Source organism: Arthrobacter sp. B2060 (assembly GCF_059090445.1).
Genome location: NZ_JBNHFR010000012.1, coordinates 1 through 56,448 on the forward strand (window position 1 = coordinate 1; position 56,448 = coordinate 56,448).

The 56,448-nt window shown below is 60.6% G+C and carries 56 protein-coding genes and 2 tRNA genes; 31 read left to right on the forward strand and 27 right to left on the reverse strand.

Annotated elements, in window-relative coordinates; genetic code table 11:
- Window positions 1-64: 64 nt before the first annotated feature.
- Together ilvD and AC5RUM_RS18115 are read right to left on the reverse strand one after the other, a co-directional pair.
- A complete protein-coding gene (gene ilvD / locus AC5RUM_RS18110) occupies window positions 65-1,786 on the reverse strand; it encodes a dihydroxy-acid dehydratase (protein ID WP_400581485.1) in 1,722 nt (573 codons plus the stop codon).
- 147 nt (window positions 1,787-1,933) lie between these two features.
- Window positions 1,934-2,854: a LysR family transcriptional regulator gene (locus tag AC5RUM_RS18115; RefSeq protein ID WP_494036250.1), complete on the reverse strand. Its 921-nt coding sequence runs from the start codon at window positions 2,852-2,854 to the stop codon at window positions 1,934-1,936.
- A gap of 152 nt (window positions 2,855-3,006) precedes the next feature.
- On the opposite strand from AC5RUM_RS18115, the gene AC5RUM_RS18120 reads away from it, so the two are divergent.
- The 4 genes from AC5RUM_RS18120 (at window position 3,007) to AC5RUM_RS18135 (ending at window position 7,472) form a co-directional block, all read left to right on the forward strand.
- Entirely contained in the window at window positions 3,007-4,029 is a 1,023-nt protein-coding gene (locus tag AC5RUM_RS18120) for a sunset domain-containing protein (RefSeq protein ID WP_494036251.1), read from the forward strand.
- Between the two features lie 114 nt (window positions 4,030-4,143).
- Window positions 4,144-5,385 (forward strand): PQQ-dependent sugar dehydrogenase, encoded by a 1,242-nt coding sequence (locus tag AC5RUM_RS18125; protein ID WP_494036252.1) that lies wholly within the window; start codon window positions 4,144-4,146, stop codon window positions 5,383-5,385.
- 115 nt (window positions 5,386-5,500) lie between these two features.
- Window positions 5,501-5,573 (forward strand) — tRNA-Lys (locus AC5RUM_RS18130).
- A gap of 303 nt (window positions 5,574-5,876) precedes the next feature.
- Window positions 5,877-7,472, forward strand: a complete 1,596-nt coding sequence (locus AC5RUM_RS18135; RefSeq protein WP_494036253.1) for a PKD domain-containing protein — start codon at window positions 5,877-5,879, stop codon at window positions 7,470-7,472.
- Window positions 7,473-7,596: 124 nt separating this feature from the next.
- Here the strand turns inward: AC5RUM_RS18135 and AC5RUM_RS18140 are convergent, their stop codons facing one another.
- On the reverse strand, window positions 7,597-8,238 hold the full coding sequence (locus tag AC5RUM_RS18140) for an NADPH-dependent F420 reductase (protein WP_494036254.1): 642 nt from the start codon (window positions 8,236-8,238) through the stop codon (window positions 7,597-7,599).
- Between the two features lie 80 nt (window positions 8,239-8,318).
- On the opposite strand from AC5RUM_RS18140, the gene AC5RUM_RS18145 reads away from it, so the two are divergent.
- Window positions 8,319-8,654, forward strand: coding sequence for a putative quinol monooxygenase (locus AC5RUM_RS18145; RefSeq protein WP_494036255.1), 336 nt, complete (start codon window positions 8,319-8,321; stop codon window positions 8,652-8,654).
- Between the two features lie 103 nt (window positions 8,655-8,757).
- Window positions 8,758-8,916, forward strand: coding sequence for a hypothetical protein (locus tag AC5RUM_RS18150; RefSeq protein WP_400581492.1), 159 nt, complete (start codon window positions 8,758-8,760; stop codon window positions 8,914-8,916).
- Between the two features lie 53 nt (window positions 8,917-8,969).
- On the opposite strand, the gene AC5RUM_RS18155 is transcribed toward AC5RUM_RS18150, so the two are convergent.
- The gene (locus AC5RUM_RS18155) at window positions 8,970-9,446 is read right to left on the reverse strand and encodes a MarR family winged helix-turn-helix transcriptional regulator (protein ID WP_494036374.1); all 477 of its coding nucleotides are present in this window, start codon (window positions 9,444-9,446) and stop codon (window positions 8,970-8,972) included.
- Between the two features lie 96 nt (window positions 9,447-9,542).
- Here AC5RUM_RS18155 and bcp point away from each other — a divergent pair, with 96 nt between their 5' ends.
- The 6 genes from bcp (at window position 9,543) to AC5RUM_RS18185 (ending at window position 17,922) form a co-directional block, all read left to right on the forward strand.
- Complete coding sequence (gene bcp / locus AC5RUM_RS18160; RefSeq protein WP_494036256.1) at window positions 9,543-10,025, forward strand: thioredoxin-dependent thiol peroxidase; 483 nt, start codon at window positions 9,543-9,545, stop codon at window positions 10,023-10,025.
- 150 nt (window positions 10,026-10,175) lie between these two features.
- Window positions 10,176-10,257, forward strand: a tRNA-Leu gene (locus tag AC5RUM_RS18165).
- 225 nt (window positions 10,258-10,482) lie between these two features.
- Entirely contained in the window at window positions 10,483-11,157 is a 675-nt protein-coding gene (locus AC5RUM_RS18170) for a fasciclin domain-containing protein (protein ID WP_494036257.1), read from the forward strand.
- Between the two features lie 231 nt (window positions 11,158-11,388).
- Window positions 11,389-13,050 (forward strand): ABC transporter substrate-binding protein, encoded by a 1,662-nt coding sequence (locus AC5RUM_RS18175; protein ID WP_494036258.1) that lies wholly within the window; start codon window positions 11,389-11,391, stop codon window positions 13,048-13,050.
- A 78-nt stretch (window positions 13,051-13,128) separates the two neighbouring features.
- A complete protein-coding gene (locus AC5RUM_RS18180) occupies window positions 13,129-14,634 on the forward strand; it encodes a malate:quinone oxidoreductase (protein ID WP_494036259.1) in 1,506 nt (501 codons plus the stop codon).
- Between the two features lie 69 nt (window positions 14,635-14,703).
- Entirely contained in the window at window positions 14,704-17,922 is a 3,219-nt protein-coding gene (locus AC5RUM_RS18185; protein ID WP_494036260.1) for an efflux RND transporter permease subunit, read from the forward strand.
- Window positions 17,923-17,981: 59 nt separating this feature from the next.
- Here the strand turns inward: AC5RUM_RS18185 and AC5RUM_RS18190 are convergent, their stop codons facing one another.
- From AC5RUM_RS18190 to AC5RUM_RS18200, 3 genes are all read right to left on the reverse strand, one after another.
- Window positions 17,982-18,455 carry a hypothetical protein gene (locus AC5RUM_RS18190; protein ID WP_494036261.1) on the reverse strand — a complete coding sequence of 158 codons (474 nt, stop codon included), beginning with the start codon at window positions 18,453-18,455 and terminating at the stop codon, window positions 17,982-17,984.
- A 59-nt stretch (window positions 18,456-18,514) separates the two neighbouring features.
- Window positions 18,515-19,021: a hypothetical protein gene (locus AC5RUM_RS18195; RefSeq protein ID WP_494036262.1), complete on the reverse strand. Its 507-nt coding sequence runs from the start codon at window positions 19,019-19,021 to the stop codon at window positions 18,515-18,517.
- A gap of 230 nt (window positions 19,022-19,251) precedes the next feature.
- The gene (locus AC5RUM_RS18200) at window positions 19,252-19,863 is read right to left on the reverse strand and encodes a hypothetical protein (protein WP_494036263.1); all 612 of its coding nucleotides are present in this window, start codon (window positions 19,861-19,863) and stop codon (window positions 19,252-19,254) included.
- A 730-nt stretch (window positions 19,864-20,593) separates the two neighbouring features.
- Here AC5RUM_RS18200 and AC5RUM_RS18205 point away from each other — a divergent pair.
- Complete coding sequence (locus AC5RUM_RS18205; RefSeq protein ID WP_494036264.1) at window positions 20,594-21,310, forward strand: hypothetical protein; 717 nt, start codon at window positions 20,594-20,596, stop codon at window positions 21,308-21,310.
- A gap of 231 nt (window positions 21,311-21,541) precedes the next feature.
- Complete coding sequence (locus AC5RUM_RS18210; protein ID WP_494036265.1) at window positions 21,542-22,057, forward strand: hypothetical protein; 516 nt, start codon at window positions 21,542-21,544, stop codon at window positions 22,055-22,057.
- Between the two features lie 122 nt (window positions 22,058-22,179).
- On the opposite strand, the gene AC5RUM_RS18215 is transcribed toward AC5RUM_RS18210, so the two are convergent.
- Window positions 22,180-22,371, reverse strand: a complete 192-nt coding sequence (locus AC5RUM_RS18215) for a hypothetical protein (RefSeq protein ID WP_494036266.1) — start codon at window positions 22,369-22,371, stop codon at window positions 22,180-22,182.
- 896 nt (window positions 22,372-23,267) lie between these two features.
- On the opposite strand from AC5RUM_RS18215, the gene AC5RUM_RS18220 reads away from it, so the two are divergent.
- The 4 genes from AC5RUM_RS18220 (at window position 23,268) to AC5RUM_RS18235 (ending at window position 25,712) form a co-directional block, all read left to right on the forward strand.
- Window positions 23,268-24,317, forward strand: coding sequence for a hypothetical protein (locus AC5RUM_RS18220; protein WP_494036267.1), 1,050 nt, complete (start codon window positions 23,268-23,270; stop codon window positions 24,315-24,317).
- A 224-nt stretch (window positions 24,318-24,541) separates the two neighbouring features.
- Window positions 24,542-24,730 carry a hypothetical protein gene (locus AC5RUM_RS18225; protein WP_494036268.1) on the forward strand — a complete coding sequence of 63 codons (189 nt, stop codon included), beginning with the start codon at window positions 24,542-24,544 and terminating at the stop codon, window positions 24,728-24,730.
- Window positions 24,723-25,133, forward strand: a complete 411-nt coding sequence (locus AC5RUM_RS18230) for a hypothetical protein (protein WP_494036269.1) — start codon at window positions 24,723-24,725, stop codon at window positions 25,131-25,133. The genes AC5RUM_RS18225 and AC5RUM_RS18230 overlap by 8 nt, the downstream gene beginning before the upstream one ends.
- 171 nt (window positions 25,134-25,304) lie before the next feature.
- Window positions 25,305-25,712, forward strand: coding sequence for a hypothetical protein (locus tag AC5RUM_RS18235; RefSeq protein ID WP_494036270.1), 408 nt, complete (start codon window positions 25,305-25,307; stop codon window positions 25,710-25,712).
- 269 nt (window positions 25,713-25,981) lie between these two features.
- Here AC5RUM_RS18235 and AC5RUM_RS18240 read toward each other — a convergent pair whose 3' ends face one another.
- Entirely contained in the window at window positions 25,982-26,839 is an 858-nt protein-coding gene (locus tag AC5RUM_RS18240) for an FG-GAP repeat domain-containing protein (protein WP_494036271.1), read from the reverse strand.
- Between the two features lie 645 nt (window positions 26,840-27,484).
- Between AC5RUM_RS18240 and AC5RUM_RS18245 the strand changes: the two genes are divergently transcribed.
- Window positions 27,485-28,090: a hypothetical protein gene (locus AC5RUM_RS18245; protein ID WP_494036272.1), complete on the forward strand. Its 606-nt coding sequence runs from the start codon at window positions 27,485-27,487 to the stop codon at window positions 28,088-28,090.
- Window positions 28,091-29,223: 1,133 nt separating this feature from the next.
- On the opposite strand, the gene AC5RUM_RS18250 is transcribed toward AC5RUM_RS18245, so the two are convergent.
- Together AC5RUM_RS18250 and AC5RUM_RS18255 are read right to left on the reverse strand one after the other, a co-directional pair.
- Window positions 29,224-29,628, reverse strand: coding sequence for a VOC family protein (locus AC5RUM_RS18250; RefSeq protein WP_494036273.1), 405 nt, complete (start codon window positions 29,626-29,628; stop codon window positions 29,224-29,226).
- A 97-nt stretch (window positions 29,629-29,725) separates the two neighbouring features.
- Entirely contained in the window at window positions 29,726-30,223 is a 498-nt protein-coding gene (locus tag AC5RUM_RS18255) for a barstar family protein (RefSeq protein ID WP_494036274.1), read from the reverse strand.
- Window positions 30,224-30,505: 282 nt separating this feature from the next.
- Here AC5RUM_RS18255 and AC5RUM_RS18260 point away from each other — a divergent pair, with 282 nt between their 5' ends.
- Window positions 30,506-31,405, forward strand: coding sequence for a hypothetical protein (locus tag AC5RUM_RS18260; protein WP_494036275.1), 900 nt, complete (start codon window positions 30,506-30,508; stop codon window positions 31,403-31,405).
- A gap of 495 nt (window positions 31,406-31,900) precedes the next feature.
- On the opposite strand, the gene AC5RUM_RS18265 is transcribed toward AC5RUM_RS18260, so the two are convergent.
- Together AC5RUM_RS18265 and AC5RUM_RS18270 are read right to left on the reverse strand one after the other, a co-directional pair.
- A complete protein-coding gene (locus tag AC5RUM_RS18265) occupies window positions 31,901-33,391 on the reverse strand; it encodes a peptidase M16 family protein (protein ID WP_494036276.1) in 1,491 nt (496 codons plus the stop codon).
- A gap of 222 nt (window positions 33,392-33,613) precedes the next feature.
- On the reverse strand, window positions 33,614-34,306 hold the full coding sequence (locus AC5RUM_RS18270) for a hypothetical protein (RefSeq protein ID WP_494036277.1): 693 nt from the start codon (window positions 34,304-34,306) through the stop codon (window positions 33,614-33,616).
- A gap of 993 nt (window positions 34,307-35,299) precedes the next feature.
- Between AC5RUM_RS18270 and AC5RUM_RS18275 the strand changes: the two genes are divergently transcribed.
- Both AC5RUM_RS18275 and AC5RUM_RS18280 read left to right on the forward strand, forming a co-directional pair.
- Window positions 35,300-35,521: a hypothetical protein gene (locus AC5RUM_RS18275; protein ID WP_494036278.1), complete on the forward strand. Its 222-nt coding sequence runs from the start codon at window positions 35,300-35,302 to the stop codon at window positions 35,519-35,521.
- Window positions 35,522-35,988: 467 nt separating this feature from the next.
- Window positions 35,989-36,219 (forward strand): hypothetical protein, encoded by a 231-nt coding sequence (locus AC5RUM_RS18280; protein WP_494036279.1) that lies wholly within the window; start codon window positions 35,989-35,991, stop codon window positions 36,217-36,219.
- Between the two features lie 903 nt (window positions 36,220-37,122).
- On the opposite strand, the gene AC5RUM_RS18285 is transcribed toward AC5RUM_RS18280, so the two are convergent.
- On the reverse strand, window positions 37,123-37,350 hold the full coding sequence (locus tag AC5RUM_RS18285) for a hypothetical protein (protein WP_494036280.1): 228 nt from the start codon (window positions 37,348-37,350) through the stop codon (window positions 37,123-37,125).
- Between the two features lie 298 nt (window positions 37,351-37,648).
- On the opposite strand from AC5RUM_RS18285, the gene AC5RUM_RS18290 reads away from it, so the two are divergent.
- Window positions 37,649-37,777: a hypothetical protein gene (locus AC5RUM_RS18290; protein WP_494036281.1), complete on the forward strand. Its 129-nt coding sequence runs from the start codon at window positions 37,649-37,651 to the stop codon at window positions 37,775-37,777.
- Window positions 37,778-38,648: 871 nt separating this feature from the next.
- Here the strand turns inward: AC5RUM_RS18290 and AC5RUM_RS18295 are convergent.
- The gene (locus AC5RUM_RS18295) at window positions 38,649-38,894 is read right to left on the reverse strand and encodes a hypothetical protein (RefSeq protein WP_494036282.1); all 246 of its coding nucleotides are present in this window, start codon (window positions 38,892-38,894) and stop codon (window positions 38,649-38,651) included.
- Window positions 38,895-39,075: 181 nt separating this feature from the next.
- Between AC5RUM_RS18295 and AC5RUM_RS18300 the strand changes: the two genes are divergently transcribed.
- A complete protein-coding gene (locus AC5RUM_RS18300; protein ID WP_494036283.1) occupies window positions 39,076-39,549 on the forward strand; it encodes a hypothetical protein in 474 nt (157 codons plus the stop codon).
- Between the two features lie 996 nt (window positions 39,550-40,545).
- Window positions 40,546-40,983 (forward strand): Imm8 family immunity protein, encoded by a 438-nt coding sequence (locus tag AC5RUM_RS18305; protein ID WP_494036284.1) that lies wholly within the window; start codon window positions 40,546-40,548, stop codon window positions 40,981-40,983.
- A gap of 116 nt (window positions 40,984-41,099) precedes the next feature.
- Here the strand turns inward: AC5RUM_RS18305 and AC5RUM_RS18310 are convergent, their stop codons facing one another.
- From AC5RUM_RS18310 to AC5RUM_RS18335, 6 genes are all read right to left on the reverse strand, one after another.
- Window positions 41,100-43,328, reverse strand: coding sequence for an FtsX-like permease family protein (locus AC5RUM_RS18310; protein ID WP_494036285.1), 2,229 nt, complete (start codon window positions 43,326-43,328; stop codon window positions 41,100-41,102).
- Window positions 43,325-44,038 carry an ABC transporter ATP-binding protein gene (locus AC5RUM_RS18315; RefSeq protein WP_494036286.1) on the reverse strand — a complete coding sequence of 238 codons (714 nt, stop codon included), beginning with the start codon at window positions 44,036-44,038 and terminating at the stop codon, window positions 43,325-43,327. Before AC5RUM_RS18315 ends, AC5RUM_RS18310 begins: the two co-directional genes overlap by 4 nt.
- Complete coding sequence (locus tag AC5RUM_RS18320) at window positions 44,035-44,562, reverse strand: PadR family transcriptional regulator (RefSeq protein WP_494036287.1); 528 nt, start codon at window positions 44,560-44,562, stop codon at window positions 44,035-44,037. Before AC5RUM_RS18320 ends, AC5RUM_RS18315 begins: the two co-directional genes overlap by 4 nt.
- Before the next feature lie 819 nt (window positions 44,563-45,381).
- Window positions 45,382-45,546 carry a hypothetical protein gene (locus AC5RUM_RS18325; protein WP_494036288.1) on the reverse strand — a complete coding sequence of 55 codons (165 nt, stop codon included), beginning with the start codon at window positions 45,544-45,546 and terminating at the stop codon, window positions 45,382-45,384.
- Between the two features lie 548 nt (window positions 45,547-46,094).
- Window positions 46,095-46,856 carry a hypothetical protein gene (locus tag AC5RUM_RS18330; RefSeq protein WP_494036289.1) on the reverse strand — a complete coding sequence of 254 codons (762 nt, stop codon included), beginning with the start codon at window positions 46,854-46,856 and terminating at the stop codon, window positions 46,095-46,097.
- A complete protein-coding gene (locus AC5RUM_RS18335) occupies window positions 46,853-47,368 on the reverse strand; it encodes an RNA polymerase sigma factor (protein WP_494036290.1) in 516 nt (171 codons plus the stop codon). The genes AC5RUM_RS18330 and AC5RUM_RS18335 overlap by 4 nt, the downstream gene beginning before the upstream one ends.
- A gap of 1,115 nt (window positions 47,369-48,483) precedes the next feature.
- On the opposite strand from AC5RUM_RS18335, the gene AC5RUM_RS18340 reads away from it, so the two are divergent.
- Window positions 48,484-48,675: a hypothetical protein gene (locus AC5RUM_RS18340; RefSeq protein ID WP_494036291.1), complete on the forward strand. Its 192-nt coding sequence runs from the start codon at window positions 48,484-48,486 to the stop codon at window positions 48,673-48,675.
- An 84-nt stretch (window positions 48,676-48,759) separates the two neighbouring features.
- Here AC5RUM_RS18340 and AC5RUM_RS18345 read toward each other — a convergent pair whose 3' ends face one another.
- A complete protein-coding gene (locus AC5RUM_RS18345) occupies window positions 48,760-49,059 on the reverse strand; it encodes a hypothetical protein (protein ID WP_494036292.1) in 300 nt (99 codons plus the stop codon).
- Between the two features lie 500 nt (window positions 49,060-49,559).
- Between AC5RUM_RS18345 and AC5RUM_RS18350 the strand changes: the two genes are divergently transcribed.
- Both AC5RUM_RS18350 and AC5RUM_RS18355 read left to right on the forward strand, forming a co-directional pair.
- A complete protein-coding gene (locus AC5RUM_RS18350; protein ID WP_494036293.1) occupies window positions 49,560-50,258 on the forward strand; it encodes an SMI1/KNR4 family protein in 699 nt (232 codons plus the stop codon).
- A gap of 87 nt (window positions 50,259-50,345) precedes the next feature.
- On the forward strand, window positions 50,346-50,744 hold the full coding sequence (locus AC5RUM_RS18355) for a ribonuclease E inhibitor RraB (RefSeq protein ID WP_494036294.1): 399 nt from the start codon (window positions 50,346-50,348) through the stop codon (window positions 50,742-50,744).
- 770 nt (window positions 50,745-51,514) lie between these two features.
- Here AC5RUM_RS18355 and AC5RUM_RS18360 read toward each other — a convergent pair.
- From AC5RUM_RS18360 to AC5RUM_RS18370, 3 genes are all read right to left on the reverse strand, one after another.
- Window positions 51,515-51,751 (reverse strand): hypothetical protein, encoded by a 237-nt coding sequence (locus AC5RUM_RS18360; protein ID WP_494036295.1) that lies wholly within the window; start codon window positions 51,749-51,751, stop codon window positions 51,515-51,517.
- Window positions 51,752-51,942: 191 nt separating this feature from the next.
- A complete protein-coding gene (locus AC5RUM_RS18365) occupies window positions 51,943-52,347 on the reverse strand; it encodes a hypothetical protein (RefSeq protein WP_494036296.1) in 405 nt (134 codons plus the stop codon).
- A gap of 157 nt (window positions 52,348-52,504) precedes the next feature.
- Window positions 52,505-52,741, reverse strand: coding sequence for a hypothetical protein (locus AC5RUM_RS18370; RefSeq protein ID WP_494036297.1), 237 nt, complete (start codon window positions 52,739-52,741; stop codon window positions 52,505-52,507).
- A 298-nt stretch (window positions 52,742-53,039) separates the two neighbouring features.
- Here AC5RUM_RS18370 and AC5RUM_RS18375 point away from each other — a divergent pair, with 298 nt between their 5' ends.
- Together AC5RUM_RS18375 and AC5RUM_RS18380 are read left to right on the forward strand one after the other, a co-directional pair.
- Window positions 53,040-53,474, forward strand: a complete 435-nt coding sequence (locus AC5RUM_RS18375) for a hypothetical protein (protein WP_494036298.1) — start codon at window positions 53,040-53,042, stop codon at window positions 53,472-53,474.
- A 41-nt stretch (window positions 53,475-53,515) separates the two neighbouring features.
- A complete protein-coding gene (locus AC5RUM_RS18380) occupies window positions 53,516-54,421 on the forward strand; it encodes a hypothetical protein (protein ID WP_494036299.1) in 906 nt (301 codons plus the stop codon).
- Window positions 54,422-54,558: 137 nt separating this feature from the next.
- Here AC5RUM_RS18380 and AC5RUM_RS18385 read toward each other — a convergent pair whose 3' ends face one another.
- On the reverse strand, window positions 54,559-55,116 hold the full coding sequence (locus AC5RUM_RS18385; RefSeq protein ID WP_494036300.1) for a hypothetical protein: 558 nt from the start codon (window positions 55,114-55,116) through the stop codon (window positions 54,559-54,561).
- 147 nt (window positions 55,117-55,263) lie between these two features.
- Complete coding sequence (locus AC5RUM_RS18390; protein WP_494036301.1) at window positions 55,264-55,425, reverse strand: hypothetical protein; 162 nt, start codon at window positions 55,423-55,425, stop codon at window positions 55,264-55,266.
- A 333-nt stretch (window positions 55,426-55,758) separates the two neighbouring features.
- Here AC5RUM_RS18390 and AC5RUM_RS18395 point away from each other — a divergent pair, with 333 nt between their 5' ends.
- Complete coding sequence (locus AC5RUM_RS18395; RefSeq protein ID WP_494036302.1) at window positions 55,759-56,151, forward strand: hypothetical protein; 393 nt, start codon at window positions 55,759-55,761, stop codon at window positions 56,149-56,151.
- Window positions 56,152-56,448 lie beyond the last annotated feature (297 nt).

Below are 56,448 nucleotides of genomic sequence, written 5' to 3' on the forward strand. Positions count from 1 at the left end.
CGCCGGGCGCTCGGGGCCCCTTGGAGCCTCCCTTATTAAGCTTGGTTGCCCAAGCTGAATAGCGTCACCCGCAGTAGGCGCCTGTGCTGGCGCTGTGGACCAGCTTGGCGTATTTGGCCAGGACACCCTTGGTGAACTTGGCCGGGAGCGGCTCCCAGCCTTCCTTGCGGGACTCCAACTCGGACTCGTCGACCAGCAGGTCGAACGTCCTGGCGGCGATGTCCACCCGGATCCGGTCGCCGTCCTTGACGAAGGCGATCGGGCCGCCGTCGACCGCTTCCGGCGCAACGTGGCCGATGCACAGGCCGGTGGTGCCGCCGGAGAACCGTCCATCGGTCAACAGCAGGACATCCTTGCCCAGCCCCGCGCCCTTGATGGCGCCGGTAATGGCGAGCATCTCGCGCATGCCCGGGCCACCCTTGGGTCCTTCGTAGCGGATCACGACGACGTCGCCCTTCTGGATCTGCCCGTTGTCCAGCGCGTCCAGGGCGCCCTGCTCGCGTTCGAAGACGCGGGCGGTGCCCTCGAAGACGTCGGCATCGAAGCCGGCGCTCTTGACCACGGCGCCTTCGGGGGCCAGCGAGCCGTGCAGGATGGTGATGCCGCCGGTCTTGTGGATCGGATTGTCCAGCGCCCGCAGAATCTTGCCATCAAGGTCCGGCGGGTTGATCGACGCGAGGTTTTCGGCGAGGGTCTTGCCGGTAACGGTGAGGCAGTCGCCATGAAGCAGGCCGGCGTCGAGCAGTGCCTTCATGATGACCGGCACGCCGCCGATCTTGTCGACGTCGGTCATGACGTAGCGGCCGAAGGGCTTCAGGTCGCCAAGGTGGGGGATCTTGTCGCCGATGCGGTTGAAGTCGTCGAGCGTCAGTTCGACTTCGGCTTCACGGGCGATGGCGAGCAGGTGCAGCACGGCGTTGGTGGAGCCGCCGAATGCCATGGTCACGGCGATGGCGTTCTCGAAGGCCTTCTTGGTCATGATGTCGCGGGCGGTGATACCGAGGCGCAGCAGGTTTACCACCGCTTCACCGGACTTGCGGGCGAACTCATCACGACGGCGGTCCGCCGAGGGCGGGGCGGCGGAGCCCGGCAGGGACATGCCGAGGGCCTCGCCGATGCAGGCCATGGTGTTGGCCGTGTACATGCCGCCGCAGGCACCTTCACCCGGGCAGATCGCCTTTTCGATGCGCTCCAGGTCCCCGCGGCTCATCTTGCCGGCGGCACACGCACCGACGGCCTCGAAGGCGTCGATCAGGGTGACTTCCTTTTCGGAGCCGTCCTCGAGCTTGACCCAACCCGGCATGATGGACCCGGCATACAGGAAGACGCTGGCCAGATCCAGGCGGGCCGCGGCCATCAGCATGCCGGGCAGGGACTTGTCGCAGCCGGCCAGCAGCACCGAGCCGTCAATGCGCTCGGCCTGCATCACGGTTTCCACGGAGTCGGCGATGACCTCGCGGGAAACGAGCGAGAAGTGCATGCCCTCGTGCCCCATGGAAATGCCGTCAGAGACCGAGATGGTGCCGAACTGCATCGGGAAGCCGCCGCCCGCATGAACGCCTTCCTTGGCGCCCTGCGCGAGCCGGTTCAGCGAGAGGTTGCACGGGGTGATTTCGTTCCATGAGCTCGCGACGCCGATCTGGGGCTTGGCGAAGTCGTCATCACCCATCCCCACAGCACGGAACATGCCACGCGCGGGAGCCGCGTGAATGCCGTCGGTGACCACCCGGCTCCGGGGCTTAATGTCAGGCTTGTTGTCGGTTTCGATCAGGGTGTCCTCACTCATGGGTCAAAGTCTATGACTCTGATCGTCCGCCCAACGACCCGAACCGGCGCGGCAGGCGGAATTTTCGGGAAATGTCGATCAGATCGTGGACTCTCGTCTCGAATAGTGGAACGCGCGCAGGCCGTTCTTCCGCGCTCGTGGCGCATGTCACGTCGCCGGCAGGTCATCTGCCAGCTGTTGCGCCTCCACCTTGAGCATGTCCAGGACCAGCCTGATGGTGGTCCTCGCCGCCACCTCCGGGCGGGTGAGGGCAACGATGCTGCGGCGCGCTGTGACACCGGTCAGCGGGCGGAGGACGAATCCCCTGCCCTGGTTTCCCGACGACGTGTAGCGAGGGAGCAGGGACAGTCCGTGGCCCGCGCTCACGAGGGCCTCGAGTACCCGCAGGTCGGCAAAGAGCTGGGCACGCACGGCCGTGGCACCGGCCTGCGCCTCAATCTGGCGCAGGACGGTATCAAACGGGAATCCTTCGGGGACACCCATCCACGGAAATCCCACCACGTCCTGGGCGGTCAGGGTGGCTTTCGCAGCAAGCACGTGGCGGGAAGGAATGGCCACATCCAGCGGCTCGTTCAGCAGCGGCACCACCACCAGGCCGCGCCGGGCAAACACCTCCGGCCCGTCCACACTGTGAGCCAGGACTATGTCGTAATCCGCCGCCAGTCCGGCGAACCCGGCAACGCCGGGATCCTCCAGATGGGCGTCAAGACGCAGCCCGCCAATTGCCTTCACCCGGTGCAGGAGACCCGGAAGCAGCATCTCCGCGGCACTGGGAAAGAACGCAGCCTTGACCTGCGTCTGCCAGCCCTTGCGGTACGTGTCCACCGTCGCTTCGGCCCGTGCCATGGCCACCGCCACCTCGGCAGCCGCGCCGGCCATGGCGGATCCCGCCTCGGTCAGCCGAACGCCCCTGCCGGACTTCTCGATCAGCGCCACTCCGAGTTCGTCCTGCAGCGTCTTGAGCTGCTGGGAAACGGCCGACGGCGTCACTCCAAGAGCGTCGGCCACGGCGGCCACGGACCCGCGGTCCCCCAGTTCCCGCAGTATCCGGAGCCGCTTGAAGTCCATGAAGCGAGGCTACGTCACCGCCGCTGAACGGGTGAACCCGGGTAAGTGCCCAGCCCGGACCAGAAAGGCATTGACAAACCTAGACAGCCATGTTGGCAGCGACGTACGGTCAAGCAACGGCAACCTCGTGTTATCGACAGAAGGGCTTTGCTATGGAGTGGATCATCTGGGTCATCGTCATCGTGTTGATCATTGCAATCGTTTGGTGGCTGCTGAACCGCAATTCGAGCAACGCCGCCGGAACCCGCGACGCATCCGGGACCGGCAAGGTAGCTTCCTCCCCGCTCACGGGATCGACCCCGGACGCAAGGCCCTCATCTGGCGCGACCGAATCGGGACCAACACGCCGGGACACCCCCGCCGGGAACACCACGGCCGAGGGTGCTGCGGGCCTTGTCACGGCCGGGGGCGCAGGGGGCGCAGGGATGGCCGGCGCCACACAGATGGGACAGGCACCGAATGCGTCCCCGTCACCCGAGCCGGCACCTGCCCGGCAGGAATCGCCCGGCGCAGGCCAGACGAACCCCGAGGACGTGGAACCGGACATCGAATCCTGGGACGCCGCGACCCCCCGCACGGCTGCCGGAACCCCCACTTCCTCGGCCGGCGACGTCGACGACTGGGAGGACGACGAGGACAAGGCCGAGTGGGACACCCAGTGGTCCGAAACCGGCGCCCGGCCCGAAGCAACACCGCCAACGCACCTCCCGGCCGCAGGGCCTGCAGCAGCTCCTTCCACGCCCACTCATCACCCTGAATACACCGAACCGCACGCCCCCACCCTGCCCGGAGCCGAATCGGCGGCTGCCGAGGCCTGGGATGCGGACGCTGAGACGCGGCAAAGAATTGATTCTTCAGCGGCCACTGAGGCCGGAGCCAGCCACACTGCCGAGCCTTCCGGCCACCCCGAAGCCGCGGGCATGACGACGGTTCCGGTCAGCGCGGAGCTCGCAGGGGCAGATGCTGCCGGTCAGCCCTACGGTGAAGGCTCGGCGGCCTCCGCGGCGGACGGCAGCGGTCCGGAGGGCTACACGGTGAAGGCCGATACGGCGTCGATGACCTACTACGACGAAGACAGTTCGGGTTATGACGAGGCCCACGCGGACGCGTGGTTCCTCTCCCCTGCGCACGCCGAGGCCGCAGGGTTCCGGGCTCCGCGCCGGACAAGGCGCTGACAGCATGGCTCGCGGCGGGCCGATGATCCTTAGACGCTGATACCCAGACGCTGATCCTTAGACGCTGATACTTAGACGCTGATACCCAGACCAGAGGCAACCGCGGGCAGGACGATGATGACGAACAGGGCGCGCAGCACCAAGGCGAGTGCGGCACGGGTTGGCGCAGGCAGGGGAACGGCGGCGGGAGTGGGAGCAGCTGCCGTGGCGGTGGTGCTCGCGCTTGCGGGCTGCACGGGAACCGGTGCCGGGCCTGCGGGCGGAAACGGCCCAGCGCCCACTGCGACAACAGGGGCGGGCGGCACGGTCACTCCGGCTCAGGGAACTCCCGGACCCCAGCGAGCTCCCGGGACGACGCCGGCGAGTCCCGGACCAGGCACCGTAACCACCCCCGGGACGCCCCGGGTCCGCACCACCATTGAGGGCCCGCAGGTGCCCTGGTCCACGGTCTTCCTGCCGGACGGTACGGCGGTGATATCCGAGCGTGATTCCGCACTCCTGAAGTCCGTCCGGAACGGCACGATCAGCACCATCGGCGAGGTGCCCGGCGTGGTTCCCGGCGGCGAGGGTGGACTCATGGGCCTGGCCCTGTCCCCGGGCTATGCCTCCGACAGGTTCCTCTATGTCTACTTCACGGCGGCCGAGGACAACCGGATCGCCCGGCTGCGCATCGAGGACGCCGGAACAGGTGGCGGCCTCCGGCTGGGCGACCCGCAGGTCATTTTCTCCGGCATTTCCAAAGCGTCCACCCATAACGGAGGCAGGATCCGTTTTGGCCCAGACGGCTACCTCTACGTGGGAACCGGCGATTCGCAGCGCCGCGAACAGCCGCAGGACCGGAACGCCCTGGGCGGGAAGATCCTTCGGCTGACCAGGGACGGAAAGCCGGCGCCCGGGAATCCGTTCCCGAACAACCCCGTCTACAGCCTGGGGCACCGGAATGTCCAAGGCCTCGCCTGGGACAGCGAAGGCCGGCTCTGGGCCAGCGAGTTCGGCCCGGAGGTCAACGACGAACTGAACCTTATCCAGGCAGGCGGAAACTACGGCTGGCCCGACGTTACCGGCGCGCCGGGCCGCGAGGGGTTCATCGACGCCAAAGTCGTCTGGCCCTCCACGGCCGAGTCATCCCCGAGCGGCTTGGAGATCGTAGGCAATACGGCATTCCTGGGAGCCCTCCGAGGGCAGCGCATCTGGAGCGTTGCACTCGAGGGCGAAAATGCCGGAACTCCTGTGGCCCATTTCACACGGCAATATGGCCGCATCCGGAACGTTTCGTTGGCCCCGAACGGGGAATTGTGGGCGCTGACCAACAACCAAAACCCTGATTCTGTGCTGATTTTGAGCCTGTCCGGCTAGCCGGCGGGGCGGTCCGGGACCAGATTTCACATGGGCCAAAAGTTCGTGTAGAGTTACATGTCGTTGCGGAGGTCAACAAGGGAAACAAAGCCCACGGTTGAACGAAACAGCAGCTGCACCTCTAGCTCAATTGGCAGAGCAATTGACTCTTAATCAATGGGTTCCGGGTTCAAGTCCCGGGGGGTGCACAGATGAGAAACCCCGTCTTCAAGGCCACCACCTTGAAGGCGGGGTTTCGTTTTGCCCGATTGTTCTGCTGCTGAATCCGACTCAACATTTTCTGAGGGATTTGCCCCGGGCTTCGCCCGCCCGTGCACCTGCTTTCGTGGGCCGAAAAAACAGGTACCGGCTGCACGTGATGGGAAAAAAGCAGGTACAGACTACTCGTGCGGAAGGCTGCATGCGGCGCTCTTAATAGTACGTATGCTTGCCCACCTCTACCGCGGGCCCCAGGCTCCGGTGCCTTCACTCGAGTGTCCCGGAGAACCGTGATGAAATCCAAAAGGCAGCGCTTCCTGAGTAAGATCCTGGCGTTCTCCCTGGCCATTGCCGGAACCTTGGTGGTCTCTTCGGGCCCTTCCGGGGCGGCAACCACTTATGGCTCTGCGAGCATCAGCTATTCAGGCGTGGCCAACCCGCCGACTTCGGACAAGCCACAGAGCAAGCTCTGGTGGAATGACGGCTCCTGGTGGGCGGACATGTGGAAGTCAGGCAGCGGATGGCACATTTACAGGCTGGACCGAAACTCTCGTACGTGGGTGGACACGGGAGTGCTGAACGACACTCGCAGCAACACGCTGGCCGACACGCTCTGGGATGGCTCACACCTGTACATTGCGTCCCATGTGGTGACAGTGACGGGGGACGGAACCCCGAAGCCGTCGGTTTCCGGCCAGCCGGCAAAGCTGTACCGCTACAGCTATTCGGACGGCAGGTATACCCTGAACACCGGCTTCCCGACCACAATTACCAACAACAGCAGCGAATCAATGACCATCGACAAGGATTCCACCGGGGCGATCTGGGCCACGTGGACCCAGGTGGCAGGTAATTCGACATCGGGCTACACGAGCAGCGTCTATGTCAACAAGTCGGCTCCCGGCGGGACCGGCTGGTCAACGCCGTTCGTGCTGCCTGTGTCCGACCCGCACCCGGCACCAGATGACATCTCGGCCGTCGTCGCCTTCGGGAGCAACAAGATCGGCGTCATGTGGAGTGACCACCCTGCGGGCACTGTGTACTGGGCTACGCGGACCGACGGCACATCCGCAACAGCGGCCTCATCATGGAAACTCCAGCCCGCGATCCAGGGCAAGGGGCAGGCCGATGACCATCTCAATCTCAAAGCGCTGGTGTCCGACACCTCTGGCCGGGTTTTCGCTGCGGTAAAAACCAGGTTGAATGAAACCTCCTCGGACCCCACGCTGCCGCAGCTGCTTCTGCTGGTCTTCAAACCGGGGACGGGCTCGTTCACCAAGTCGACCATTGCCACCATCGGTGACTGCGTTTCGAGGCCCCAAATCCTGTTGGACACAAGGAACAACCTCGTTCACGCATTCCACACCGCGCCCTCCGCCAGCGGCTGCGCGTTCTCAGGGGCCGCCGGCAGCATCTACCAGAAGACTGCTTCCATGGATAATCCTGTCTTCGGGTCTGGCCGAGGCACTCCTGTGATCCAAGATGCCACGTCTCCCAACATCAATGACGTCACCACCACGAAGCAGAGTGTGAACAGCACCACCGGCATCGTCGTGTTGGCCAGCGATAACGTGGCCCGGCGCTACTGGTACTCCGACAGGGGTGTGGGTACGGCTCCGGCTCCGGCCGCCCCGGTCGCCTCCTTCACGGCCTCGCCCAGGACTGGAAAGGCTCCGCTGCCGGTGAGCTTCACCGATACGTCAACCGGGAACCCAACGTCGTGGTCATGGACCTTCGGTGACGGCGGGACGTCCACATCGCAGAATCCCTCGCACACGTATTCCACGCCGGGCGTCTATACCGTGAGGTTGACTGCCAGGAACAGCACCGGCTCCTCTTCCAGCGCCACCACCATAACTGTGAAGAAGCACCCAGGGCGGGGGCGCTGACTTCCATGTCTGCTGGACCGGCGCGACGACGAACGTCCGGGCTGACGCATCACCGGAACTAAAGGGACGACGGCGGGAAACTTCCCGCCGTCGTCCCTTTCTTTCTGTTGTTGACTCGCAGCGCCTAGACGGTCCGCGTTGCCAGTGCCAGGTTCTCCTTGAGCTCGCTGGCGTTCTGGCGGATGACATACGCGGGGCGGTCGCGCTCAACACGCCAGCTCTCGGACAGCGGCCCGATGTTGACGGTGTCGAAGCCGAACTCGTCATACAGCTCGGTCACCAGGTCGCTGGCCTCAAGGTAGTCACTGGCCGTGGCGAGTGCGCGGCGGTTCTCACTGCCGGCCGGAGCGCCGTCGGTCGTGATTTCCCTGGCCATGATGTGGTTGAAGCCCTTGGCGACCTTAGAAGTGGGCAGGAGTTTCTGCAGCAGCCCCGACGTGGTTTCTTCACCGTTGTCGAGAGCCGGGAAACGGCCGTCGCGTTCCCAGTAGTAGTTGTTGGTGTCGATCACGATCTTGCCCGCCAAGGGCTCTACCGGAATGTCGCCGATGCTCTTGAGGGGAACGGTGACGACGGCGAAATCACCCGCCGCTGCCGCCTCGGACGGCGTCGCGGCCCGTGCCTGGGGTCCCAGCTCAGCAACGAGGCCTGACAGGGTTTCCGGTTCCCGTGAATTACTGATTACTACGTCATAGCCGAGCTTCACCGCCTTGCGGGCAATCTGGCTTCCGATATGTCCTGCACCGATGATTCCGATTGTTGTCATGTCCGGGCTAACCGCAATCCGGCAGGAGTTATTTCGAACATTACGCAATACTGCGCGGGGGCTGGGTTAGCGTGTGTCCCATGACCTTTGCGAATGTGGGAAGCCTCGGGACGAAACCCGGCCAGCGTGACGCCGTAGTGGCCATCTTGCTCCGGCCCATGCCTGAGCTGAGGGATGCCGGATGCCTGCTCTATGAAGTCGGGATCAACGATGACCTGCCGGACAACGTGTATGTCTGCGAGCTTTGGGAATCCCCCGAGGCTCACCAGGCCTCCCTGAAGTTGCCCGGCGTCCAGGGCGCCATCCAGGAGGCGAGACCCCTTCTGTCCGGCGAGATGGGCGGCAGCCAGTTCAGGGTTCTTGGCTCTCCGCTTGCCGGGCCTCGAGCCCGACACAGTCGCGTGGATGAGGCCTAGATACGTGGATGCAGCCTAGCAACCGGCCCCAACCGAAGCTGCCAGGCCGCCCGGAGCGTGTCCTTCCCCGCTGGCTTGGCCGGTCTCGCATATCTTCTTTGGTATGGATGAGGAGCACCCCGGGGAGTTGACCGGGCAGATATCGATCAATGAGTTGCTCATTGCCATGGGCGAAGAACCGGTGGTCAGCATGCTGGACCTGACCGTTCCGGACGACGCGTCGTCCCTGGCTGATGGTCAGCCAACCCTGCCGGGCCTCTGAGCTGCAAGCTTCGTTGCAGAAGGCGCGGGCCGTCACGAGGCGTGCCCGCTGCTTTAGCGGGGGGCCTCCACGGCGAGGCCCGAATCAACATTCGAGACAATTGCAGCGGTTTCCGGCGATGCAAAGCGTGTGGCCAGTTCCCGCACCACTGCCTTCAGCTCCTGCCGGAGGACGTCCGGATCGATGGATGCGGCGGCAAGGACAGACCGCTCCATGTCCGCCGCGGCCGTAACGGCTTCGGTCCCGCGCTCCGTGAGCGAGACGACGTGGCTGCGGCGGTCGGACGTGCTGCGTTGGCGCACAATGTGGCCGTGAGCCTCAAGCCGGCTGAGCGTCTTCCCCATGGTTTGCGCCTGGACACGGACCAGCTGCGCGAGCTGCGCCTGCGTCATGGGGCCGTTGTTGTAGAGAACTTCAATGGCAATGACCCCAGCATGGGTAAGGCCAATGGCCCCCAGCTTTTCATTCCAGGAGTGTTCAACAAGGCGTGCCGCCGTGGACAAGAGGCGCCCGGTGGGCCAGCGATCCATATCAGGCATACCAACAAGTATAGCCAAGTGTGGATTCGTCCCGGCGCAGGAGCCTTACTAAGCTGAAATGTCACGGATGAAAACAAGGAGAATATTTTGGCTGAACGACTCAATCCCGGCGACGTCGCCCCGGATTTCACACTGAAAAATTCCGAGGGAACAGACGTCAGCCTCAGCAGTTACAGGGGCCGCCACACTATCGTCTACTTCTATCCGGCTGCCGCCACGCCCGGCTGCACGAAGCAGGCGTGCGACTTCCGGGACAGCCTGGCGTCCCTGCAGTCTGCCGGCTACGAAGTCCTGGGGATCTCTCCGGATCCCGTGAGCAAGCTTGCTGCCTTCGCCGAAAAGGAAGGCCTGACCTTCCCCCTGCTGTCCGACGACAGCCACGCGGTGGCGGAGGCCTACGCAGCGTGGGGTGAAAAGAAGAACTATGGCCGGACCTACGAGGGCCTGATTCGCTCCACCGTCGTCGTGGATCCGGACGGCAAGGTGGCACTGGCGCAGTACAACGTCCGGGCCACCGGCCACGTGGCCAAGCTGCGCCGGGATCTGCAGCTGGCGGAAAGCGGCACCTGAGCCAAGCAGCCACCGACAGGACCGGCAATTCACCGCACCGCCGCGGACGGAGGCGCCGCTGACCCGGGCCCCGCCCGCTGACGGTACAATGAAGGCTGGCGATCGCCGTCGTACGTTTTCTGTGGTTCAGAAGGCCGAAGGCGGAGCCGCGCGCGAGTGGTGAAATTGGCAGACACGCAGGATTTAGGTTCCTGTGCCTTCGGGCGTGGGGGTTCAAGTCCCCCCTTGCGCACAAGAGAACAGCACGCTGAACACGGGAGGAGCCCCGGACCAACTGGTCCGGGGCTCCTCCCGTTTAAAAGTTTCTGACGGTTCACCCATCCGCCGCCTCCCATCGGACGAATACCCAGTGAGACACCAGCCAAGGGTCGGTGTCCACACAGTCGCAATAGGGCCACATGCGGGGGTCGGAATCGATTCCTGCCGGCAACGATCGGCACAACCAAGGAGAATCACAATGCAGTCCTTCAAGCGCACCACTTTCACCGTCGCAGGCGTCGCAGCTGCAGCCCTGCTGAGCCTCACCGCGTGCGGCGGTTCCGCGACGACGGCACCCAGTTCCTCGCCGGCGGCGGCCGAGCCGTCCGCTTCCAGCATGGCGCCCTCCCCGGCGGAGAGCAGCGCTGCAGCAATGGATCCGGCAGCGAACCTCGCCGGTCCCGGCTGCGCCGCGTATGCCGAGCAGGTCCCCAGCGGTGCGGGATCGGTCTCGGGCATGGCACTTGACCCGGTCGCTGTCGCCGCCTCGAACAACCCGCTCCTGAAGACCCTTACCGCCGCCGTGTCCGGCAAGCTGAACCCGAAGGTCAACCTGGTGGACACCCTGAACGGCAGCGAGTTCACGGTCTTCGCGCCCGTCGACGACGCGTTCGCGAAGATTGACGCCGCCACGATTGAGACCCTCAAGAAGGACGACGCGCTCCTGAGCAAGATTCTGACCTACCACGTTGTTCCCGGCCAGGTCACGCCGGACAAGATCGTCGGCACCCACAAGACGGTCCAGGGCGGATCCGTCAATGTGACCGGCACCAAGGACGCGCTGAAGGTCAACGGCGCCAACGTGATCTGCGGCGGAGTCCAGACCGCCAACGCCACCGTGTACCTGGTGGACTCGGTGCTGATGCCCAAGTAGCCGCCGCTGAAGCCTCTGCTGAAGCCTCTGCTGCAGCCTCCGGCGGGGATCTGGGATTCCGTCGGGGACGGGAAGCCGTGGTCCGCACCCTCGCGTGCGGGCCACGGCTTTGCCGCGCCACGGCGACCCCGTCAGTCATTTAGACTGGACACCGGGCCAGCAGACCGCAGCCGCCCATGCCGCCGCCCGGCAGTCCAGCAGCCCAGAGGTGATAATCCAGTGCCCAGCAGTATGACGCGACGCACGGCCATCAAGACCGGTGCCGTTCTCCTGGGCCTGTCACTCACGTCCTGCACGGGGGAAGCGGCCCCGCCGCCGTCGTCCGCGGCTCCAGCCGCCACGCCCACGGCCGGCAGCCCGACAGCCACCTTCAACTTCGGCACGGCCGCCCCGCCCCTGGGCCTTGACCCGGCACTCGCCAACGACATCGAATCCCAGCGCGTAACACGCCAGATCCTCGAAGGACTCGTCGGCGTCAACCAGACCACCGGGGAACCGACCCCGCTGCTCGCCACTGAATGGACAGCATCTCCGGACGGCCGCTCCTACACCTTCACCCTGCGCTCCGGCGTGAAGTTCCACGATGGCTCCCCCTTCAACGCGGCAGCCGTCTGCAGCAACTTCGAGCGCTGGTTCAACTTCCCGGCGGCGCTCCGGCAGCAGGCGCCGGGCAGCAGTTTCAAGGAAGTGTTCAAGGAACACTCGGATGAGGCGAGCCTCTCCGTTTTCAAGGCCTGCACGGCGCTGTCGTCGCTCCTGGTGAGGATTGACCTCACGGAGCGTTTCACCGGCTTCCTCCAGGCCCTGACCCTGCCGGCATTCGCTATTTCCTCCCCCAGGGCGCTCGCCGCGGGGCGGGCCGATGTGCTCAGCGAGAGGCGCGGCAGCCAGGCGCTGTCCGCCTACGCCACCCATCCGGTCGGCACCGGACCGTACCGCTTCTCGTCCTGGGACAGCACCGGCGTCACGCTGCTCAGCAACAAGGACTATTGGGGTGACCGCGGCCAGATCGGCACCATCAACTTCATCACGTACAACCATCCGCAGACCCGGCTCCAGGCCCTGATCGACGGCAAGATCGACGGCTACGATGCTGTGACGGTGGGGAACTTCGACCAGCTCGTCAAGCGCGGAAAGCAGATCATCCAGCGTGACCCGTTCTCGGTGATGTACCTGGGCATGAACCAGGCCATTCCCGTGCTGGAGGATCTCAAGGTCCGGCAGGCGGTCGAACTGGCCATCGACAAGGACACGCTGATCCGCCGGTTCTTCATCGACAACACGGCGCAGGCGTCCCAGTTCGTCCCGCCCAAGCTCAGCGGATTCAACAACAACGCCCCGGCCCTGGGGTACGACCCCACCAAGGCCGAGGAACTGCTCGCCGAGGCAGGCTACAAGGGCCAGCCGCTTAAGTTTTACTATCCAACGAACGTCACCCGGCCATACCTCCCAACTCCGGAGAAGGTCTATGCCGAGATCAGCCGGCAGCTCACAGCCGTGGGCTTCAACATCAGGCCGGTTCCCGTGGACTGGGCGGACGGCTACCTGCAGAAGGTCCAGTCCCCGGGGGACCATGCCTTCCACCTGCTCGGCTGGAACGGGTTCTACTCCGACGCGGACAACTTCCTGGGACCGCTGTTCGGCGAGAAAAACGGCGAATTCGGGTATCAGGACCCTCAGGTCTTCTCCAAGATCGACCGTGCCCGCGGCCTGCCGGACGGCAAGGAGCGGACGGAGCAGTACCAGACCATCAACGCCCAGATCGCCGAAACGGTGCCGGCGGTGCCGATCGCGTTTCCCATTTCGGCGCTGGCCCTCTCCGACCGCGTCATCAGCTACCCCGCCTCGCCGGTCTTAAATGAAGTTTTCACCAAGGTCCAACTAAAGCCTTGACGGACGGGGACAATTTCAGTTAGTAACCGGTGCGGGATATTCTGTGACAGCCAGAGCCGCTGCTATCGGAGACTGATTGTGACCTTCATTTCCAAGACCCAACATGCCGACGTCGTACTGATTGGCGGCGGCATCATGAGCGCCACCCTGGGTGCGTTCATCAAGCAGCTCGAACCCAACTGGACCATCTCCCTGTTCGAGCGCCTCGACGAAGTAGGCCTTGAGAGCTCAGGCCCCTGGAACAACGCCGGCACCGGACACGCCGCCCTGTGTGAACTCAACTATTCGCCCGCAGCCAAAGACGGCTCGGTCAACCCCGCCAAGGCACTGCACATCAACGAGCAGTTCCAGCTGTCCCGCCAGTTCTGGTCCCACCTCGTGACCAACTCCCTGATCGGATCCCCCAAGGGCTTCATCAACACCGTCCCGCACATGAGCTTCGTGATCGGCGAGGACAACTGCAGCTTCCTGAAGACCCGCTATGACGCGCTGAAGCAGCACCCGCTGTTCCGCAGCATGGAGTACTCGGAGGACTACGCCCAGATCGGCAAGTGGGCACCGCTCATCGTCAAGGGCCGCGACCGCAATGCGCGCATCGCCGCCACCCGCGCCGCCGAGGGCACCGACGTCGACTTCGGGGCACTGACCCGCGAGCTGACAACGTACCTGGGGAACAACGGCGTCGAGATCAACTACGGCCATGACGTTTCAGACATCAAAAAAGCGTCCGACGGCGGCTGGGACCTTTCGCTCAAGCACCCGGCTTCCGGGGAACGCGGCAGGATCCACGCCAAGTTCGTTTTTGTCGGCGCCGGAGGCGGCGCCCTGCACCTGCTGCAGGCGTCCGGGATCCCGGAGAGCAAGGGCTACGGCGGATTCCCCGTTTCGGGCCAGTTCTTCCGCTGCACGGACCAGTCCCTCGCCTCGCAGCACAACGCGAAGGTCTACGGCCAGGCCTCCGTCGGCGCCCCGCCCATGTCCGTTCCGCACCTGGACACCCGCTACGTGGGCGGCAAACGTTCCCTCCTGTTCGGCCCGTACGCCGGATTCTCCACGAACTTCCTGAAGAACAGCAGCTGGCTGGACCTCCCGTTGTCCATCCGTCCCGGCAACATCGTCCCGATGCTTGCCGTGGCCAAGGACAACATGGACCTGACCGCCTACCTGGTCAAGGAGGTCGCAAAGCGGCACGGAGCCAAGGTCGAGGCGCTCCGCGAGTACTACCCCGAAGCCAAGGACGGCGACTGGGAACTCATCACGGCCGGCCAGCGTGTGCAGATCATCAAGAAGGATCCCAAGAAGGGCGGCATCCTGCAGTTCGGCACCGAGGTGATTGCCGCACGGGACGGCTCCATCGGTGCCCTGCTGGGCGCGTCGCCGGGCGCCTCCACTGCCGTGCCCATCATGATCGAGCTGCTGCAGAAGTCCTTCCCGAAGAACTTCAAGGGCTGGCAGTCCAAGCTCAAGGAGATGATGCCGGGCTACGGCGTCAAGCTCAATGACAATCCGGAGCTGGCCGCGGAACTTGAAAAGTCCACGGCCAAGGCACTCCAGCTTGACGTGGCGCCTGCCGTGCAGCGCTAGGGTCCTGTCCGGGTTGCGGCAGGCTCCACCACAGGCAACAGTCCGTCAACCCTTCCAGGAGACCAAGCGATGTTCCGGCTGGCCAGTCTTTCCCTCGGCAACCGTGCGCTGATCGCGCTCATCACCGTCTTTGCCTCGGTGTTCGGCGTGATCACCATGTCCTCCCTCAAGCAGGAGCTCATTCCCTCCGTTGAGTTCCCGCGGATTACGGTGATCACGTCGATGCCGGGGGCCTCGCCGGAAGTCGTGGACAAGCAGGTCAGCCGGCCGCTGGAAACCGCTCTGAACAGCGTCGAGGGCCTCGAGTCGACCTCCTCCACGTCGCGGAACGGCACGTCGCAGATCAGCATGGTGTTCGAGTACGGCTCCGACCTTGACCGTGCGCGCAACCAGATCGACCGTGCCATTTCCAATGCCAAGCGCACGCTCCCGGAGGATGTGCAGCCGCAGGCCATTGCGGGCAGCATCAGCGACTTCCCCATCGTGTTTCTGGCCGTCTCCTCCGACAAGCCGCTCGGCGAACTGAACACCGACCTTCAGCGGCTGACGGTCCCAAAGCTTCAAAAGATCGACGGCGTCCGTGGCGCCGAGGTGACGGGCGGCGCCAGCCAGCACATCCTCGTCCTGCCGCGGCCGGCCAGCATGGCCACCAGCGGGGCGACCATCCAGTCCATCCGCAATGCGCTGACCAACAACGGCGACCTCATCCCGGCAGGAACCATTGAGGAAAAGGGCCAGAGCGTGTCCCTGCAGGTCGGGAGCCCCGTGGACTCAGTCACCGCCGTGAAGGCCCTGCCGCTCGGCGGCGTGAAGGGCGGCGCAACCATCGGTTCCGTCGCGGACGTCAGCATCAGGGACGATGCGCGGACCTCCATCACCCGGACCAACGGCAAGGAAACCCTTGCCGTCTCAGTCACCAAAAAGCCCGAGGGCGACACCGTGGCGATCTCCCACGCGGTCAAGGACTCCCTGCCGCAGCTGGAGGCGGAGCTCGGTTCCAACGCCAAATTCACGCCGGTCTTCGACCAGGCACCCTTCATCGAGAAGTCCATCAAGGACCTCACCACGGAAGGCCTGCTGGGGCTGGGCTTCGCCGTGGCCGTCATCCTCGTGTTCCTGATGTCGGTCCGTTCCACGCTGGTTACGGCCGTGTCCATTCCGTTGTCCCTGCTGATCACGTTCATCGGGCTCTCGGCCACCGGCTATTCGCTGAACATCCTCACCCTGGGTGCGCTCACCATCGCCATCGGCCGGGTGGTGGATGACTCCATCGTGGTGATCGAAAACATCAAGCGGCACCTCAGCTACGGCGAACCCAAGCTCACGGCCATTCTCACCTCCATCCGGGAAGTGGCGGGGGCGATCACCGCATCGACGCTGACCACGGTGGCAGTGTTCCTGCCCATCGCCTTCGTGGCCGGCCTTGCGGGCGAGCTGTTCCGTCCGTTCGCGCTGACCGTCACCATCGCGCTGCTGTCATCGCTGCTGGTGTCGCTGACGATCGTTCCAGTCCTGGCCTACTGGTTCCTCAAGGCCCCCGCCGAAGCACGCGGCCCGGGGACGGCCCCGCAGCCGGCCCGCGAGATAGAGGCCAAAGCCCATGAGGCGGAGCAGCGCAGCCTCCTGCAGCGCGGGTACCTGCCGGTGCTGACCAAGACCCAGAAGCACCCGGTGGTGACGCTGGTCGCGGCCGTCCTGGTGCTGGGCGGAACCGCCGCCATGACTCCCCTGCTGGCCACGGACCTCCTGGGCCGCTCCGGCGAGAACAGCATGACGGTGAAGCAGGAGCTTCCCGCCGGCACCAGCCTCGAAGACACAAGTGCGGCGGCGCAAAAACTCGAGGGCGTGCTGCTCGGCATCGACGGCATCAAGGACGTGCAGGTGACCTCCGGCAACGCACAGGCCGGCTTCACGGCGCTCACCTCCTCCGGCGCATCGAACTCCACCTTCACGGTGGTCACCGACGAGGCGGCCAAGCAGGCCGAACTGCAGGAGACCGTCCGGAGGGAGCTGGCAAAGGTCAGCGGGGCGGGCAAGGTTTCCGTGGGCGCCCAGCAGGGCGGCTTCGGCACATCATCCACCGTGGACATCACGCTGAAGGCCGCCACGTCGGCGGACCTCAGGAAAGCCAGCGACGCCATGGTCGCCGCCATGACCGGTATTGCCGGCAGCACGGACGTGACCACCAACCTGGCGGCCAGCCAGCCCGTGGTCCAGGTAAAGGTGGACCGGGCCAAGGCAGTGGCTGCGGGCCTGAATGAGGAACAGGTGGCCGGCGTTCTGGCCTCCACCATCAGCCCTGTCCCGGCGGGCACCGTGCGCATCGAAGCGGACGACTTCCCCGTCCGCATCGGCGAGGGCACCCGCTTCACGAGCATCGCGGCGGTCCGTGCCATCCCCCTTCCCGCTGCCGGCGGCCCGGTGCCGCTGGGCAGCGTCGCTGCCGTCGAGCAGCTCGACGTGCCGGTCTCCATTACCTCAAGCAACGGCCAGCGCACAGCGAAAGTCTCCGTCACGCCGTCGGGCGCCAACCTGGGTGCGATGAGCACCGAGGTCCAGAACCGGCTCAAGACCGTGGAGCTCCCGGCGGGGGTCACCGCGGAAATCGGCGGCGCCACCACCCAGCAGGCCGAGTCCTTCCGGCAGCTCGGGCTCGCCCTGCTCGCCGCCATCGCCATCGTGTATGTGATCATGGTGGCCGCGTTCAAGTCCCTCGTCCAGCCGCTGATCCTCCTGGTCTCGGTTCCGTTTGCGGGCACCGGCGCCGTTGCACTGCTCCTCGCCTCAGGGGTTCCGCTGGGACTGCCCGCGCTCATCGGCATGCTGATGCTGGTGGGCATTGTGGTGACCAACGCGATCGTGCTGATCGACCTGATCAACCAGTACCGGAAACCGCGGACGGGCAGGCCGGCCATGAACGTCGCCGATGCCATCACGCACGGTGCACGGCAGCGCCTTCGCCCGATCCTCATGACTGCCCTGGCAACCGTGTTTGCGCTGACGCCCATGGCGCTTGGATTCACGGGCGGCGGCGGGTTCATCTCGCAGCCGCTGGCCATCGTGGTCATCGGCGGCCTGGTGTCCTCCACGGCCCTGACGCTCGTGCTCGTCCCCGTGCTGTACCGGCTGGTGGAGGGGCGCCGCGAGAAGAAGACGCTGCGGCGCGAGCTGAAGGAGCGCCCGGGCTTCGCTCCTGCCGACGACGTCGATGCCGAATTCGCCGACTGGACCACGGGCATGATCCCTAGGACCAGCGGCCGCCGTGCCGCTCCCGGGGCGCCCGAGTAGGTCCATCTCCCGGCTCCCCTCAGCCTTCCCAGGACATGCTGCCTGGGGTAACCCAGACTTCAGACTGCGCGGATCGACGTGAGCTCGTAGACCAGGGCCGAGCTCATCGCCGATCCGCGGCAGGTCAACTGGCACGGCGGGGCGCGGCGGGCCTCCAGCTCAACGTCGACACGCGCCGGGTGAGGCGTCCGACCGGTAATGCGGATCCGCCAGTGGTCGCCATCGCGGAAGGTCTCCGCGACCAGATAGTCATGCCGGCCGGCCGGGCCGAAACGTCTAAGCGTGGCCGCGACAGCGGCCTGCTGCGGCGGGAAGAGATCCGTGTATCCGCGCAGATACTCCCCCTGGATGCGGCCGGCAAGATGCTCTTCGATCGTGGCGACGGACGACTCGGCATCCAGACGGCCGTAGTAGACGCCGTCGGGCGCGACAACGACGTTGCCTGCGAACCTGTCACCGCCAATATGCGTACATTCCCACACCAACTCCGGCCAGCGCTCACTCAGTGCACGTCCCACGGGCCGTCCCCACACCGCACAGCATTAGATCGCGGGCCACCTACGCTCCCGGCTGACCACCTTCAAACAAGGCATTAGCGCGGGAGCCGGCCAAGGTCGCGGACATGGAACGTCCGCGCCGGCGTCACGTACTCGGTCATGACCCCGTATTTGGTGTTCACGAACGCCGACCCGGTGAAGCGGGGGTCTTCAGTAGAAACCAGGGCAAGCCTGACTCCTTCACCTTCCACTTCAGCTCCCGCCACCCGGAAGTCGTCCGGGATTCCGCCCCAGATGCGCATGGACAACGGGAAGAACAAAGCGACTTCCGGGGGGAGGTAATCGTCCCGGTCCCGAGGCGCCTGCTCGACCTCCCCGGTGCTGTACTCGATCCTGCCGCCGCGGGCGGGGGTGAACGACCAAGTTTTGTTTTCGTCGGTAACCGTCCAGGCCCTGCCGCTGCAGCTGACCATAACCTCTGCTGACTGTCGGGCACCCCCATCGGTGTCCACCTGATCGACGCTGGCGCCCAGCCTGCGCTGCATGAGGGAGTTCCGCACGGCGGTCAGAATCGACAGCAGGGCCTCAAAGGATTCATCCACAACCGGCGTCCTATACATGGGGAACAGTGGGCAGGCTATTGGGTGCCAACCTATCCGAAAAAGGCGCCTGGCGCTGACCTTATTGCCTGAATCGCGACACTCTGCTCCCTCGCGGCTGAACCCCTGCCCTTGCAGTGGCCAGTGTCCGGCTCTCGCAGGCACCGGTCAACGAACCCTCAGCGCGACAGTAATCGTGGGCTGGACGAGCCTTCCGCGCCTGCCACTAACGATCAAAAGGATGGATCTGCTGCACCTCGCCCCGCCTGGACCTGGTCCAAAACCCTCAGCAAGCCGTCGGCGTCTGGGACGTCAAAAAAGGCGACATTCTGTCCCAGACCAAGGCTGAAGAAGTCCAACCCCGTGTTCTGATACATGCCGAACATGCCCATGGCGCCCTGATACCCGAAAGTCACACTCACGTGTCGGCCATCCTTGGACCTGTCCACCTTTGTTGGCATAGCCCTTACGGGAGTATCAGCAACTGACCTGTTCCCTGTGCAAACGATCGCCCGACTATCTGTGAGTCCGTAGGCTGTGGCGATCTTCCGCCGTTTTTTGACGATGAAACGGCCGAAAATAAAGTACAGGCCCACCAAGACGAATGGAATTCCCCAAATAACGAACAAAGGTGACTCGCTTCTGGTGATGGCCATGATTTCCCATACGACCGCAAATCCACCCCAGAGGATGCTGAAAGGCACGAGAAACGCATCAGCGCCTGTAAAGCGGACCTTGGGGTCGGGTTGACCAACCCAGAGGAGCCGTTCGCCCTGGCGAAGGAGTGGCAGAATCCGGCTTCTTGGATCGTTCATGCTGAAGTGTTGCACAGTCAGTTCCTGCATGAACAGGGCAAAGCTTGGCGAGTACGTGGCGGCGGCGCCGCAGAAAGGTGCAGCTCTTGCAGACAGGCCGACGGGCCGGACAAGCAGAGCCAGTTCGGGGCAATACCTGTGACTGTTAGTCCAGCATGGCGGTTTTTCACAGTTCAATTTGTCGGCTTCGGTCGTTGCGGAGGAGCAACCTTCAGCGGTCGCTTTCTGGGCTGGTCCCCGACTCTGCGTTGCGGATCCGCATCCCCTCGCGCCTGACAGCACGTGCCAGCGGGAGAGTAAACAGGAACAGGACAATTGATGGGATTCGATACGTTATCCGGGAGACCAACCCGTAGGACTTCTTGGCTTTTGGATGCTTCTGAGCTTCCGGCCCTCAGTGCTGATTCTCTTTGCCTTCCAGATATGGCCAAGTCATCAGGAGCGCGACTTTCAGGCCGCCAAGCAGTCCGCCTAATGCAGTGAAAGGCCCGAGTGAGAATGTGATCCGAGAGGGCACCTCTCGCCGGCTCTGGCGCTGGCGGGGCTGACGTCGTAGGCTCTGAGCAATCGCGCCAGCCAGCGGTGAAAAGAGGGATCACTACGCCAGGACACGGTCCGTGCAGGGCTGGCCCTGACCGATTCAAACATCGCCGGCGTGCGCGGTGTGCTGTTCCGCCAGCTCGCGGCACCTGACGGCGCAGTTCCGGAACGAGCCCGCGAAAACCCGCGGGCTGGCCGGCACAGTGAACGGGATCCAGTCATGAACAGAAGCAATGCTTCAGCCGCCCTCGCGATCGCAGCAGTTCTTACTCTCACAGGCTGCGGTGGCTCCGACCCGTCCGGTGCCACCGCGTCCGGGAGCCCATCCCCGGCGTCACCGGCACCGAAGTCCTATACCAATGAGGACCTCACCACCATCGTCGCCGGCCTCAAGGATGCCCAGGGACAGCCCCTGACCGTTGTCCCGGCAGCCCAGATCGACCAGGGACTGATAGCGGCCCGGGAGATGCTCAAGACCGCCGTCATCACCCCGAAAGCCTGCGGTGTGCTGGCCGACAACAACGCCCAGGTTCCAGAGGGCAGCACCTACGCGGCCGGGGCGAGCCTGGCGGCGAAGGCCAAAACGGCAACGGTCGTGACGGTGTTCGCTGTCAAAGACCCGGCGGTCATGAGTACCCAGTTCAACAAGAGTGAGACGGCGCTTGGTGACTGTTCGAAGTTCACGGTCGCGCTGAAGGGGCAGAAAATCACCAGCGAAATGAAACCCATCGAGACCGCGGTGGACGGCGACAAGTCCGTGAGCACTTTGACGATCCAAACCCTCTCGACTGGCCAGAAGCAGGCCACGGTCACGGTCAGCGCCGTCAAGGGAACACTGGCAGCCTGCGCGGCGAAAACCGGTGCCGTCGGAGCCGTGACGGCGGGCTCGGCACCTGAGCTGACCGCCCTTGTCAACGCCGCCCTCGCCGCCGGCTGACGAGCCGTCGGCGCCGTAGGCGCTGCACGCTGCCCGTCGCCGTCGAATCCCGACGGGCAGCGGCTGGACCACTATCCCTTGACTCTTCGATGTGAGACGCGGTCCGCTGGCCACGTTTGTGGCGGTCAAACCTGGGCTTCTCTGACCCATCAGGAGTCGCGCTCACGTTTATCTTTCGGCCGAACCGTGGAATGGTCCAGGGCGAACTCGACTCTGGCGAACGAGCGGTGAATGGCATCGACAAAACTGCTGGTGCAGGCACGCCGTTGTCAGTATTGTCCGCGTATGGTCGGGGAAAAGTGGGACGCGCTGCTGAAGGACCTTCAATGTTCCCTGCATGATGTGGCGATCATAGTCAGCGACGACGGACCCGACGGGCGCTCCTTCCCATTTGCGCAGACCGATTTTCATGCAACGGATGACGCAGGCAAACGGATGAGTTTGGCTTGTATTGGTGAACTTGAGCTGCTGCTGTCGTACGGTGATGGCCGCGCCCGGTGGGAGCTGGATTGGACCGATGAGGACGTGCAGTTCGTCAAGGATGTCGTGCGGGCAGTTTGTACTGGGAATTCCAAAGAGGTTCAGGCCCTGGGACGCATCCACGTGGAAGTGTCTTTGCCCGATGGCTCCACCGTGAAGACCAACACCTACGAATTTCCGTTCGGACTGATTCCCCTGCCTGGTTGGAAGAAATGGGGACAGAAGACCCAAAGAAGATTTCCTCAACCGCCCTCAAGCCTGTCGTGAGCCGAACCTATACCGGACGTTGGCTGCTGTCCCGGCTTCAGCCCACGCTATGGTTGCACGTCCGCGGTTGGCAGAGCCGAGGACGGCGAGGCCCCTCCGCCTTTAGGCTCGGGCCCGCTCCCTTATGGAAATCCCAGCAGCGAGAAGAGTAGTAGGGCTACGACGATGAGGAGTGCGCTGACTCCGAGCGCCGCGGATAGGGCCTGCCGGTTGGTCATGTCAGGCTCCTGACTGAATTTGTCGTATGCCACGGGAAAGGCCATTACGAAGAGGAAACACAGGGCACTCGAGGTGAAGCTAAATGGGAAATTCATCGGGTCACTCCTTCGGCACTTGCTTCGCCAGCCCTCCCTTCAATTCTCCTCTCCTCCAACCCGCCTGCAATCTTCCCCCAGTAGCCTGGATGCCTCCGCGCACGGGGCAACAGGATCTTCCAGCGCGTCCAATATTGTGAATCACAGCGATAAATGGCGGGGGTTTTCGCGACGCTATATGTCGCCCCTTGGTGCCCATAAGTCGAACCGCTACCGGGATGGTGGTCGTGGTTAGTTCCTATTGAGTTGTGACCGCAGGTTCATCGCGCATTCCGACGCCGAATATCAAGGTGCCCAGTGCAGAGACCTTCCCGATCCAGCCAGAATGAGGTAATCCTGTTGTGGGAGCTCGTGTTTACTGTCTGCATCATGGGTGACAATCTTGCAGATCGAGTCGTTCAGTTATTTGCCAGATGCAACGGGATAGCTGCCGGCTGGGAAACGGTTCACCATCCGCGTGAGGAACGCTGAACGGACCCCTGATCAACGTTCACCACAGATCCCCGGGAGTGAAAGCCCAGACTGTGCAAAGTAGGCAGATCACCCCAATGAGCCAGGGAAGGCCCTTTGCGCAGTATACGAAAAGCTTTGGGGCATCCGCTCGAAAGGGGCTTTCCCCTTTCCTGCGGTAAAACCAGATCAGCAATCCCCAGAAAACGAGGAAGATGGCGCTGACAACGGCAATGAAGACTTCTGCGACGCTAGCCGTCTCAGTGAAGTAGGTCATGTCCCAAAAATTCGCTTGTAAACCCATCTCACAAGAGTTCCTCTGAATGCCAGAATAAGGGAACCTGGCCGGTCGCTTAACCGCCAAATTCTCGTTACCACCACCTGACTTGGCTCACGGGTCGTATGCGAGGATGGGGGCAATTAACCTCCAGGGGGATGGGGTGTCGATGATGATCACAAGCAAGCTCAAGTACGCGGCAACTACCGCAATGATAGGGCTAATCTGCACGCTGTCAGCCTGTGGCGTCGACGGGCAGCAATCCGCCGCCCCGCCGACCTCAGCGATTCTGCAGCCTAAGGAATTCGGCTCTATCGACGATGCCCGTCGAGCCGTCTCCGAAGTCATCGGATGCGAGGAAGAGCCCAAGACGGACCCCATCATCAATCCGGAACTGGCAGGTTACTCAGCCGAATACGCAGTGTGTTCAAACCGAGTCCAAGTCGAATGGTTCCAGAGCGACGATGCTCGGAAAGCCGGCTACGAGGTGTACGCGAACTCCACCCAACCGTTGTCTATGGTGGAGGGCAAGAACTGGCTGGTCGTGGACCTGTCCGAGGGCTTACAAGAGCCTCCAAGCGGTAAGGACCTGAAGAGACTGGCGCAAGAACTCGGTGGCGAGTTCAAACCCCTGAACGGCGCCAAATCGCGGGACTCTCGAATGCCACTTCGATCTGCCCCCCGGAATTCAGACGGCGGCTGTAGAACGCAGGCCTCTATCGATGTACGATCCAGAAACTCGGTCTCCTCCGCGACGGATAACGGCCGACAAGCCGACTGCACCCAACCGAAGGAAATTATGGCGGACCAGAACCTTCCCGATGCCCACCCCGCGTTTTCCAGCCACTTTTCGGCACCGATCTATGGGGACCCGGCAGGAGAATTCGCTCCATTCGGAACGGACGAGGGCTGGGATATGCTCCACTCGGTGGCGCAAGATCGCGACCAGCTGCCGAACAACGCCACAGTCACAGACGTCCTGGCCTTGGCCGGTTTCCCCGATGCCGGCGGATGGGACGAGAACCCGAGCGGCGAAGAATGGTACGAGGACGCCACCCTGGTTGCCGCTTCCGCTTTTACGCTGCTCCGTCTGACGGGACAAATCGACGACACCGGCCGCCAACAAGCGTTGGAGGCCCTTGACATCCTGATCGACTTCTTCGGGGACCAGCCCGACCTGCAGCAGCAGCGCACCGACCTCGATAGCTGGACAGGATGACCCGCGCATCTAGGCTGGCCATTGGTCCCTCCTTCTGACTACTCTCGTAGGACCGGCCAAATCCATAATCCGCCTGCGGACCATCCAATGAGCTGCCGCCTTGGATCCCTAGTCACTGTCGGGGGTACCAGCGATGATCGGGGCCCACATCCATACTGCCGATTTGTCATCGGAATCATCTCCTCGCCCACAATCCGTAGGTCGAACCTTGACCGGGCATCCGTATGATCACCAGACTTCCCGACTCGCAGGCCAGGGAAATTAACCGCAACGGCCTGGTGCTGGCTTCCTTTGTCCAGCAATCAGCAGGTCTGGTAACCAGCCTGCGGACGGGCGACCTGCTGCTTTCCGACCCCAATGGCATTAGTCTGAGGCAGGAGACGCGTAAGGATCCGGGAGTGCCTCATGAATGACAGCAGTGCAGCCTTCACAGTCGCATTTCCCGAGGCGAGGAAAACCAGAACTGCCAGCACTCTGGCCACGGTTTTCTTCTTGGCGTTCTGGATCCTGTGGGGTGTCGCCTTATTCGGGGCACCAGGTGTTCCCGACCTGCCTTGGTTCATGGTTGCGCTAATCCCGTTCGCACTGTTCTTAGGTTGTTCCATCTATGGATGGCGGAAGCAGAGAGAGCTTGCACCCCTTATCAATCACCGATTCGCAGAAGAGTTTGCCGCGCATACCCAAGAGGAATACCCACAAGACGTGGACATTTTGAAAGTGCAACGGTCCATAGCTGTCAAGAGACCGGACGGGTCTGTACGTCTTTGGGGCGTGAAGCGAAATAAGGATTCCTTCAAAGTCTTTCCCATGAGCTGAACCCGGGCCGCTGCCAGCCTACTTCAGGTGCAAAGCTCGCGGCTCGGTTAGCTCCCGAGGGGAACCCTGCACGGGGCAACCCAGCAATCTGGTGTCCACTTTGCCGAATTGCCTCCTCCAGGGAGGAGTTCCTGACCTCAGATAGCCCCTCCCTTCGGTAGCATCGCCAACATGACCACATGCTCTGTGCTGCGCTGCCCCGAGACCCCAACCAGTGTCTTCAAGCTCATGCCCGGCTCCAACCTGGAAGTGCCTGTCTGTACCGGACACAAGGCGGTCTTGGAGGGCGGTGCTCATTGGATGGTCCATGGTGGCACGGGCTTGCCACCTGAAAACGGTGCCCGAGAGTCCACAGGAATCAGCCTTCTCACGGGAGCGGATCTCCCGGACCGCAACCGGCTGATTGGCTTCGGTGTCAGCCCGACTATAGGGGACGAGCTCGGCTTCGCGGTGGATCTGAACATTGAGGCCGCGGACGGTCAGCAACGGGTTTCATTCTGGATGACCGAGGATGTCGGTAGGCGACTTGGTGCCTTCCTGGCTAGCCCCTCCAAACCACCTGCCCCGCCGGCCGCGTAGTTCCAGATCCTGTGAATCGCAGCGGTATTTGGCGTTGTTCTGTCAGCGGTAAATCGCAGGTGTGCGCTCCTTATACAGGTTCGCGACATCGGCCCTTTATGCGGTGCGAAAGGCTGTTCTCGGCAGACACTCTTGGCCTCGGATGAGTGTCAATTTGCAGGGGCGGATCATGGTGGTGGCCGGAGCAGACTCTGATCCGGCCACCGATTCAGTATTGAAGAGAGGACAGGCACCCGGTCAGCTGTAATCGTGCAGACCTGGTGCAGGTGTCAGTTCCCGGCGATGGTGTAGGTATTCCACCCGCCGGTGTATGTCTCCCGGGTAGCCCAGGCGCTCTTGTTCGCTTGGTAGTAGTGAAGGACGCCGGCCGAGTCGCGTGCTCTCAGGCCGACTGTGCCGCTGCCGTGGAGCCCGGAGACAGCGCGAATGGAGCTCATGGTGTTCCATCCGTTGCCGATGGTTGCGCGCTTCTCTGCAATGAATGAGCCAGCGCCGTTGGTGCGGTACAGCTTCAGGTAGCCGGAGGAGTTCTTGGCAACGACGTCGGTGTTGCCGTCCTTGTCCCAGTCCAGCAGGTTGAAGGATATCCCGTTCCAGCCGTTGCCGATCTTCACCCGTGCTGACAGGCCCTTGCCGGACGGGTTGCCGTAGTGGAAGAGCTCACCGGTGGCGTTATTCCTAGCGATGATGGACGGGTACTTATCCGTTTTCTTCCACGTGGCCACGGTGATCTCATAGTTCCGCCAGCCAGCGCCGATGATGTGGTCCTTGAATCCGCCGGTGGCGATTCCTTCACGATATGTCAGGGTGCCGTCCTGGTTCTGCACAACCAGGTCCGGAACACCGTCCGCGTCAGAGTTCCAGTTGGTCACGAAAAAGGCCTTCGGGATCGGGGCTCCAGCCGGCCCAATAGCGCGCCGTTGCGGCGTCACGCCCAGAGTCATCCAGGCATAGGACCAGAGGGTGCCGCTCTGATCGTAGGCAACCACATTGGCTGTTGAGTCAATGGAGAAGTTCCAGCTGGTATGCGGCAAGTCTGCTGCCTGGGCAGGTGCGCTGAAGGTAAAGGCGCACAGGGCGGCAACGATGGCTGCCAGCCCTGCTCTGGTACGAATGGTCTTTTTCACGTGGATGCTGAGCCTTCCCCAATATTGCTCGTAGAAACACTGGATGTGTTTCCACGGAGACTACCCTTTTTCCATCGAATGTAGAAAGCATTTCTGTGCGTCCGAACACTTTGTAACCGAACCGGTATTTCCGTGAAAAATTCCGGGCGTCTGTCGGGAACCGTGGACCCGAAGAGGCGCGTTCAGTGCTCCGGAACCAAGAACGCGGCCCTCGACATTCGCATGTTGGAGACCGCCCGTCGAGCAGTGAAAAACACATTCTGAACTTGTGGATTTGATCGCTATCCAGCTGCGTTTTTTGGTTGCCCCGTGTCGCAACAGTGCCCGTAAGGGGGATCCCATCATGGGAGAACGCATCCATCGACGGCGATTCCTGCTGGTCGCTGATGACTACCGGGAACGCTGGTCTGAGTAGGACCATCAGCGCATTCGAGTATGGACCAATAGGACCTTGTCCTGGCCCATGGGTGGAACCATGACCGGACGTTGGAAGCTAGGCAGGTCACCGAGTCTTGGAACAGGCAGAGAGACTGAAAAGTTCCGGCCCTTCCTGTGGAACGGTAGGTGGCAGACAAACATTACGAATGCGGCTCTAGTTCGGTCAGGATCATTTCACCAGCTTGAACAGTACGAGATGATGTCGCCATGGCCTGGTTCTGGACGTTGGGTGCTGTTGCCGTAGCAGCGGTGCTTCTTGGGGGATGTGCCGCAGAAGTGGCACCTGCTGCCTCTAATTCCGCATCAGCGATGCCCTCAGATCGGAAACTTATGGGGCAGGGCACGGTGTTGCAAAAAGGTGAGGATCTGCCCCAGCTCTGCCTAGGCGCCGTTGCAGAATCCTATCCCCCACAATGCACCGGTCCCATCCTCCGGAACTGGGAATGGTCCGCAGCGAATGATTCCACCACCGCAGCCGGGGTCACGTGGGGATCCTATGCCGTCACCGGAACGTGGGACGGCAATGAATTCACACTCACTGACAAACCCGTTGCCTTATCCCCGCACAGCAGCCCGCTTCCCAGCGATAAACCCCTGGTGGACGAGAACGGCGCCGGCAGCGAATCGCGGTTGGGGCAGATTCAGCTTGAGCTGCAGTCTTCGACTGGCTCATCCGTGCTCAGCTCATGGATCGAAAAAGGCTATCTCGTTCTCAATGTCATATACGACGATGGAGACCTCCAGCGCCAAATGAACGGCAAGTACGGAAACAACATGATCCTGGTGCAGTCTGCTTTGAGCCCCGTCGACTGACTGCTATTCAAGGCACCAGCCGTTGGCTTGACCAAGGGAGAACGATCGCGCGGAACCGTAAACGAGTTCTCTAGCCCGATTCCTGCATTGGTGACGAAAGTCTTGGCTTGGGCTAGGTTGAGGTCATGACGGGCCGTAAGCCGCGCAACGCTTGGTTGCACATGACGGACGCCGTGGGCCTGACCGAACCTGGCAAAAAGCCCGAGCGGCCCAGTTCCCGCATCCTCTTGTTTATGACAATCCTATGGTCCGCATCGACCGTGACATGGTCAGCATTTACTTTCATGGTTTCGGATGGAACCCCCATCTACGTATTGCTGAGCGTCATGTCGCTCGTGTTGGCTATCGCCAACTACGCCATGTGGCGGCACTCTAGGAAGGGCCGCGACCATGTGGAGCTAGATTCCTGAACTGAGGGCTTCAGCCGGCGACGGTCGGGGCACGTATCCGGGCTCTGAGAAAATCGCAGCTTGAAATTGGCGGTTCCGGTGGTCCTTTCGGGAACCCTTCGCGGGACAGTCTCGGTTCGATTCGGCTCATCCTTCGAGATTTCGGCTGCTAGAAGTATTCGTTTGGATTTGCGGTAGCAGAGAGGACGGACAGCACAATGACTGCTAGCGGTACCGCGGATAGGACGGAGAGCGGCCACCAGTTGGCCAGCCGTCGGCTCGTCTTGCGATGCCGTAAAGCCACGTTGAGGGACGCTACGAAGAACGGGGCAAAAAGGACGATGAAGATCACGCTGGCATATAGCAGGTCCCCTTCATAGCAGCCTGAACCCATCGTCTGGGGTGTGCACTCCATCCGGGAGTGGTAATAACCGAGGGCGAATCCTAAGAAGGCTGCCGCTGGCACGCAAATTACTGCTCCTATAAGCGACAGAGCGATCGACCATTTTTGCGCGCCGGTAAGGCGCTGCCTGGCTCCCAGTACGAGAGTCCCTTGCATGCTGTTCTTCACTGCCCGTGCTCCCCCAAAACCATCGTTTGTAACCTTGCCGAGGCTAGCAGAGCAAAACACACCTGGGTCGGGGCCCCCGGCATCGACCGACCCGGCAAGCGTAGTGCAATCAGGAGTTCTACTCGATGAACCTTCTATGGGGCATCGCTGAGGGCATAGGCAGTGAGTTGGTCCTATTGAGCAGCCACAAGCTCTATTTCGAAGCCGTCTGAGTTCTCGAGGTAGGCGGCGTAATGCTCACTCCCGCCGGCGTATGGATACCTCTCAGGAAACAAAGAGGTCCAGCCGTGCTCAGTACTGTCTCTCACCATCGCGTCCACACGCAACCGGTTGGCTACCACGAACGCCAGGTGATTCAACCCAGGCGCTGTTCGTTGATGATGCCTGCCACTCAAATCCGGCGATTCTTCTAGAACTATGTACGTAGAGTCTTTCGCCCAACTGATTCCATCTGGCCAAGCCTGATAGTGCGCGTACCCCAAGGTGGACAATAGCCAGCCCCACTCTCTGGTGGCTCTCTTGAGATCCGGCACCCACAGTTCGACATGGTGCAGTGCACCTTCTGACTTGTCATTCACTTTGTGAGTCTTTCACGCGTCCAATGCCGTGCTATTCAATCGCTCTTTCCCGCATCTCAAGTCCAGTTCCGGGAACGTTGAACGCTCCGAAAGCGCCTCAGTCGACTTGGCGTTTTGAGCTCTCGAATTCGCGAAAGTTCCAATTGACGGGTGTTCCACCGACCGGGGCGACTTGAAGCCGTGGATCTGAGCTTCTTACCAGACACATGAGACGGTGACCGAACAAGGCTGCGCAGGAGGCCTGGTGGGCGAAAATGTCCAGGAGCTTGTGGGCAGTGGCCTGATCCTTGGCTGCGAATTTGTCATACCCCTCGACTACCAAAACGAGCCCGGCGTCTGACTCAGACCATCCATATGAACGAATAGCGACGTCACCAAGGCAATCATTGAGTGCGGCAAGGTTGCTGCCGTAGTAGCCGGGAAATTGAAGAGCGGCAGCGATATCCGTATGCATATCAGCCGGAGTGTGCCATGACGCGGCGTCCAGAGCTACGATCCGATAACCGTGGCGGTGAAGCCAGGAAGTGGTTTCCTCCAGAATCGTCTGCTGAAAGAACAGATTGACGAAGCCGCTCTGTATGAGGAGAAAGTCCAAGGGATGGTTCAGCTCGTCTGTTCAGCTCGTCAGCGGGGTCCCAAATGGCCATAACGTCACCGTACAGGTTCCGCCAACTCTTCTGCCGCCGTCCCCTTGGGGAACCTTGTCCGGTGCGGATAGGACCAGGATCGCCGGCGGTCCGGCTGCATGGCGGCCCTTCCTGAAAGCTGCGTTTGAAGGTTCCGGCCTAGTACTGTCATCTTGGGTTCCGGTCATGGACGGCGCTCCCGGCCAGGCGTTATATCTCGCTGCCGGCTTCGGTTCTGGTGAAGGAGTGTGATGGATCTTAGGGATTTAGTGGCAGAGGCCCGCCTGGCTAACCGTGATCCCGGCCCGCAGTCCAATGCGCTGGCCAAGAGACTGCGCTCGGAGAGTCCCGAAACGACCATCGACTTATACGAGCAAGCCTCCCAGCGCGCCTCAGCTCTGTTCAAACACTGGGCAGGCAGACGGGAGCCAAAGGCATTATTCGATGCACACTTTGTTGCGGAGACAGGCGATCCTCAAGAATTCGATCCGACAGGTCCTCCTTTTTTGAATTTCCGTCCAGAACGTGTGGAGATGAGCTATGAATCATGGCTTCTCGGCTGGTGTTTCCACCGGGTTCTTGTCGGCAATGACCCACCGCCTGCGGACTTTCACTTCGTGGCCCATCCGGAACGCCCGGCGATCTTTGATTTCTTCGAAGGCATGGCAGGGAACGGTCTCAAGTACGCCTTCCAGGACGCATACGAGCGCAGCACCGAAACGCCTTGGCCCCTCGCTCCCCGCGAGGCGGATCGGAAGTTCATCAGTTACTTGGAACAACTTGAGCACGCCCCTCATAGAGTCCAGCTGTATAGAGCGACGGCGCGAGAAGTGGAAATGGACATGAACGCATCCCCGGAGTGGCGTCAATGGTGGTTGAGCGGGCCACTACGGTTACTGGAGTTCAGCATCGCCGAGAGTCGAAGCCTCTATCCAGGTGCGCTGGCGATGCATACCGGAGACACTCCGACCTCGACCCGCGTTAGGAAATCCGGTTTGACTGTGACAGGAACGATCTTTCCCAATCGGGACCGAATCCTGGAAACCGAAGAGAGGGACATCCGCCAGCTCGTGGTCGAGGACATGACCGTACTGCTGCGCAAAGTGCAGCAGAAGTACAGGTTCACTCGAGAGCTGCCCGAGACGAAGTAGCCAAGAAATCGGGATCCGGAACGCTCACGGCTCTCTGGATCTGTAATTAGGGGTTCTGTCAGGCGAATCAGGGTGACCGCCACCATCAGCGGGAACCGAACGTCTCTATCGGTTCACGAGGGCTGTCGACCCATTTAAACAGGGTTCCATTCCGTGGCTTTGAAACGAAGTCAAGGCTTTTTGGTTCCATCTACACGGTATGTATATCCGGTGATGAATCGTATTCTGGTCGCATGTCCGTGCTTGTGGAGGTCATCGTGGCCATAGCTCAGGGCGTCCTAGAGGCCGTAGGTGATCCCTTAATCCACCGTCACTCGGAAGATCATCAGAATGAAGATTCCGGGGAATAAACCGCCAGTGCAGCAAGCTCTCTTTACCAGGGTGGATGGGAGGCCGCAGTGCGGCTCAGTGAATGGCCAGCCATGGCGGTTGTTCGGCTACGAACGCTTTACGGGCCGGTTGTCGACTCAACCGACAAGGCCGACTTTCGGGCCTCTATTCTTCGGGAAAGGACCGGATGATCTCGGGCGGGAATGCTTCGAGCAGTTGCCTCCTGAGCTTTTTGCCGGCTTTCCATTCATGCATGTTGAGGTCGCAGCTTCTGCCTCGTTGGTCCATCAGGGAGATGCAGCCGCAGCTGCGGTCACCGACGACGGCGACGTCGGCCAAGAAGATCGTCTTCGTTTTGCCGGAGGTGTGAGTCATCAGGCGTGTTGGGGTAAGTGTCAACGTCGTGTGGGTGGATTTGTGTCGCCACGTTGGATGCTCAGCGTCGCCTTCTGCTGCCGACTGATGATTCTTCGGCGTGTTGTTCCGATGCCAGATTTCATAACGATCTATCGCGAGCCCCAGGCTCCCGGCCTCTGCCTTGGAAAGCTTCACCGACTTATCCAATGCGACGATCAGCGAACCGATACTGGTTCTCAGGATCTTTGTGAGTTCGGCGGAACTAATGGCTGTCGCCCGGTCGAGGAGTTCCTGTCGGTCCCGACTGCGCCGTCCGAGCAGGGTGTCGATTGCCAGTTGGTCCAGGTAGTCCTGGGGAACGTAATCGTCCCATCCCAATTCGGCCGTCAGGGCGTGCCGTGCTGACTGGACGGCATCCTCGCTGAGCCCTGCATCTACGATGCCGCGCAGGGTGTTTACGCCTTCCCTGAGAGCCGGGATGCTGTTCTGCCGGACCGGATCAAGAATGAGATCAACTTGGCTCTGGTCGGTATCGATCGCGGTTGTGAAGTTCTCTACGGAATAGATGATTCCGGCTGCATGCCGAAGCCGGGTCAGTAGTTCGTATCGCAGTGATTCACAGAGGAGATCGGCATTTTGTGATGGCACCAGAAGAGACAGCGCGACGCCCTGTTTCCGGGACCTGATCAGTGTCGGAGCCGTGATGAGCGGCGGATTCTGATGATGACTGACTGGCTTCCCCGATGGCAGACGGATGTCCAAGGTGGAGGGCAAGGGGCCCGTGAAGGTGAGAGCCGCATTGGCGGCGGTTAGCCAGCGGCAGACCCATTCGGTGGTTTCAGCTTTGGTCAGACCGGCGGTGGCCGGTGCCCCGAATTGCGCGGCGCCCACGCCGTTGGGCCCGTACCGGTAGGTCAGCAAGCCGCTGGAGACAGTACTGAACTTGTGCGGATCCTCGGCCTCGAGGACGGATTTTTCAAGGGAGATGACTTCATCTGTTACGGCTTCGAAAGTTGATACGGCGGCCGCGATGGCATTGAGGAAACCGGCGACATCCTCTGCCCTGCCCAGGGCGTAGAACTGGAGTGAGTCGGTGGTCACGGTACCGCCGTGCACCACCGTTGCGGGCTGCGCCATGCGCAAAAGCACGTGCTCAACAAGATGAGTGATTCCGGCAAGCGTTGGTGATTCATCGCGCATTCCGACGCCGAATATCAAGGTGCCAGTGCAGAGACCTTCCCGGTCCAGCCAGAATGAGGTAATCCCGTTGTGGGAGCTCGAGTTCACCGTCTGCATCATGGGTGACAGTCTTGCAGATCGAGTCGTTCAGTTATTTGCCAGATGCAACGGGATAGATGCCGGCCAGGAAGCGGTTCAACATCCGCGTGAGGAACCCTCACTCGGGCAGAATCGATGTGTTAATGCGCTGCGCTCAGCTCTATCCTCCACTGAGACAACCGGGTCGTTTCCTAGGGCATCAGCAGGATCGAGATCCCGCGGTTCGATACGGTCCATCGCGTGCTAACGGTACGGAGCGTAGTGGAGGTTCTGAGTGCGCCGGGTGCGCACGCCGTCGCTATGCGGTCCGCTGACGACGTCACCTTCAGGGGTTAGAATTTGTGAAAAGCGACGTGTGCTGTGAACAATGCCGCCCCGAACGAGTAACTGCTCGATCACTTTCCACCCTTCAGCGACGCCGTCGGACTTGTAATCACCCCCGAAAGTCCACCAGCCCAGGTGGTCACTGTCAATGACGAGGAGGTAACCGCTGATGATGTGGACCTTGAGCGGCATTGCCCCGGAACGCCATGGCCGCACTGTTAGGCTCCGGTCAAACTCAGGCTGATCCGTTGCCACATCCACCTCACCATCGCTGCCCACCAGTGCTCTAAGTCGGGCCGCGAAAATATCCCCGGCACTGGGGGCCAGCAAGAACCTTTCCTGATAACTCTCGAGCACAGCAATCGCCTCATCAAGATCGGAGTCCCAGTCAAACTCCCACCGCCGAGCGTAAACAAACGGATAGGAGCCAGGTGAGATCGCGACCACGAGCCACTGCTCAGCGATCACCGACAGGTCGCCGACCCGGAAGCTGGGTAGTCGATGTGTATCCGGGGCGATCAATTCCTCCGTAACGGCATCACCGAAGAGTTGCCGTGCCCGGAGCATCAGGCTATTGAATGCTGCAAGGTGGGCATCAGGAATGGGAGGCACACGCCCATTCTTACCTACGCCCTGAGTATCTGCATCGGAGCGCTCTCCTCGTTCGCCACTGTGCATGTAAGCCGATCGGCTTACGTGCAGCATGGGTCCTTCGACTATGCCGGCTTCCCGTCACGATGAGCCATGTCTAGAGACCGTCCTGTTGATTAGACTCCCGACATCACAGGAAGCAGGTTACATATGCGCGAACCAGACTTGGAACCAACACCCAGGAGCCGGCTGGAACGGGCATACGACGCCTTCGGTTCCTTGCCGCTGGTCGTCTTGGCCGGCGTCCTCTTCGTTCCTTTGCAGTCCGTCTTGGGCTGGTGGCCTACTTTGGTCGTCGTTGTTGCGACTGGCATTGTCCTAATCACTGTCATCGAGCTCATTGTCATTGCTCCCCTGCGCAAGAAGCGAGCAGTTCGGGACGCGGAAAGATGCCTTTTCGAATGTGCCCACCGCGAGCCCGGATCGGGACTTCGGGGTAGATGGGCCCGAGGTTATGCAAAAGCACAGCCAAACCGACTGATTTTCCAGCTGGGCGCAAGCGAAAACGGACCTCTCGCCGGGCCACTGGAAATCTACTCATTTCCCACGGTCATCGGAGAGCCTGCTAAGGCCCCCTGGACTGTTTTTCCCGGAGGACGCGTGATGACAATCAGATCAGACAACACCACACTCCAACTGGCCGCCAGCCAAGCAAGCCTAGAACTCCTCAATGAACGGTGTCTCTCAAATCCAACACCCGATCCCTAAGCAATTGGCGCAGGACCGTAAGTAGCGTCCCGTAGAGGATCCAGCCGAGGAACACCGAGCGGCGTCAGCAGCTGGGAACAGCCCGGCCGCCGTCCGTCTCTGGTCGTGGAGCTTAAGCAGAGCGGCCCTTAGGCTGAGCACCTGGAACGACCGTCCGACGCGCAGCAGGCCATCCTCCAGCAAATTGTTGAGCATGCCGGGAATCTCGCATCCGTGCTGAAGGCGCACTTCGCTAGGTGCAAAACTGTGCCTATGGAGGGCTGCGGGGAGTGCTTCGAGATTGAGGTTACGGGAGACGTTCAGCGCCTTCCCGAAAGTACTGAACGCCCGCTTGGCTTTGGCGTCCGCGAAGGTACCGGCGCCCTCTCCGTACTCATCTGGCATGAAGAGGGGCTGGTCAACGGGTTGGAGGTCAACTCGTACATTCATCCGCATGCTGCCCTGACCGATCTCGTGATCGTGGACTAAACGTTTTCTCCCAATTAGGGGCGGAAGATCCTGCACGAACCTAATAGGAACCTCTACCGGTACCATTTGTTCCTGACAAGCTTCTGGATTCTTTGTCTGGCTCCAGAGGGAGAATAAGATCAAGCTTGGTATCCAAAGCCCTGAAGGGTGTTTCGTCTTTTCGACCGCAAGGAGATGGACTGGGCTACTTTAGTGCTCAAGCATGTTCTCTAATTGCCGGAGGATCAGATGTCTAAAGCAACGGTGGTTGGTTTAGGCTGGCTCGCTTGCGGATTTGCCATGCTTTTATTGGGGCGCCTCCTACAGGGGTGGGCAGCCCGATCATATCTGCGGAGCCACCCTGATGGGGACGTTCACCGATACTTGCGTCGAAAGTTGCTCTATAAAAATTTGTTGGCCGGTTTCACGATAGTCGGAGGAGCAGCCGTGCTGATCTATGACTTTTTCTGGGGAGCAGGGACAGCAACGTGACTCTCGAGACCTTGGTACATGGCGGAGTGGTCGTCGTTTTCGGTGTGTTGATTATCCTGGCTCGAAACCGGTTTGCCCGTTCGATGATGGAGCAGTTGCGTGGTTTCAGAAAGGATATTACTTCTGAGGGTTTGAGGCGCTTCTGCGCAATAGGTTTGGCCATGTTCGGAGCGCTTGTCATCGTCATAGGTGTTTCTATCGCTATAGGCGCGCCGATCATCCGATAAGGAACAACCTGGCGGCGTCCCGTCAGGGCCCAGTCGCGAAGTCGTCCCGTTAGCCGGTGGCCGGCCCGGGCGCTTCGTCTCTTCGGGGAACGCCTTCCGGAACACGTCGTGTCACCTGTCTTAGTCTCGGACCTGCTCCGCTGTAACGTCCCGGCTCGGGGTCCTAAGCCTGTACTCCCTTCGGCGCTTGCAGAGTGCAAGCCCGCGCGGGTGCTTCAGGAAGCTCATGCTCGATTTCATATTCACATTCGCTGCATACCGATGGCCCATCGCCGTTGGGTAGGTGCTCCCGCCAGTCATGGCCGCATTCTGAGCAATCCCCATACCAAGGGTTTTTTCTCTTCCGAGCCCACATCGTCCTAGTATTTCAGCCCAGCCAAGGAGAGGCCTCACCACCGTTCCAGGAACGCGAACCGGGACAGGTATGCGTTCCCGGGGCACTACTGCCGACAGGTAAGTGAATCGGCGCGCTGAGAGAAGGGCTATCTGGTCCGGTCGGTGGCCCGTCGTCGCTTCCGCTCGGTCAAGAACAGAGCGCCCAGAGCTAGGAGCAGAACAACAGGCATCGCGAACGTCAGTGGCCGGAGGAGATCTGGAAAGGAAGCCGCAAGTATCCCTAAGGCGAGAATGATGGCTGCCGCAGGCAACAAAAAAGCGGCTCGCAGCTTCATGTTCATGCCATTCCGATTAGCCATGCTGGCCCTTTCCCTGACGTGCCGAGCGTACTAGCAGAACTTCTAGCAGTACATGGCACTTACAGCGATACAACGTGCACGGCCAATGGCATTCCGGCTATGACCAGAGGCCGAACCTCCACTGGGCCGGTCGACGCGATCAAGGACGTCTCTCAGCGAGGACCGACCGCGAGGGACCCGTAATTGGCTGCTCCTATCGCCGGATGATTCATCCTCGACCTGGGTTGCGGATACCTGCGCGCGGTCGTGTCTTGCCCAGAATGGTCATCAGCGCTCGGACAAATAGGCAAATAGCGATGAGTAGTAATACAAAGTAGCCAGCTAGACGCAATGTTGGCGCACCGGAAGCTGCTTCCATCAAAGCCAATGTCAGAAAGAGTAAGATGCCCACTCCTGCCCAAACGAGCGACACTCGAGGGTATTCGAGCGGTTTCATGGGGTCCGCCTTCAAATCGTTGCCGGTCAGATCGCCGGCAGTGGACTCATTCTGTGCCTCAAGGTCGCAGCGGGCAAGACAATAAACTGACCTGCTGGCTAGTTCACAAACGAACCTTCAAGGGGCAGATATTAGGTGGCCCCGTCGGTAGGGTGACTGCATGGAGGTATCGCCGCGATTCCGTTCACCGCGATGGTGGCCTTCGGCCGTCGCTATCCTGCTCGTGATGATCGTGAACGTTTCGTTTCTAGGATTACAGCGAGGCGAGTGCTTCGATTACACAATCGAGTCCGGCGCAGTGAGCACCTGCACTAGCGGCCCAGCGCTCGGCATAGCCGGCACGTGGACCTTGGCAATCGTGAGCATGGCCGCCATCGTCTACTTCACGCGGCGCCTCGTGCATGTAGCGAGAGCCAGCAAGGACTAAACCTTGAACGGACAGACGCGTCGAAATAGCCCAGTCTTAGATCAAAGCCGAACGATGCCGGCTAAGCCTGGCCGCTTCGGCTGCGCGATGCTTGTCCAAATAGGAAAATAATGACCGCCCCGATAATGGCGAGAACCGCAATAGTCACTAGCGCGACGGTTCCCATCGTCCCTCCTGTGACCGCTACGCCGGCCCCGCACAAGGCAGCAATGTAGATAAACCCGGCCACGACGTGTTTGGACAGACCTGGAGCGATGGCTTCGCGCCCAGGCATCAGTGAGGGCGGTTTGCTGGAAGTCATTTCGACAGGCCCTGTGGGTGCGGATTCTGATTCTGCCGGCCTTCGCCAGATCACGTATATCCAGGCGGCCGAAAGCAGCGCCAGAAGGATCAGCAGCATAGCTCCACCGCTCTGGAAAAGTAGCTGCGAGACTCCGACACACGAGACTACTGCAGCGAAGATCCCGATGATCAGGAGGTCCTTTCTCGCAATCACGCCTCCATCCCGGTGCCAACGGAGGACCTTTGGGTCTGCATTTTCGGCTCCCAGTGTCGCTAAGGAATGTTGGCGAAATTACTTGCCATCATCACAGCATGCAACCTCTGATCTGGCGATACCACCACCGGTGTCGACAGCTATGTCATGAGCAGGAGAGTCCAGCCATAATTGGCCGATGGGGAACCCTTCACGGCACAGTTCGCTAGGTCTAGTCCATTGCTTCCCTTCGGGAACGTCAAACGGGCGGAAGAGTGCCCCTCAGGATCAAGGAGAAAGCCACACTCCGTGACCGGCAACTTTTGAGAGCCGTCTTCCACAATAATCCGTCGCCGGGCGCTGAGTTCAGCTCGATGCTCCTCTGGCGGTTGCGGCTCAGAGCCAAGGGAGGATCGCGGCCAACAAGAGGCTGATCAGCACAAGCACCGTTAGGCTCGTCAGGACGATGCGCTTGCGCCCGGTAACTTCGTTTCCCTCGCGGTCGAAGAACCATATTCCCCTGCCGGGAGGATAGGTGGTCGGAGCCCGACGCTTCGCTGCTACATACACGAATATGCCGATCCCCGTCAGGCACACTATCGGAAGAATCCTGGTTAGCCACTCAGCGATTTCATGGGTCATTTGTGGCGGTCCTTTGTCCAATGCCGGGGTGCTAGCGACGGGGACGGAGAGAGAGAGTGCTTCCCCGTCCTCACATGGAACGGCCTGAGAAAACCTGTGTCAACAGGTGACCGCATCCATATGTCCAAGGCCGGCCGTCAGCCGAACCCTTTGCGGGCCGGCAGCGAGCATCTGGAACACTGTGACTCATGACGCAGGTGGTGACAAGTTGATTCGAATCCGTTATCTGTACGAAGAATGCGATTACAGTCCCCTGCCCGAATGGATCATCGATGACGAGGACAAGCGAATTTTCACCGGTGACCATTTCGGGCGAGACGGGGATGCTTGGGCCACGGTAGTCACAGTCCACCTGGTTAATGAGAACCGACTGATGCGGGCGTTACTTGGACGATGGAAACAGTTCCACTACTCCATTTGGTTCCCGCTAGCCGACTTGCTGCAGCTGCGGGTCTGCTCTCCTACCTTTGAGGAGACCGATCAGCGGTTTCTGCTCAATGGAAAGCATCTGGCATTGATTCAGAATGAGTTTGATATGAGGCTCGTTGATGAATATTGCAAGAAGAGGGTCCGGGAATGCGCTCATTTGAGACGGCGAGCACTGATCGCTGCGCTGAAAAAGAGCTTCTATGTCTTTGACCCCGATGAGGACTGAACAGCCGGCCGTGGCGGCTGCCCCGTGAGGAACGTTCTGTGGGGCTCCCGTTTCACCTTCTGCCACGTTCCGACTCCTTCTTCTGGTCTAGAAGAAGGAGCCTCGCGGCCGAAAAGCAAGTCAGTGCGATGCCAAGTACAACGAAGAAGATGTTAAGACCGGTCCAGCCTTCCCTATCCAAGCGCAGCAGCGGTGGCAGGACGACACATATCCCAATTATGAGCAAGCACCAGTTCAGACTCTGGGGTCCATAGCGCGAAGATGGCGTTGTACTCATGGCTTCAAAATAGTTCAGGGAAAGCAAAATCACATCACTTCGGAGATCATGAAAAGACCATGCCCATGGCCATTAGTACGCCGAGGACAACGAGGATTCCTCCCCAGACAAGGGAAGCAACACTGATCCACTTCAATACGAGGCGTTCTCTGTCTCTTAAGGGGGCGAATGTGTGGACAAACGAAAACAAGAACTTAGAAGAGCCATGGCCGAATAGAATGAATCCAGCTCCAACAAGGATAAGGACAAGCGCTCCAATGACCCTCAATTTCTAGCGACCTCCAAAAGACCCATATATCAGGAATCCAAGTCCAAGAATTATCTGAAGGGACCCCAACGTGCGAATCCAGATAATGGTTCGGCGCCTGAATGGCTCCTGGTTAGCGGATGGTTTGCTGTACGAGCGACTGCGGGCGGCAGCCCTTGAAAGTGGAGCGGAAACGGCCCAGAAAACGAGACCTAAAACAATGGCAAACAGACCAAAGACAAATACGCCCGGCACTACAACCCCCTAATTGAGCTTGTAATGGCGGTGACTGGCCTATATTCTGCGTACCTTCGCGGTATTCCCGCTGGCAGTTTCTGCAGAGGTTCGTCGGGATCTTCGGGGAGGCTCATGTGGTCATCCTAAGCACACCCATTTCGCGTTGGTCGGATTACCGGGAGCCGAACCTTCTACGGTGCCCCGCCCAGCTCCTGGCGGTTCAGGTCGGCGGAGGATGATCTTCGTCAGATACCATCCGGATATTCAACCAAGGCTGGATAGGGGTTTTAGGGGCATGTTCGCGGAAGTAAAGCAGTTCCAGTGGACCGACATTGAGGACGACACAGCCACTCCTGACTTCCCGACTCTCTTGGAGATGTACGTAACGTCGCCTGGGCAGACTGCAGTACTGAGGTACGAGATAGCCGTGACGACGATAGAGGAACTGACGCAGCGGATGAACTTCCAGCCCTGCATAGCCGGGCACGGGCAGGTGGTTGTCGCCAAGTTCGACCGACACAGTATCGAGTCTTTTCTTCGGTCTGCGGTTGCTCAGGTATCGGCTGAGTCATGGGAGGAACTTGACCTTGCACTAGGACGATTCGGACGATCTGAGTTCAACATGACGGATGCGTATTGGTCACCCGATCCGTGGGAAGTTCCTGCACCATAAACCAGGAAGTCACGAACGACTCTTTCCGGGAACGTCAAATGGGACGTTGATCCACCTTCTACATCCTGGCTCTGCTTTCGGACGCGATACTGACTCGTTCTTAGCCTGAGTGTGCTTCATTCGAAGCGTGTAGTTGCAATCGCCGTGTTGCTTCGGATGAGACTGAATGTGGCGGCCACGGCTCCCAGAGCCAGAAGCAGACTGAGTCCCAGTGCCATGAAGTAATCAGGCGCCGGCCAGGTGACTTTATAGGAGTCGTCGATGCTGGTGACCATCAGCCAGGCAATGAAGAACCCGAGTCCGATCGAGAGGAACAGCACTGTCAGAAGGGGAACCGCTGCCTCACGCAGGATAATCCGTCTCAAGACAGCCACCGGCATCCCCATCAACCGCATCAGGCCCAGTACTCTCTTCCGGTCCAGGATGGCGGAGGCAGTAGCAACGGCCAGGGACACCCCAGCGATGGCGATGGCAACAAACATGCCCAGGTATGCGAGTACTGCCAAGCCGTAAACGAGACGGGTACTGCTCTGCAGCTCGTTATCCAGTCGCGAGGAAGAAGGCTGGGCGGTGACGGCTGAGCTGTTCAGGACAGTACGGGCGCGGTCCATGGCTTCGGCCGTCCCGTCGGTTCCAACTACCATGACGACCGGTACAAGGTCCTCCAGGTCGTCGCCGGGGGCCGGTTTCAGTGGCACGGGCTGGGTCGTCCAGAAGTAGAGGAAGGATGAGTCGAAGGTGACTAGACCGGTTTCCGGGATGTCATCGAAGCCCAGGCCGGCGGCGTCGCTTGCACGAATGTAGATTTCAGGGACGGCACCTTGGCGAAAGCTGTTTTCTGCGTAGCCAATGACCGCGCTCTCGATTCCAGGCCGTCCGACCGCGTGCTGTGCGACGTCCATTACCTGAGCTGAGGAATGTCCATCACCCAACGTTGCGTGGAGACTTGTCGGCTGCAGGAGCCCCGGCCGGGCTTCAGGAACCTGGGTTGTTTCGATGATGCTCGATGCTCCGGCGAAGACAGAGACCACGAACACCGCAATGACCAGACCCGACACGGAGCGAAAGGTCGCAACTGGCGTCTTGGCGATCCGACTGGCAGCAATAACCGCCGACGCACTCCGGGCACCGCGCAGCCCTGTCCGGCTCACCAGCAAAGTCAGCCACGGTCCGATGACCACGATGCCGGCGAGGACCAGCGCAAAACCCCCGACGAGGAGCAATGATTCAAGCCAAGGGATCCGCACTTGGAGGATCCGGATGAGGACTGTTGCCGTAATCATAGCGGCCAGTCCGGCCAGCAACGGAATGATTCGCCACATCGATGGCACCTTTTCGTGCACAGCCCGCGTCACTCCAAGTGGGCCAATGCCTGCCCTGGAAGTGCGGTACGCGGCGACCGCGGCGGAGGCCGTCACGGTCAACCCGACAACTGCTAACGGACCCACCCAACCCGTGGTCAGATCCTCCTGGAACAGTCTGGTTCCGTTGACCGGTACCTGCGCCGCGAGCGGCCTCAGCAACGTGGCCAGCACAACGCCCAGGAGGGCACCGATAAGGCTGGGAACGGCGGTTTCAATCGCGGCAATGCGTGAGATCACCTGCGGCGATGCGCCGATCAGCCGAAGCGTCGCGAAGCGTTCTCTCCGCTGGGCGGCACCGAGTCCGGTAACGATGCTGATCAGCAGCAGAACGGGGAAGAACACCGCGATGGCACCAATGGTGATCACCGTGATGTACGAGTTTGCATTGCCACCGTAGGGATTCGATGTGAAGCCCGGGACCAGGACGGCCATCCCGCCCTGCCGGAGTTCGGCTTCGGTTGCACCGGTGATAACAACCAGGGAATCCGGACCCGGCAGGGCCGAGTCGTCGATGATGCCGGCGAATCGCCCGAACCGGTCTCCCAGCTGGTCCCGGGGTGTTGACTCGATCAGGCACTGCAGGGCCGGCGACGCGTAGTACTCCCCCGCAGCCGGAGGTGCGGGTATACCGGGAATCTTGACAGTGGTCGAGCTGAGCGCTGCGAAGTCGCGGCGGTTGATCAGGTGATCACGGAAGATTTCGATGGGGTTCGATCTCATGAGCACGTTCTCAGTGGTCAGAGGTTCCGGTGTTGGCTGCCCCGCAGAGCTGGGGTCGTATGCCACCGGGCCACGCTGGGATGAGCTGCCGTCCTCGCGCAGCCAGGCGCCGCGGTCATCACGTGCAGTCAGTCCATTGGCGCCGCCCCACAGCAGCAATAAGAGGCATACTCCGACGGCGACCCCGCCAACGATGCCGGCGAGCCGGCCGTAGGAGGACCGGCTTCCGACGATTGCCAGTTTCAGCAACCCGGGATTCATGCTGACACCCTGTAGCCGGCGCCGATCGCGCCGTCGCGCACCATGACTTCCCGGTCTGCATAGGCCGCAGTGCGGGCATCGTGGGTAATCATCACCACCGTGGTGCCCGTCTCGCGGACAAGCTCGAGCATCAGAGTCAGCACGTTCTCTGAAGCAAGAGAATCCAGGGAACCCGTGGGCTCATCCGCGAACAGCACCGCAGGAGACGTCACAAGCGCGCGGGCAACAGCGACGCGCTGGGCCTGCCCGCCCGAGAGTTCCCCCGGCAACTTCCTGCCCATGCCGTCAAGTCCGAGACGGTCCAGCAGATCGGTTGACCGGCGCAATGCCTCCGCGCGTTTGGTCCCGGCCAGCAGCAGCGGGAGGCTGACGTTATCGGCGGCGCTGAGTTCGGGCAGCAACTGGCCGAACTGGAAGACGAAACCGAAATCGGTCAGCCGCAGCCTGGCCCGTTTCGGCTCCCCAAGGGTTTCAATCTTCATCTCAGAACGCCCGGCGGGCCTGTAGGTCACAGAACCGCTGTCCGGGACGAGCACACCCGCGAGGCAATGCAGCAGCGTTGACTTGCCTGATCCGGAGGGGCCCATTACGGCAAGCACTTCGCCTGCCTGCACGTCGAGATCGATACCGCGCAGCGCCTCGGTCTGTCCGAAGGAGTGATGCACTCCGCTGGCACTGAGAATGGGCGCAGTGGTGTCCTTGATATTCATGTGCTCTGGAGATCCTTCTTGAGTTGGGTCAGGCGGGCGCTGGTGAGGTCGATCCACCGCAGATCAGCTTCAATATGGAAAAGGCCGTGGTCGCACATAAGGACCTGCAGCACATCGGAGTCCGCCTTCAGCCGCGTCAGTTCACGCATGCGGGCCATGTGTTCGCTGCGCTGGACGTCGAGCAGCCGGTCGGCATCATCGTCAAGAAGCAATGCGATCACCGTTTTGGCAAAGAGGTTGCTTTGCAGGGACTCCGAGGGGACATCCGGCGTGAAGAGCCATTCCCGGACCCTGTTCTGGCCGGCGGTGGTGATCTCGTACTTTTTGCGGTCCGGGCCATCGCCGGTTTCCTCGCCAAGTGCCCGGATCAATTCATCGCGGACCATCCGTGCGAGGGTGGAATAGACCTGCCCGAACGCCAGGGCCTTGGCGGCGCCGAAGTAGCGGTCATACGAATGCTTAAGGTCATAACCATAGCTGGGCTCCCGGCTCAGGAGCCCCAGCAAAGCGAGAGAATTGTTCACACCCACATCTATACACTGAGTTTATAGCTTTCCGCCACCTCACCCGCATACCGGTTGCCACTCAGCACTTCGTCCGGAGGAGGCCTGACTGCAGCCCGACCGACAGTAGGGTCGCCTCGAAATACTAGGGTTTCGAGGAGCAGAAGTTTCGAGACATCGAATTGGGCTAGGAGAAGGAATCGGCCGCCCTCAGACCGAACCTATAACGGTCAGATACTGGTTCTCGACCACATGGTCTCCTTTCCATTCCGACCGGAGAGATTTCGTAGACCGGATGCTCGATTGAACGTAGTTTCATTGGTATAGGGCGACGTGGAACGAGGCCAAAGCCATGAGCATCCGAAACGTGGAAGCCACCAGAAAAGGGCGAAGAATGGCTCTGATCATCGTCCTCGCCTCTGTTCTTACGGCTCTGCTTGTAGGTGCAGTCGTAGTCATCCAAAAGGCAGGCCAAGGCCCTGATGAGAATGCTGAAATTGTAACGCCGGTAATCACTCCCAGGGAGGGAGAGAACAGAGAGTGGACCACTGAGCGCATGAGAAGCGCGTCTCCCGCGCCCATGCCGGGGTGGCCCTAAGGCTCCGAAGGGTCGATGCTGTCCGGTCGACTGATTGAGTGAAGCCAGCAGTGCCGTGGGAGCAGCGCCGTGAGATGCGAGGGTGACCTCAATGCAGCGGCGGGTTTGGGGAACCCTGCACGGCACAGTTCGCTAGGTCTAGTCCATTGCTTCCCTTCGGGAACCTTTAGCGGACACCGCGCGGAGATTGCGGATGATGCAGGTCGGGGGGTGCCTTACCGCGTCCAGTATTTGCGTGCGGATTAACCGTCGAGCGGGGCAACACCGCCGAATTCCACTTTGACCGGGCACCCAGCTGCCTTTGAATACTTGCGCTCGAGGCTGGGGATGTCCGCTGTGGCCTTGACTGATTCATCCAGCGTGATGGTCAGGTGTGAACCGTCAGGCGATACCGACGTGATGTTCACAGCAGGGTCGGAGGCCCACAGCTCGCTGGCAAAATCGCTAAGTTTCCCAGGCGAACAGGCGGCTGGCTGGACTGAAATATCGACGCTTGGAAACCGGGCCAGCAGGTCCCGTAGCTTCGCGCTTACCTGGCCGTGCCAATGAACGATAATCCGGTTCCCCTCGATCACTTCGACTGAGGCGAACTGAGCATCCCCTGCCAGCTCCCCACTCAGCGTGCTGGCCGCATGAGAGATCGCTCCGTCCGCAGGCGCAGCTTCAGGACTGACCAGTGAGTCAGTAGGCGGTTGCGTAGGCGTCGGCTCCTGGCTGGGCGGCTGGGCAGCTTCACCGCCCGGACCCGCCTGCCCCATTCCGGCACAAGACGTAGCGAAAAGAGAGAGACCGAGCAGGACAACAGTTAGGCGCCTGATCAACTTTGAACCTCCACTTGGCGCAGCCACACCTCATGCTATTGATCGGTCCGGAATAGGGCTACCCCGCCGCGGCTGCTGCCATTTTGGGAACCTTGAACGAACACGGATGGAAGGGTTGAGGTGGGATCGGCAGGTCACCGGCCGCTGATGAACTCTCCGACTTTTGTTTCGCCCTCTTTGTCGTAGACCGGAATGGGCTTCCCCCGGTGGGCGTCGATCCAGGCCATCGCCTCTTCAGGGCTGCTGAATGTTTTTCCCTCGAGGTTGCCGCTGGCTTCTTTCAGATCGCTTTTGTAGACGTAGCCGGACTGTCCTGTGGTGGCCGCGACGGCGATGAGGTCCGGTTCGCCGCGTTCATTGATCACGCCATATGTTTCGCCTTTTGCGTTGCGGGCCCAGTCGGTGGTTTCGCCGTGAACGTACTTGGCTGTGAGCTTCCATCGTGTGTCCGGTTCCGTGACGATGGTGAAGTGTTCCATCCCAGCGGCATATTTCACGGTGTATATGGCATCGCTAGTTTCGCCGCCGACATCTTTTGGGGTGCAGTTGCTGGAGGCGCCGTCCGGATAGGTGAAACTGCCCGGGCTCAGGCAGGTGAGCTCCACCTGCACACCGGTTGTTCCTTCCGGCGCCGCCCCCAAGTCAATGGTCGCCTGGCCCGTGTATGTCCCCTGGACAGCGGACCCTAGCGGGGTCACCTTTTCGCCCCCTGGTAGTACGAGGATCCCTGCCGCAGCGCCACCGACGCCGCCGAGGACGGCCACACCGGCGACTATCCCCGCACCCCACAGCCGGGCACCACTTCGGGACTTAGCCCGGGCCGTCTGTTGCACGCGGGTGACCAGTTCTGCCTCCAGAGCATCACTGAACCGCTCATCGAAGTGCAGGCCATTCATCGCTGATTTCCTTCCATTGCTGGAACGTAGGGGTGCCCGATGGAGAGTTTCATCCGTTGACGGGCCCTATGCATGCGGGTTTTTGCTGCCGAGGGCGTGATCGCCAACAACTTGGCGGCCGAGGCCACGGTGTAACCCTCGAAGACCACGAGGCTGACAAGTTGCTGGTCGGTGAGGTTCAGCGATCGCAGGGCCTCAGACAGGTCCCTGTCCAAGGCATCCTGGGGACTGCCGACAAAGAATTCATCCATCACATCCGGTGCGTCCTCTGAACGCGGAAGAGATTCGAGGAGTTTTTGGTGTCGCCGGAGCGCGCGGCTGTTATTGCGGGCCACATTGACGGTGGTGACCAACAGCCAGGGCAGTATCGATCCGTCGACCAGCCGGACCTTGTCTCTTAGCCGCCAGAGCTCAAGGAACGCCGTGGCAGTAATGTCCTCGGCGGTGTGGTGGCCTACGGAGATGCGGTACGCGTGACGATGAACCCGGTCCCGGTGCCGGCGATACAGCACGGAGAAAGCGGCACCATCGCCGGCAAGGCTACGCGACCATAGCTCATCGTCCTCAGAATTTGACTGTCCCCATGCACTGTATTGTCCGGGAACACCCAAAAAGGTTTCACTAAACCAAAAAAGACCTTCTCCACGCGTCCCGGATACGAGCGGTCAACCTGATCCGGTTGGGGAACCCTCATATGGCAGTTCCGTTGGTATCTCCCGGTCGACTAGGGTGTCCTTGGACTTTCCGGGATTGGTTGAAGTGGCATCGGCATAGGAGTCGCGCTGATCATTTGATTCTTGGTCAGTGGAAGGAAGCTTGTGCCGCAACTGGATGCGGTCGGAGAGCCGGCGGCGGGGGCAATCGATTCTGTTGAATTGGTTGGAAGCTGTCGTGTCTCCTGGCACTTGTCGCGGATGAGACTGCCACTGACTTCCGGGGACGGCTCTGCGGATGGTAGGGGCGGCTCCTGCCACTCTTCTCCGGCCCCGTTACTGCCGACGCTTCCACAGGCACCGACAGAGAAAATCAGAACGCATGTGGCCGTGAACAGGCGGATCTCCCTTGTGCGTCTCATGCCATGATTGTCCCGATCCTCGGGCCACAAAAGTAGGGGCAAGGAATCAACCGCTGGCTTTAATCCGGTCAAACTCCTGTGCTGTGACTGCCAGCGGAAAGTGGCGTGTTCAATCGCAGCCTTACTGGTGTTTTCGCCGTCGCCGTTTGAGGAACCGCCACGTTGGTTTTGCCCCTTTTGTCTCAAGCTTGTCCTTCTTCTGACAAAACGCTTGTGGCGGTATACGCTTCGAGAAATCTCTCGGCGTAGGTGGGGGCTATGAAGAAGCTTTTTGCTTGCGTTCCTGCTGTTCTTTTCGCAGGACTCACGGTTGCCTCGTGCGGTTCTAGCACGGCGGCCCCGAACCCAAGGCAGACATCACCGACGTCATCCAGTGAATGCGCCCAATTCGTGTCTGAGGCCCCTTGCGGCAAATACACCAGCACCGCCGGGTCTGATGACGGCACACCAATCTCGTGGCTAACTGCAGGGGAGGTAACGGCACAACTGTCCAAACGCGATGGGGATACCTACCTGACGGTTGTGATGCCGTGTGGTCCCCTTGATGCCGTTGTGACTATCAGTGGCAGCACCATGCGCCTGACGGGGCAGCGGGCGCTTGGGGCTTCAGGCTGCATCGAGGGCCTCGGGGAGAGGCGGGACTGGGTCCTTGAATTCCTTGAGGGCGATGTGGGGCTGGGATACAGCAACAACACCTTGACCTGGACGAACGGCAAAGACTCGCTTTCTTTCGTCACCCGCTGAAGTTTCCAGCGGCTATGCCGGGCCAATTGCGGAACCTTGAGCGGAATCAGCGAATGCTGGAGCTGCGCAACAAGCGCCTGCGCTTCAGGCTCGACTTTCGTCTGCTGGATGCTGCCCAGCCGGCCGTACACCAGCGGTGTCCAAGTGGCGCATCACCAGGGCGGCTGAAACAAGGGCCGCCGAAAAGGGGATGCAAGCCACCGGGGCGAGCAAATAGATATGGGTCAAGGCGAAAAAGAAGCCGTTAGTGCCGTTGTAAGTGACGGTGCCGATAGTCTGCATGAACACATTTGAGAACAGCATGATGAGAATACCGACCAAGCCTACGGTGATTCCTGCTCGCAGTGTCCGCTTGTACATCGACGATGTTTCAGTTCTAGCCATCTTCTTCCCCCAACCCCGGGCCGCTGCTGCCGCCGTTAATTCACCTAAGCACGCGGCGGGATGACGTACAAGCAGTACGGCTCTTGCTCGCAGCACTGATACCTCTTAGGGGACGGGCTTTGTCCCTTCAGCTTCGGACTGGCCGCGAATGCTCCCATCTGGAATTTCCATGCAGTTTCTTCCCTGGTTGCATCCGGAGGGCTAGTGTCCCTCTTATGGCGGAGACGCGGGAGAACACGCATCTTCGACGACGGAGCCGAAATACTCTCGTCGTGGCAATCGGAGTGCCAGCCTTGGCAATACTGCTTTTCCTAGTCCCTTTTTCCGCACGGGAGCAAAGCCAGGAGATGGGGACGGTGTCAGAAGCGTGCGCAAGCACAGATCCCGCTGGCAAACCACTAACAGGAGATTGCTCCGACTCCGGCGTGCAGGTGCCTCCACCACGGAACCTTAAGTAGGGTCTATAGCCCGGTGGTACCAAATGAGCGTAAATTCGCCGCATGGGGACACAAGAACTCTGGATCGACATCGTCAGCTGGCTCGAAATCAACGCGCCCATGACTGCCAGAACCATCCGAACACCCGCACCGGAACCTCTAATTCGCTCACTTGAGCAAGCCGCGCCAAACGGTTGGCCCACTGATTTGTCGACCCTGTATCGGCTCTTCGATGGCACGGAACCGTCAACAGCGGGATACATCTTCCCTCGCTACCGGCCGCTTCCCCTAGGAGAAGCTGAGAAGACGCGACAAATGATGTTGGACATCTGGGCGCAAGTCGGGGCCGACATGAATGAAGAATTTGAACGGCAACAAAGGTCCCCGCTGCACCTAAACCTACGGGCGCTCGGTGAAGCCCACAGCAGGGTCCCTGCGCCAGAACCCCACAAACCCTACGACCCAGCAAAGGCTGAAGCTGATGAAGCAGGTACCCGCGCATGGATGTTTATCTCGCCATTCTTGCCCATTGCAGACAACAACGCCGGCGACTACCTGTTCGTCGATCTCAGATCAGGACGGCAGCACGGCTGCGTCAGCGAGTATTTCAAGGATGAGGCCGATTGGCGTCCGGCCATATGGCCATCCACTGAAGTGCTCCTGAGGGAAACGCTCACCAGCCTGCGCACCGGACAGCCAGTCTTCTCCTCACGACCCGTGGTGACTGATGGCAGTCTGCATTGGGAATTCCAGTTGCCGTAACGAGCATCGGGACGTTGGTAAGGCGAGTCGCGGCCAGCTGCGGTGCGATGCCCAGGGCCGGCGCCTCGCCCGCCCTAGACTATGTCCATGACAGACCCCTTGGACAAGCTCAGTCACCAAGTAGAACTTTCCGCAAAGCAGATCAAACGGCGCCTTGAAATTGGTGACCGTCTCGAAGTAGCACGAGAGATACACCACGATGGTGTTTTCCCGAATAAGGAGGCAGCATCACAAGCCGGCGAGGAACTTGCAGCTCTGGGTTACTCCACAGAAGTCGTCGAAGAAGATGACCTTTTCCTCTTGGAAGTCCAAAAAATCAGTCCGGTCGACTCTGATAGCGTGAACAGCTTCGTCCAGGAGGTGTCATCCATTATTGAGCGCCATGGCGGCGACTATGACGGATGGGGAGCTGAGGTAGTGGACGCGCCGCGAACAGCTGGTGCCCGGCTGCCCTCATGGCTCCAGCGTCTTTTTCCTCGCCGCTAAGACCTGAATATGTACGAGAGGCCATTCCGTCCTGCGTGCATTTGACGAACCTTTCATGGCACAGGCCGCTAGGTCTAGTCCATTTTCCCCTCGGGAACGGGTCGTGGGCATTCGAGTTGGATCTGTAACGGCTACGGTACTTGCTTCCCGTCGTAACCCAGGAGTCGCCCTATTCGTGCGAGCGAGACATACGGTGAATGCCATTCGATGGGCGTGCCACCCAACCACTCCTGTAGCTCCTCCAGGCTGTTGAAGCATGAGTCAGGGTCGTCGTCGCCGGGACCGGCATTATCCCTATAGACCAACCAGTAATCAGCCGAGTATGAAAAATCTGCTGGTTTGTACTCTCGGTTCAGCGCGGGGTCACCATAAACCTGGACTAATACGTCGCAGCCTACGTACGGGCCCTCGAGTACCCTGCCGGTGAACTCACGCCGGCCGGCGGTGATGGCCTCCCAGTTCGGTCCGTACCCATATTCTGGCTCGGGCAAGGATTCCAGCTCCTTCACTCGGGCTTTCCGAGCTCGCCACTGGGGATCAAGTTTGAGAGGGACGGTCCGCCATTTCCACATCTTCCTATCATGCCCTTCGGCATCGAGATGTGTGGCTCCCCACACATTCCTACGGCGTGAAATTCAGCCATTCATGGAACCATCAGCGGACGTTGCTAACTGCCAGAGAGCTTCGCGCTTCTGCCGGCGCTAGTTATCCAGTCTAGTTTCAGATCCTGAAGGCTTGACCCGCGATTCGAGGCGTGCGGATAGTTGGGCCTAACCAGGCTCGCCCTTTCCCGGATCTGGCTTGGCGTTCCGCCAAATCAATGTATATAAGAAGGCGAGGCCAAAAAGCAGCAGGGTCAGAACTATCCAGACAACGGAGAGTTCGTTATTCGTGATGTCAAAGGCTGTTTTCACCGCAGAGAGCAAACCCGCGCCCCACGCGAGAATGGCCATCCAGTGGGCGGCTCGGCGAGGAGAGACACCCAACGGGTTCTTCTTGCTTGTCATGGTTCACGGTACCGGCCCCAGGGCTAGGAAGACCATTGGGTAACGTAGACCGGTCAGTCTCTTACCGGGCCGTTCCTTCCGTTCGCGAGTGTCCTAGGAGCTAGGCGTGGGAAAGCTTGACGTGCCCCTTCATCGATGCCGCGTCGAGCACGTTAACCGCCGGGCGCGCTGACTGAAAAGGCAAACGCGGGTCAAAAAGAGAATTTTTTCATCTTCCACTCAGCGCCATTGGACAAGGGTACGTGTAGGTAGGTCCGCCCGAAGATGCGGCTTTTGCGCTCAGTGGCCTTCCTCCCACTCAGAATGAAGTCGACTATTTCACTGGCGGTCTCTCTTGCAAATTCAAAGTGTTCCTCTATGTCGCTACCGATCGTCGCACGTTCGATGAACCGTGAGTCATACACGATGTCAGGAGCTTCACCACCGAGCACGACGTCAAACGCTGGCGACTTTGGCCCTTGTAGTTTCATATGCACATGGTGTTTGCATAGATCCATTGCTCCGCGCACGCCCTCGGGTAAGTCGTCGATGATCCGCTGCACTTCTGACGCAATCTCAACTAGACCGGGGTATGGGTGCGTCTCATCACTTGTCATCCGCTGTGGTTCCTCCCCTCCCAACGGGTGTCTTCAATCTCATGCTGCTCATCGTACTGGCGAGAACTTGCGCCATAAGGGCACTTAGAGACCTCGCGACATGATGGGTATGGCCTTCGCGGAACCGTTGCCGGGACGAGTACAAGGCTAGGGGATGTCAGATGTCCGTATTTGGGCCCTGAGGCCGGCCGTTTAGTTTCTCGCGTTCGCGCTTCCACCTAATGCCACGGGGGAGAAATACGGCCGCTGTCAGGACAGCAATGACGGGAATAGACCAGAACCCCAATCTGCCGTCAGCGCTAATCATGCCCCCGACCAGGCCGACACCGACCGCGCACAGGATGTCGCCGATAATCCATCGCTTTCGGATGGCCGAATATTCCTGGTTGTCCATGCCCTGAGGCTAATCGACAGAGCTGCATTTGGCATCGGTTGAGGAACCCTATGCGCTACACCACTGGGTGAGCCGCATAGCTACAGTGGCCGGAGGGCCATAGCAGAAAGTTTTTTCGGGTTTCCTTTTGACAACTGGTGCTCATAATGCCGCGGCCCCTATCTTGTTACTACAAGGATCTTGGGAGGCTGACGCTTTGCCGAAAACGCCGGGAGTTATAACAAGGACAGGGATCCGCAGAGGTCATCTGGTTGCAGTCGCCGTCTATACACTGCTGGTGATTTTCGTAGGGGTGGCCATGAACCTGGGTGCCCTAACGACTTCCATCGTCGTGCTGTTGCCGATAGCCGTGATAGTCGTCGGACTGGTCTTGGCTTCCAAAGGATTTTCGACTGGCAGTGACAGGAGGTTTGAAACCACAGGGGCAACCACCACGGCCAAGTTTTCACTCTCGGCTACTCCGGATGCCGTCAAAGAGATCATCAAGGGCAACATCCGCCGTGACCGACGATTCCACCTGCTCGCTGAAGACCCCACAACGCTCCTGATAGAAGCTCGTGTTTCCGCATTCACCTGGGGCGAAAGGATCATCATCACCCTTCAAGGCACGGACGGCGGGACCCGAGTCGATGCTGAATGCCGTCACAAGCAGCGGACAGCGGTCATCGATTTCGGGCAGTCAAAACGCGACTTGCAAACAGTGCTGCAGGGACTCGACAGCACTTCAAGTTAGTGGTTCTTTCCGCCGCTGACGTGCTCTTCGAGGAACCCTCTATGGCACGCCGTCCTGTTGCCTCCCTCCCTCCGGAAAGGACTTTGAGGTTCTCGTCCTTGATGCATGCGATGAGAGAATTCGCGGATGAGAGTTCACGCCATTCGTCAGCTGGGGAGTTGCGGTCAGTGGTAGCTAGGTCAGACCCGAGAGCATGGCTGGCTCATTTCTTCGCCAGCTCGACCAGTGATGCGCCGCATCAGCTCGAATTGCGCTGGGATAGCAAGGACAGCGGCGAGGTTTTATGGGGTGGGAAATCGGTGTCCTCAGCCCGAATCGTAAACGGAGGCACGGATTCCACCGAAGGCCCCGGCGAATCCCTTCGGCTTTTCATCGAGACCGGAGAAGATTCGTTTGGCTTCGCAGTTGCACATGACGATGGCCTGGCAGCGCTGGACTGGACCCTGCACTGCTTGGCTGCGCGGCGGGAACCAGGGCATCCTGCGCTCTTAGAGTGTCTGAAGTACGGCCAGGAGAGGAAAGCTGACCATAGCCATCTTTGGCGTGGCCGCGTATTCGAAATGCTGGAGCTCTACGCCAGTGAGCTGGTATCGACACCGGGATGCCCGCTGAAGCTTGGTTCGGACGCGGGAGACGCCGTGAGCCTCACGTACCAACAGAACTATGTGAGGCTGTCGCCCGCGGAACACGACACAGCCGTCGTCGAATTCAAGGGCCAGATCGAGTTGTTCGAATTCCCGGTGTGGGTCCACGGCCTAGAGTCATGGGCGGATAGCTTTTTCACCCGGCTCCGCTCAGAGAGTCTGTTCTTGCTGCGCACCAAATTCCTCGGCTTGCCACTCCGGCGACAGTATCTCTTCGAAGGAGACCTACCCGCCCTCCCAGCGGGCTGGCCCTTACAGCAATCTTCTGAGGTCTTCCTTCCGGCGGCACAACCGGCCGCTTGAGCGGAACACGGGGACGAAACCCTGAAGGCCGGCCGCCATAGGACCTAGACAAGCCCCATCTGTGGAACGCTAAGCGGGACGGGCTGGTATTCCGCTGCGCCTTCCGTCGAATGCAGTCGGCCGTCCTGTCAGTTTCTTTATCCAGGTCTATCGCGGCGGCGGAATAGACGTGTGAACATCGAAGGTCTGGAATCGGAGTCGTCCTCTGCCACCATTGATTGATAGCGCTCCCTGAGGCTTTGCAGGAGCCGCTCATACTCAGCGCGATCGAAGGCAAACGTCTGATCCTCAAACAGCCAGGGCTGTGGCTCGTCGGTAATGCCATCCTGCCACCCAAACCGCTGCCAAGTAACGGTGTCAGCCGTCGTTCTCAGCTCCATGGTCATCGAACCGCACGCCTGATCGCCACACACAGGGCATATTAGGAGTGAGACACGTCCGTCAGCGAAGTCAGCCGGCGTGAGGGACAACAGACGGTCCAGTTGCTCCACGGCGGCGTGGGGCCAGTCGTCCCGAAGTGCCGTAGTCTCCTGCTCCGGCTTCGCCATCTCGTCCGGCACGATGAGCAACTCCCGGAGTGGTTGGCCGTCAACGAAGAAGTCGAGAAAATCGATCTGGTGCCTGTCTTTGCGCGAATAATCGTCGTAGAAGGCAGTCGCAGGCCCAACGCTCAATTGTCGCTTCCCGCTTCCCATGCCAATCAGTATCGCAGGAGACACCAGAGGTCGGATGGGTTGCTTGCCAAAGGACTTCATCCTTACCAAAAACGGGACGTGCCTCACCTATGCGTGCTCACGTTCCCATTGCGATTGACGAACCTCTATAGAGCTAACCCACGAGTGCTACCTGGGCTGACCTGCCTCGCCGGTATTCTGCGTCGCCTTGAGTTCTTTGATTCGGAGGCGGAGAAAGATGATGACCAGCACTAAGGCGTAGATCGCCATGATGGCGATGGCTGCCATCACTACGAAATAAAGAATCCCCAGTATTCCGACCGACACCATGCGAAGCCCCCACTATCTGTGTGTCTACTTGCCCAGGCTCCGAGGCTAGCACTGCTCACCGGTTGGTCATCTAAGGAACCCCTCACGGCACAAGTCGTCAGGTCTAGTCCATTTTCCTGAGGGAACCTTTACCGGAACGAAAGGGGCGGACCGAAAATCAATTCACCGCGGGGAGTACGCGTAGCTGGGAGAAGCAACGGCACGCGGCCGGCCAGGTGCCGGTCTTCTGGATGGGCTGTTTTGGTATCTGACCATGGTTTACGCTCTGGTCATGGCAAGCGGAGCTGAGGCCCGGTGAGTGTCCGGAAGGAGGCAAGGAAGCCACCCTTCGAGGTGATCTTCGCTGTTTGGGCGTTGTTGGCCGCCATAGCAGTGATGGACATCCTTGGCGCTCTGGCCATCTTCCAAATGGCGACAGAACCGAATCCGGCATGGCTGCCCTGGCTCTTCGGATTCATCCTGCTGCTATTTTCCCTGATCGGTGCCAGCTTCGTGCAAGCCCTCAAAGACGGCGACCAAAACATGCGCTACTACCTGAGCTACACCATCGTGCTGGGCGGGTTCGGCTTCTCTTGGCCGCCGTCGTGGAGGTGGCTAATCTTCCTGGTCCCGATCGTCCTCATCGGCCCACTGTGGCTGCCGCGGGCTCGACGTTTCTTCGACGACGCCCCGGACGACTCTTCCTCGGATACTGCCGGCCCGCGCGCGCCGGGGCCTGTCCCTTGAGACGTCAGGCTGGATTGCAAAATCTCGGCGTCCTGCACGTAAGCCTTTCCTTGCACGCTGCAGGAATTTGATGTCCGAACGGCCGCCGCTGAGCGTAGCATGAGGATCTCGCGAAGGAGGTCAACTTTGGGGCAAGAGTCGTTGGTTCCCGAGTGGGCATTTCCAATCCTGGCAACTCTTGGGGTGGGCCTCTTGATCCTAATTGTGCTGATCCCGATGGCGGTGGTCCGCACTCAGCGCGGGAGGGCAGCTGCTCAAACTGCGGGGGTTCGTGTTGAAGGTGTAAGGGCATCCAGG

Coding starts and splice junctions, on each gene's coding strand:
- ilvD (WP_400581485.1), bottom strand. CDS start 1,786: ATGAGTGAGGACACCCTGATCGAAACCGACAACAAGCCTGACATTAAG.
- AC5RUM_RS18115 (WP_494036250.1), bottom strand. CDS start 2,854: ATGGACTTCAAGCGGCTCCGGATACTGCGGGAACTGGGGGACCGCGGG.
- AC5RUM_RS18120 (WP_494036251.1), top strand. CDS start 3,007: ATGGAGTGGATCATCTGGGTCATCGTCATCGTGTTGATCATTGCAATC.
- AC5RUM_RS18125 (WP_494036252.1), top strand. CDS start 4,144: ATGATGACGAACAGGGCGCGCAGCACCAAGGCGAGTGCGGCACGGGTT.
- AC5RUM_RS18135 (WP_494036253.1), top strand. CDS start 5,877: ATGAAATCCAAAAGGCAGCGCTTCCTGAGTAAGATCCTGGCGTTCTCC.
- AC5RUM_RS18140 (WP_494036254.1), bottom strand. CDS start 8,238: ATGACAACAATCGGAATCATCGGTGCAGGACATATCGGAAGCCAGATT.
- AC5RUM_RS18145 (WP_494036255.1), top strand. CDS start 8,319: ATGACCTTTGCGAATGTGGGAAGCCTCGGGACGAAACCCGGCCAGCGT.
- AC5RUM_RS18150 (WP_400581492.1), top strand. CDS start 8,758: ATGGATGAGGAGCACCCCGGGGAGTTGACCGGGCAGATATCGATCAAT.
- AC5RUM_RS18155 (WP_494036374.1), bottom strand. CDS start 9,446: ATGGATCGCTGGCCCACCGGGCGCCTCTTGTCCACGGCGGCACGCCTT.
- AC5RUM_RS18170 (WP_494036257.1), top strand. CDS start 10,483: ATGCAGTCCTTCAAGCGCACCACTTTCACCGTCGCAGGCGTCGCAGCT.
- AC5RUM_RS18175 (WP_494036258.1), top strand. CDS start 11,389: ATGACGCGACGCACGGCCATCAAGACCGGTGCCGTTCTCCTGGGCCTG.
- AC5RUM_RS18185 (WP_494036260.1), top strand. CDS start 14,704: ATGTTCCGGCTGGCCAGTCTTTCCCTCGGCAACCGTGCGCTGATCGCG.
- AC5RUM_RS18200 (WP_494036263.1), bottom strand. CDS start 19,863: ATGCAGGAACTGACTGTGCAACACTTCAGCATGAACGATCCAAGAAGC.
- AC5RUM_RS18205 (WP_494036264.1), top strand. CDS start 20,594: ATGAACAGAAGCAATGCTTCAGCCGCCCTCGCGATCGCAGCAGTTCTT.
- AC5RUM_RS18210 (WP_494036265.1), top strand. CDS start 21,542: ATGGCATCGACAAAACTGCTGGTGCAGGCACGCCGTTGTCAGTATTGT.
- AC5RUM_RS18215 (WP_494036266.1), bottom strand. CDS start 22,371: ATGAATTTCCCATTTAGCTTCACCTCGAGTGCCCTGTGTTTCCTCTTC.
- AC5RUM_RS18220 (WP_494036267.1), top strand. CDS start 23,268: ATGATGATCACAAGCAAGCTCAAGTACGCGGCAACTACCGCAATGATA.
- AC5RUM_RS18225 (WP_494036268.1), top strand. CDS start 24,542: ATGATCACCAGACTTCCCGACTCGCAGGCCAGGGAAATTAACCGCAAC.
- AC5RUM_RS18230 (WP_494036269.1), top strand. CDS start 24,723: ATGAATGACAGCAGTGCAGCCTTCACAGTCGCATTTCCCGAGGCGAGG.
- AC5RUM_RS18235 (WP_494036270.1), top strand. CDS start 25,305: ATGACCACATGCTCTGTGCTGCGCTGCCCCGAGACCCCAACCAGTGTC.
- AC5RUM_RS18245 (WP_494036272.1), top strand. CDS start 27,485: ATGGCCTGGTTCTGGACGTTGGGTGCTGTTGCCGTAGCAGCGGTGCTT.
- AC5RUM_RS18260 (WP_494036275.1), top strand. CDS start 30,506: ATGGATCTTAGGGATTTAGTGGCAGAGGCCCGCCTGGCTAACCGTGAT.
- AC5RUM_RS18265 (WP_494036276.1), bottom strand. CDS start 33,391: ATGATGCAGACGGTGAACTCGAGCTCCCACAACGGGATTACCTCATTC.
- AC5RUM_RS18285 (WP_494036280.1), bottom strand. CDS start 37,350: ATGAAACCGCTCGAATACCCTCGAGTGTCGCTCGTTTGGGCAGGAGTG.
- AC5RUM_RS18295 (WP_494036282.1), bottom strand. CDS start 38,894: ATGACCCATGAAATCGCTGAGTGGCTAACCAGGATTCTTCCGATAGTG.
- AC5RUM_RS18305 (WP_494036284.1), top strand. CDS start 40,546: ATGATCTTCGTCAGATACCATCCGGATATTCAACCAAGGCTGGATAGG.
- AC5RUM_RS18310 (WP_494036285.1), bottom strand. CDS start 43,328: ATGAATCCCGGGTTGCTGAAACTGGCAATCGTCGGAAGCCGGTCCTCC.
- AC5RUM_RS18315 (WP_494036286.1), bottom strand. CDS start 44,038: ATGAATATCAAGGACACCACTGCGCCCATTCTCAGTGCCAGCGGAGTG.
- AC5RUM_RS18330 (WP_494036289.1), bottom strand. CDS start 46,856: ATGAATGGCCTGCACTTCGATGAGCGGTTCAGTGATGCTCTGGAGGCA.
- AC5RUM_RS18345 (WP_494036292.1), bottom strand. CDS start 49,059: ATGGCTAGAACTGAAACATCGTCGATGTACAAGCGGACACTGCGAGCA.
- AC5RUM_RS18350 (WP_494036293.1), top strand. CDS start 49,560: ATGGGGACACAAGAACTCTGGATCGACATCGTCAGCTGGCTCGAAATC.
- AC5RUM_RS18355 (WP_494036294.1), top strand. CDS start 50,346: ATGACAGACCCCTTGGACAAGCTCAGTCACCAAGTAGAACTTTCCGCA.
- AC5RUM_RS18360 (WP_494036295.1), bottom strand. CDS start 51,751: ATGACAAGCAAGAAGAACCCGTTGGGTGTCTCTCCTCGCCGAGCCGCC.
- AC5RUM_RS18365 (WP_494036296.1), bottom strand. CDS start 52,347: ATGACAAGTGATGAGACGCACCCATACCCCGGTCTAGTTGAGATTGCG.
- AC5RUM_RS18370 (WP_494036297.1), bottom strand. CDS start 52,741: ATGGACAACCAGGAATATTCGGCCATCCGAAAGCGATGGATTATCGGC.
- AC5RUM_RS18375 (WP_494036298.1), top strand. CDS start 53,040: ATGAACCTGGGTGCCCTAACGACTTCCATCGTCGTGCTGTTGCCGATA.
- AC5RUM_RS18380 (WP_494036299.1), top strand. CDS start 53,516: ATGGCACGCCGTCCTGTTGCCTCCCTCCCTCCGGAAAGGACTTTGAGG.
- AC5RUM_RS18385 (WP_494036300.1), bottom strand. CDS start 55,116: ATGGGAAGCGGGAAGCGACAATTGAGCGTTGGGCCTGCGACTGCCTTC.
- AC5RUM_RS18390 (WP_494036301.1), bottom strand. CDS start 55,425: ATGGTGTCGGTCGGAATACTGGGGATTCTTTATTTCGTAGTGATGGCA.